This window comes from Pseudomonas sp. JL2 (assembly GCF_031570495.1).
Classification (GTDB): Bacteria; Pseudomonadota; Gammaproteobacteria; order Pseudomonadales; family Pseudomonadaceae; genus Aquipseudomonas; species Aquipseudomonas rhizophila.
Map to the genome: position 1 here is coordinate 115,344 of NZ_JAKUDH010000002.1, position 57,008 is coordinate 172,351.

General features: G+C 60.6%; 55 protein-coding genes and 1 other RNA gene (2 of these 56 cut by a window edge). 17 read left to right on the plus strand and 39 right to left on the minus strand.

What is annotated here, in order from left to right; all coding sequences use genetic code 11:
• The 11 genes from ftsW to rsmI form a co-directional block, all read right to left on the minus strand.
• Nucleotides 1-110, minus strand: the 5' end (the start) of a protein-coding gene (gene ftsW, locus MKS85_RS04520; RefSeq protein WP_047228818.1) for a putative lipid II flippase FtsW. It extends 1,108 nt beyond the left edge of the window; only the first 110 of its 1,218 coding nucleotides appear in the window; the start codon lies at nt 108-110; the stop codon falls past the left edge of the window.
• Nucleotides 107-1,453 carry a UDP-N-acetylmuramoyl-L-alanine--D-glutamate ligase gene (murD, locus tag MKS85_RS04525; protein WP_188250937.1) on the minus strand — a complete coding sequence of 449 codons (1,347 nt, stop codon included), beginning with the start codon at nt 1,451-1,453 and terminating at the stop codon, nt 107-109. Before murD ends, ftsW begins: the two co-directional genes overlap by 4 nt.
• A 5-nt stretch (nt 1,454-1,458) precedes the next feature.
• Nucleotides 1,459-2,541, minus strand: a complete 1,083-nt coding sequence (gene mraY, locus MKS85_RS04530) for a phospho-N-acetylmuramoyl-pentapeptide-transferase (RefSeq protein ID WP_047228816.1) — start codon at nt 2,539-2,541, stop codon at nt 1,459-1,461.
• Complete coding sequence (gene murF, locus MKS85_RS04535) at nt 2,541-3,908, minus strand: UDP-N-acetylmuramoyl-tripeptide--D-alanyl-D-alanine ligase (RefSeq protein ID WP_188250938.1); 1,368 nt, start codon at nt 3,906-3,908, stop codon at nt 2,541-2,543. Before murF ends, mraY begins: the two co-directional genes overlap by 1 nt.
• Complete coding sequence (locus MKS85_RS04540) at nt 3,901-5,364, minus strand: UDP-N-acetylmuramoyl-L-alanyl-D-glutamate--2,6-diaminopimelate ligase (protein ID WP_047228814.1); 1,464 nt, start codon at nt 5,362-5,364, stop codon at nt 3,901-3,903. Before MKS85_RS04540 ends, murF begins: the two co-directional genes overlap by 8 nt.
• Nucleotides 5,364-7,103, minus strand: coding sequence for a penicillin-binding protein 2 (locus MKS85_RS04545; protein ID WP_188251019.1), 1,740 nt, complete (start codon nt 7,101-7,103; stop codon nt 5,364-5,366). The genes MKS85_RS04540 and MKS85_RS04545 overlap by 1 nt, the downstream gene beginning before the upstream one ends.
• Nucleotides 7,103-7,396, minus strand: a complete 294-nt coding sequence (gene ftsL / locus MKS85_RS04550; protein WP_047228812.1) for a cell division protein FtsL — start codon at nt 7,394-7,396, stop codon at nt 7,103-7,105. The genes MKS85_RS04545 and ftsL overlap by 1 nt, the downstream gene beginning before the upstream one ends.
• The gene (rsmH, locus tag MKS85_RS04555) at nt 7,393-8,340 is read right to left on the minus strand and encodes a 16S rRNA (cytosine(1402)-N(4))-methyltransferase RsmH (RefSeq protein ID WP_409078002.1); all 948 of its coding nucleotides are present in this window, start codon (nt 8,338-8,340) and stop codon (nt 7,393-7,395) included. The genes ftsL and rsmH overlap by 4 nt, the downstream gene beginning before the upstream one ends.
• Entirely contained in the window at nt 8,337-8,792 is a 456-nt protein-coding gene (gene mraZ / locus MKS85_RS04560; protein WP_003205355.1) for a division/cell wall cluster transcriptional repressor MraZ, read from the minus strand. The genes rsmH and mraZ overlap by 4 nt, the downstream gene beginning before the upstream one ends.
• Before the next feature lie 308 nt (nt 8,793-9,100).
• An RNA gene (rnpB, locus tag MKS85_RS04565) (RNase P RNA component class A) lies at nt 9,101-9,454 on the minus strand.
• A 74-nt stretch (nt 9,455-9,528) separates the two neighbouring features.
• Nucleotides 9,529-10,401 (minus strand): 16S rRNA (cytidine(1402)-2'-O)-methyltransferase, encoded by an 873-nt coding sequence (gene rsmI, locus MKS85_RS04570; protein WP_139049184.1) that lies wholly within the window; start codon nt 10,399-10,401, stop codon nt 9,529-9,531.
• A 209-nt stretch (nt 10,402-10,610) separates the two neighbouring features.
• Between rsmI and MKS85_RS04575 the strand changes: the two genes are divergently transcribed.
• The 5 genes from MKS85_RS04575 (at nt 10,611) to MKS85_RS04595 (ending at nt 14,451) form a co-directional block, all read left to right on the plus strand.
• Nucleotides 10,611-12,422 (plus strand): penicillin-binding protein activator, encoded by a 1,812-nt coding sequence (locus MKS85_RS04575; RefSeq protein WP_139049183.1) that lies wholly within the window; start codon nt 10,611-10,613, stop codon nt 12,420-12,422.
• Entirely contained in the window at nt 12,422-12,784 is a 363-nt protein-coding gene (locus tag MKS85_RS04580) for a YraN family protein (protein WP_047228808.1), read from the plus strand. Before MKS85_RS04575 ends, MKS85_RS04580 begins: the two co-directional genes overlap by 1 nt.
• 111 nt (nt 12,785-12,895) lie before the next feature.
• Complete coding sequence (locus MKS85_RS04585; protein ID WP_007928463.1) at nt 12,896-13,489, plus strand: phosphoheptose isomerase; 594 nt, start codon at nt 12,896-12,898, stop codon at nt 13,487-13,489.
• The gene (locus MKS85_RS04590) at nt 13,486-14,064 is read left to right on the plus strand and encodes a BON domain-containing protein (RefSeq protein ID WP_047228807.1); all 579 of its coding nucleotides are present in this window, start codon (nt 13,486-13,488) and stop codon (nt 14,062-14,064) included. The genes MKS85_RS04585 and MKS85_RS04590 overlap by 4 nt, the downstream gene beginning before the upstream one ends.
• A 198-nt stretch (nt 14,065-14,262) precedes the next feature.
• Nucleotides 14,263-14,451: a nucleoid-structuring protein H-NS gene (locus tag MKS85_RS04595; RefSeq protein ID WP_171061318.1), complete on the plus strand. Its 189-nt coding sequence runs from the start codon at nt 14,263-14,265 to the stop codon at nt 14,449-14,451.
• Between the two features lie 685 nt (nt 14,452-15,136).
• Here MKS85_RS04595 and MKS85_RS04600 read toward each other — a convergent pair.
• The 7 genes from MKS85_RS04600 to rplM all read right to left on the minus strand — a co-directional run bounded on the left by MKS85_RS04600 (nt 15,137) and on the right by rplM (nt 20,012).
• Nucleotides 15,137-15,550: a ClpXP protease specificity-enhancing factor gene (locus MKS85_RS04600; RefSeq protein WP_047228570.1), complete on the minus strand. Its 414-nt coding sequence runs from the start codon at nt 15,548-15,550 to the stop codon at nt 15,137-15,139.
• A 16-nt stretch (nt 15,551-15,566) separates the two neighbouring features.
• Entirely contained in the window at nt 15,567-16,184 is a 618-nt protein-coding gene (locus MKS85_RS04605; RefSeq protein WP_047228571.1) for a glutathione S-transferase N-terminal domain-containing protein, read from the minus strand.
• A 149-nt stretch (nt 16,185-16,333) separates the two neighbouring features.
• On the minus strand, nt 16,334-17,116 hold the full coding sequence (locus MKS85_RS04610) for a cytochrome c1 (protein ID WP_047228572.1): 783 nt from the start codon (nt 17,114-17,116) through the stop codon (nt 16,334-16,336).
• Entirely contained in the window at nt 17,116-18,327 is a 1,212-nt protein-coding gene (locus MKS85_RS04615) for a cytochrome bc complex cytochrome b subunit (RefSeq protein WP_047228573.1), read from the minus strand. Before MKS85_RS04615 ends, MKS85_RS04610 begins: the two co-directional genes overlap by 1 nt.
• Nucleotides 18,327-18,920 (minus strand): ubiquinol-cytochrome c reductase iron-sulfur subunit, encoded by a 594-nt coding sequence (gene petA / locus MKS85_RS04620; protein WP_047228574.1) that lies wholly within the window; start codon nt 18,918-18,920, stop codon nt 18,327-18,329. The genes MKS85_RS04615 and petA overlap by 1 nt, the downstream gene beginning before the upstream one ends.
• Before the next feature lie 256 nt (nt 18,921-19,176).
• The gene (gene rpsI, locus MKS85_RS04625; RefSeq protein ID WP_003205364.1) at nt 19,177-19,569 is read right to left on the minus strand and encodes a 30S ribosomal protein S9; all 393 of its coding nucleotides are present in this window, start codon (nt 19,567-19,569) and stop codon (nt 19,177-19,179) included.
• Between the two features lie 14 nt (nt 19,570-19,583).
• Nucleotides 19,584-20,012 carry a 50S ribosomal protein L13 gene (gene rplM, locus MKS85_RS04630; protein ID WP_003205365.1) on the minus strand — a complete coding sequence of 143 codons (429 nt, stop codon included), beginning with the start codon at nt 20,010-20,012 and terminating at the stop codon, nt 19,584-19,586.
• 245 nt (nt 20,013-20,257) lie between these two features.
• Between rplM and MKS85_RS04635 the strand changes: the two genes are divergently transcribed.
• Entirely contained in the window at nt 20,258-21,298 is a 1,041-nt protein-coding gene (locus MKS85_RS04635; RefSeq protein WP_047228575.1) for an NADP(H)-dependent aldo-keto reductase, read from the plus strand.
• Nucleotides 21,299-21,431: 133 nt separating this feature from the next.
• On the opposite strand, the gene MKS85_RS04640 is transcribed toward MKS85_RS04635, so the two are convergent.
• Nucleotides 21,432-22,568, minus strand: coding sequence for an acyl-CoA dehydrogenase family protein (locus MKS85_RS04640; RefSeq protein ID WP_047228576.1), 1,137 nt, complete (start codon nt 22,566-22,568; stop codon nt 21,432-21,434).
• Nucleotides 22,569-22,813: 245 nt separating this feature from the next.
• On the opposite strand from MKS85_RS04640, the gene MKS85_RS04645 reads away from it, so the two are divergent.
• Nucleotides 22,814-23,710: a GlxA family transcriptional regulator gene (locus MKS85_RS04645; RefSeq protein WP_188251021.1), complete on the plus strand. Its 897-nt coding sequence runs from the start codon at nt 22,814-22,816 to the stop codon at nt 23,708-23,710.
• 378 nt (nt 23,711-24,088) lie between these two features.
• On the opposite strand, the gene zapE is transcribed toward MKS85_RS04645, so the two are convergent.
• The 3 genes from zapE to MKS85_RS04660 all read right to left on the minus strand — a co-directional run bounded on the left by zapE (nt 24,089) and on the right by MKS85_RS04660 (nt 27,293).
• Nucleotides 24,089-25,183: a cell division protein ZapE gene (zapE, locus tag MKS85_RS04650; RefSeq protein WP_047228578.1), complete on the minus strand. Its 1,095-nt coding sequence runs from the start codon at nt 25,181-25,183 to the stop codon at nt 24,089-24,091.
• A gap of 100 nt (nt 25,184-25,283) precedes the next feature.
• Nucleotides 25,284-26,639 (minus strand): tryptophan--tRNA ligase, encoded by a 1,356-nt coding sequence (locus MKS85_RS04655; RefSeq protein WP_188250940.1) that lies wholly within the window; start codon nt 26,637-26,639, stop codon nt 25,284-25,286.
• A 24-nt stretch (nt 26,640-26,663) separates the two neighbouring features.
• On the minus strand, nt 26,664-27,293 hold the full coding sequence (locus tag MKS85_RS04660; RefSeq protein WP_092456238.1) for an alpha/beta hydrolase: 630 nt from the start codon (nt 27,291-27,293) through the stop codon (nt 26,664-26,666).
• Nucleotides 27,294-27,441: 148 nt separating this feature from the next.
• Here MKS85_RS04660 and MKS85_RS04665 point away from each other — a divergent pair, with 148 nt between their 5' ends.
• Nucleotides 27,442-27,879, plus strand: coding sequence for a YhcB family protein (locus tag MKS85_RS04665; RefSeq protein ID WP_047228581.1), 438 nt, complete (start codon nt 27,442-27,444; stop codon nt 27,877-27,879).
• 241 nt (nt 27,880-28,120) lie between these two features.
• On the opposite strand, the gene MKS85_RS04670 is transcribed toward MKS85_RS04665, so the two are convergent.
• The 8 genes from MKS85_RS04670 to MKS85_RS04705 form a co-directional block, all read right to left on the minus strand.
• Nucleotides 28,121-29,506, minus strand: a complete 1,386-nt coding sequence (locus tag MKS85_RS04670) for an aspartate aminotransferase family protein (RefSeq protein ID WP_107321904.1) — start codon at nt 29,504-29,506, stop codon at nt 28,121-28,123.
• Nucleotides 29,503-30,990, minus strand: a complete 1,488-nt coding sequence (locus MKS85_RS04675; protein ID WP_188250941.1) for an NAD-dependent succinate-semialdehyde dehydrogenase — start codon at nt 30,988-30,990, stop codon at nt 29,503-29,505. The genes MKS85_RS04670 and MKS85_RS04675 overlap by 4 nt, the downstream gene beginning before the upstream one ends.
• Nucleotides 30,991-31,119: 129 nt before the next feature.
• Nucleotides 31,120-31,599 (minus strand): Lrp/AsnC family transcriptional regulator, encoded by a 480-nt coding sequence (locus MKS85_RS04680; protein WP_076383599.1) that lies wholly within the window; start codon nt 31,597-31,599, stop codon nt 31,120-31,122.
• A gap of 194 nt (nt 31,600-31,793) precedes the next feature.
• A complete protein-coding gene (doeB, locus tag MKS85_RS04685) occupies nt 31,794-32,795 on the minus strand; it encodes a N(2)-acetyl-L-2,4-diaminobutanoate deacetylase DoeB (protein WP_188250942.1) in 1,002 nt (333 codons plus the stop codon).
• Nucleotides 32,796-32,798: 3 nt separating this feature from the next.
• Nucleotides 32,799-33,989, minus strand: coding sequence for an ectoine hydrolase DoeA (gene doeA, locus MKS85_RS04690; protein ID WP_188250943.1), 1,191 nt, complete (start codon nt 33,987-33,989; stop codon nt 32,799-32,801).
• A gap of 41 nt (nt 33,990-34,030) precedes the next feature.
• Nucleotides 34,031-35,023 (minus strand): cyclodeaminase, encoded by a 993-nt coding sequence (locus MKS85_RS04695; RefSeq protein ID WP_076383598.1) that lies wholly within the window; start codon nt 35,021-35,023, stop codon nt 34,031-34,033.
• 24 nt (nt 35,024-35,047) lie between these two features.
• Nucleotides 35,048-36,019 (minus strand): hydroxyectoine utilization dehydratase EutB, encoded by a 972-nt coding sequence (gene eutB / locus MKS85_RS04700; protein ID WP_160893368.1) that lies wholly within the window; start codon nt 36,017-36,019, stop codon nt 35,048-35,050.
• A 213-nt stretch (nt 36,020-36,232) separates the two neighbouring features.
• On the minus strand, nt 36,233-37,627 hold the full coding sequence (locus tag MKS85_RS04705) for a PLP-dependent aminotransferase family protein (RefSeq protein ID WP_047228589.1): 1,395 nt from the start codon (nt 37,625-37,627) through the stop codon (nt 36,233-36,235).
• 290 nt (nt 37,628-37,917) lie between these two features.
• Here MKS85_RS04705 and ehuB point away from each other — a divergent pair, with 290 nt between their 5' ends.
• The 4 genes from ehuB (at nt 37,918) to ehuA (ending at nt 41,023) form a co-directional block, all read left to right on the plus strand.
• Nucleotides 37,918-38,775, plus strand: coding sequence for an ectoine/hydroxyectoine ABC transporter substrate-binding protein EhuB (ehuB, locus tag MKS85_RS04710; RefSeq protein ID WP_047228590.1), 858 nt, complete (start codon nt 37,918-37,920; stop codon nt 38,773-38,775).
• Between the two features lie 66 nt (nt 38,776-38,841).
• Entirely contained in the window at nt 38,842-39,501 is a 660-nt protein-coding gene (gene ehuC / locus MKS85_RS04715) for an ectoine/hydroxyectoine ABC transporter permease subunit EhuC (protein ID WP_047228591.1), read from the plus strand.
• Entirely contained in the window at nt 39,498-40,154 is a 657-nt protein-coding gene (gene ehuD / locus MKS85_RS04720; RefSeq protein ID WP_047228592.1) for an ectoine/hydroxyectoine ABC transporter permease subunit EhuD, read from the plus strand. The genes ehuC and ehuD overlap by 4 nt, the downstream gene beginning before the upstream one ends.
• The gene (ehuA, locus tag MKS85_RS04725) at nt 40,154-41,023 is read left to right on the plus strand and encodes an ectoine/hydroxyectoine ABC transporter ATP-binding protein EhuA (RefSeq protein ID WP_370695169.1); all 870 of its coding nucleotides are present in this window, start codon (nt 40,154-40,156) and stop codon (nt 41,021-41,023) included. Before ehuD ends, ehuA begins: the two co-directional genes overlap by 1 nt.
• 231 nt (nt 41,024-41,254) lie before the next feature.
• Here the strand turns inward: ehuA and MKS85_RS04730 are convergent, their stop codons facing one another.
• Entirely contained in the window at nt 41,255-41,989 is a 735-nt protein-coding gene (locus MKS85_RS04730) for an OmpA family protein (protein ID WP_076383595.1), read from the minus strand.
• Nucleotides 41,990-42,093: 104 nt separating this feature from the next.
• Nucleotides 42,094-43,269, minus strand: coding sequence for an aspartate aminotransferase family protein (locus MKS85_RS04735; RefSeq protein WP_076386553.1), 1,176 nt, complete (start codon nt 43,267-43,269; stop codon nt 42,094-42,096).
• A 98-nt stretch (nt 43,270-43,367) separates the two neighbouring features.
• On the opposite strand from MKS85_RS04735, the gene MKS85_RS04740 reads away from it, so the two are divergent.
• The 3 genes from MKS85_RS04740 to MKS85_RS04750 all read left to right on the plus strand — a co-directional run bounded on the left by MKS85_RS04740 (nt 43,368) and on the right by MKS85_RS04750 (nt 46,327).
• Nucleotides 43,368-44,279, plus strand: a complete 912-nt coding sequence (locus MKS85_RS04740; protein ID WP_188250944.1) for a LysR family transcriptional regulator — start codon at nt 43,368-43,370, stop codon at nt 44,277-44,279.
• A gap of 191 nt (nt 44,280-44,470) precedes the next feature.
• Complete coding sequence (locus MKS85_RS04745; protein ID WP_160893372.1) at nt 44,471-45,484, plus strand: diguanylate cyclase; 1,014 nt, start codon at nt 44,471-44,473, stop codon at nt 45,482-45,484.
• A gap of 138 nt (nt 45,485-45,622) precedes the next feature.
• Nucleotides 45,623-46,327, plus strand: a complete 705-nt coding sequence (locus MKS85_RS04750) for a hypothetical protein (protein WP_139049171.1) — start codon at nt 45,623-45,625, stop codon at nt 46,325-46,327.
• 344 nt (nt 46,328-46,671) lie between these two features.
• On the opposite strand, the gene cyoE is transcribed toward MKS85_RS04750, so the two are convergent.
• The 7 genes from cyoE to hmpA all read right to left on the minus strand — a co-directional run bounded on the left by cyoE (nt 46,672) and on the right by hmpA (nt 54,332).
• Nucleotides 46,672-47,559, minus strand: a complete 888-nt coding sequence (cyoE, locus tag MKS85_RS04755) for a heme o synthase (RefSeq protein WP_047228597.1) — start codon at nt 47,557-47,559, stop codon at nt 46,672-46,674.
• Between the two features lie 11 nt (nt 47,560-47,570).
• Nucleotides 47,571-47,906 (minus strand): cytochrome o ubiquinol oxidase subunit IV, encoded by a 336-nt coding sequence (gene cyoD / locus MKS85_RS04760; protein WP_025211927.1) that lies wholly within the window; start codon nt 47,904-47,906, stop codon nt 47,571-47,573.
• Nucleotides 47,907-48,533 (minus strand): cytochrome o ubiquinol oxidase subunit III, encoded by a 627-nt coding sequence (locus tag MKS85_RS04765; protein WP_310662765.1) that lies wholly within the window; start codon nt 48,531-48,533, stop codon nt 47,907-47,909.
• A 3-nt stretch (nt 48,534-48,536) separates the two neighbouring features.
• Nucleotides 48,537-50,567, minus strand: coding sequence for a cytochrome o ubiquinol oxidase subunit I (cyoB, locus tag MKS85_RS04770; RefSeq protein WP_188250946.1), 2,031 nt, complete (start codon nt 50,565-50,567; stop codon nt 48,537-48,539).
• Between the two features lie 3 nt (nt 50,568-50,570).
• A complete protein-coding gene (gene cyoA / locus MKS85_RS04775) occupies nt 50,571-51,518 on the minus strand; it encodes a ubiquinol oxidase subunit II (RefSeq protein WP_188250947.1) in 948 nt (315 codons plus the stop codon).
• 792 nt (nt 51,519-52,310) lie between these two features.
• Nucleotides 52,311-52,820: a disulfide bond formation protein B gene (locus MKS85_RS04785; protein WP_047228601.1), complete on the minus strand. Its 510-nt coding sequence runs from the start codon at nt 52,818-52,820 to the stop codon at nt 52,311-52,313.
• Nucleotides 52,821-53,150: 330 nt separating this feature from the next.
• A complete protein-coding gene (gene hmpA / locus MKS85_RS04790) occupies nt 53,151-54,332 on the minus strand; it encodes an NO-inducible flavohemoprotein (RefSeq protein WP_076383593.1) in 1,182 nt (393 codons plus the stop codon).
• A gap of 151 nt (nt 54,333-54,483) precedes the next feature.
• On the opposite strand from hmpA, the gene norR reads away from it, so the two are divergent.
• Nucleotides 54,484-56,040, plus strand: coding sequence for a nitric oxide reductase transcriptional regulator NorR (gene norR, locus MKS85_RS04795; RefSeq protein WP_188250949.1), 1,557 nt, complete (start codon nt 54,484-54,486; stop codon nt 56,038-56,040).
• Between the two features lie 201 nt (nt 56,041-56,241).
• Nucleotides 56,242-57,008, plus strand: partial view of a chemotaxis protein CheV gene (locus MKS85_RS04800; RefSeq protein WP_047228604.1) — the 5' portion only. Its footprint extends 136 nt past the window's final position; the window shows 767 of its 903 coding nt (coding positions 1-767); its start codon is at nt 56,242-56,244; its stop codon lies beyond the right edge, outside the window.

Sequence of the window (57,008 nt, forward strand, 5' to 3'; positions counted from 1 at the left end):
CCCAGGCCCAGCAGCGCCAGGCAACCGACGAGCATCGGGAAATCCAGGTCGATGCCGCGCCCGGTGATCAGCGGAGACGGGTATGGCTTGATGATGTTCATCAGGTTCATGCCAAGCCCTCCACGGCCCGGGCGAACAACTGCCCGCGCTCTTCGTAGTTCTTGAACATGTCGAAACTGGCGCAGGCCGGCGACAACAGCACGGCATCGCCCGACTGTGCGAGGGCGCGGCATTGCTGCACCGCTTCGTCCAGCGAAGCGACGCGAACCAGCGGCACGCCGTCGCCGAGGGCTTGGGCGATCAATTCGCGATCACGCCCCATCAGCACCACGGCCCGGCAGTTGGCCGCCACCGGATCGCGCAGGTCCTTGAAGTCGGCACCCTTGCCGTCGCCGCCGGCGATCAGCACGAGCTTGCCTTGGATGTCCGCGCCCAGGCCCTCAATGGCAGCCAGCGCGGCACCCACGTTGGTGGCCTTGGAATCGTTGTACCAGGCCACCCCGTCAAGATCGCGAACCCACTGGCAGCGGTGCTCGAGCCCGGCAAACGTGCGCAGGGCCGACAGCATGGCGTCGAACGGCAGACCGACCGCATGTCCCAGGGCCAGCGCCGCCAGGGCATTGGCCTGGTTGTGGGCGCCACGAATCTTCAGCTCGCGCACCGGCATCAGGTTCTGGAATTCGAAGGCCAGGTATTTCTCGCCATTCTCTTCGCGCAACCCGAAGCCTTTGAAATCCGGCACACCGAGGCCGAAGGACCAGCATGGCATGCCCTCGCCCAGCAACGGACGAGTCAGGGCGTCCTGACGGTTGAACACTACCTGCCGAGCCCCCCGGAAAATCCGGTGCTTGGCCAGGTGATAAGCCGGCAGGCCGCTATAGCGGTCCATGTGGTCTTCGCTGATGTTGAGCACGGTCGCCACTTCGGCGCCCAAGTGGTCGGTGGTTTCAAGCTGGAAGCTCGACAACTCCATCACGTACAGCTCGACGTCATCACTGAGCAGATCCAGCGCCGGGGTTCCCAGGTTGCCACCCACGGCAACCCGCTTACCGGCCGCCGCAGCCATTTCACCCACCAGGGTGGTGACGGTGCTTTTTGCGTTGGAGCCGCTGATGGCGATGATCGGCGCCTTGGCGTGACGGGCGAACAGCTCGATGTCACCGGACAACTTCACGCCACGGGCGGCGGCGGCCTGCAAGGCCGGGGTTGCCAGCGCAAGGCCGGGGCTCACGTAGAGCTCGTCGGCGCGGCACAGGAACTCGACATCCAGCTCGCCACAACGCACGTCCACCTGCGGGTAGTCACGACGCAGCGTGGCCAGCTCAGGTGGATTTTCCCGCGTATCGGCCACGGCAAACGACACGCCCCGGTTCGCCAGGAAGCGAACCAGGGACATGCCGCTCTTGCCGAGGCCGACAACGATGCGGAAGTGGTCAGAAGCGATCAGGGACACTCGTTCTACCTCAGCTTCAGGGTGGCAAGGCCGACCAGGACCAGAATCACGGTGATGATCCAGAAACGGACAATCACACGCGGCTCGGGCCAGCCCTTGAGTTCAAAGTGGTGGTGGATCGGCGCCATGCGAAATACCCGGCGGCCGGTCAATTTAAAGGAAGCAACCTGAATGACGACTGACAGCGTCTCCATCACGAACACACCGCCCATGATGAACAGGACGATTTCCTGGCGAACGATGACGGCGATGGTGCCCAGGGCCGCGCCCAGCGCCAGCGCGCCGACATCGCCCATGAAGACCTGCGCCGGGTAGGTGTTGAACCACAGGAAACCCAGGCCGGCACCGATCAGCGCACCGCAGAACACGATCAGCTCGCCCGCCCCCGGCACATAGGGGATCAGCAGGTATTCAGCGAATTTCACGTTACCCGACAGGTAGCAGAAGATCCCCAGCGCGCCGCCCACCATCACGGTCGGCATGATCGCCAGGCCATCGAGGCCATCAGTCAGGTTGACCGCGTTGCTCGAGCCGACGATCACCAGGTAGGTCAGCACGATGAAGCCTGCGCCCAGCGGGATGCTGTAATCCTTGAGCATCGGCAGAATCAGGGTGGTTTCCACCGGGGAGGCTGCGGTCATATAAAGGAAGATCGCCGCGCCGAGGCCGAATACCGACTGCCAGAAATACTTCCAGCGGCTCGGCAGCCCCCGGGAGTTCTTCTCGATGACCTTGCGGTAGTCGTCGACCCAGCCGATGGCGCCGAACAACAGGGTCACCAGCAATACCACCCACACATACCGGTTCGCCAGGTCGGCCCAGAGCACGGTACTGATGCCAATGGACGACAGGATCAGCGCGCCGCCCATGGTCGGAGTACCGGATTTGGACAGGTGCGATTGCGGGCCGTCATTGCGGACCGACTGACCGATTTGCAGGTTCTGCAAGGTGCGGATCATCCACGGGCCCAGGAACAGCGACAACGACAACGCGGTCAGCACACCCAGGATCCCGCGCAGGGTCAGGTACTGGAAGACCGCGAAGCCTTTGTGGAACTGTTGCAGGTACTCCGCTAGCAGCAGCAGCATTAATGTTTCTCCATACGGGAACCGCACAGCGCCGCGACGATGTTTTCCATCGCGGCACTGCGTGAGCCCTTGATCAATAAGGTGGTGTTCGGGTCCTGCTCGGCGCTCAGGGCCTGAATCAACTCGGCCTGAGTGCTGAAATGCTGTGCGTGCTCGCCAAACGCGGCCACCGCATGGGCCATCATCGGGCCGACGGCATACAGTGCATCGACCTTGCCACGCGCGTAGGCGCCGACATCGTGATGCCCCTGTTGCGCCCATTCGCCCAACTCGCCGATATCTCCCAGCACCAGCACGGTACGGCCGGGGAAACCGGCGAGGATATCGACCGCGGCGCACATGGACGTCGGGTTGGCGTTGTAGGTGTCGTCGATCACGCGCATGCCGTTGCTGGCCAATTGCGCAACGGAACGCCCCTTGACCGGTTGCACCGCGTTCAAGCCGGCCACGATGCCCGGCAACGACACGCCCAAAGCATGGGCCGCAGCCGCAGCGGCCAGGGCGTTGGCGACGTTATGGGTGCCAAGCAGGTTCAACTGGACCCGCTCTGCACCGTCGGGGCTGTGCAGGTTGAAGGCCGGGCAGCCGCGAGCATCGCGGTCCAGGTCGCTGGCGTAAAAATTCGCCGCCACATTGCTCAAGGCAAATGTCAGGACCTTGCGCCCAGCCGCCCGGGTCTTCCAGATTTCGAAGGCCTTGTCGTCAAGATTCAGCACGGCGACGCCATCGGCATCCAGCCCCTCGAGAATCTCGCCCTTGGCCTCAACGATTTTGTCCGGACCACCGAACTCACCGACGTGGGCGGTCCCGGCGTTGTTGATCACGGCCACGTGAGGTTTGGTCATGCCCACGGTGTAGGCGATCTCACCGAGCCGCGAGGCACCGAGCTCAATGACCGCGGCACTGTGTTGCGGTGCCAGTTCCAGCAATGTCAGGGGTACACCCAGGTCATTATTAAGATTGCCACGAGTCGCCAATACCGGACCGCGGGTGCGCAAGATGCTCGCGAGCATTTCCTTGACCGTGGTCTTGCCACTGGAGCCGGTGATGGCCGCGACCGGGTTGCGGTATGCGGCGCGGTTCAATGCACCGAGCTGGCCCAGGGCCTGGCGAGTGTCGTTTACCTGCAATTGCGCCAGCGTGCTGTTGGTCACTTCCCGCTCGACCAGCGCCGCGACCGCACCTTTGGCGGCCACGTCGTTCAGGTAATCGTGGCCGTCAAAACGCGGCCCGGCCAGGGCAACGAACAATTGCCCCGGGGCAATCGCCCGGCTGTCGATGCTCACCCCATCGAAACTGGCGTCAGCCGCGATCAGCCGCGCCTGCAGGATATTGGTCAGCTCGCTGAGCTTCAAAGCCTTAAGCATGGGCCACCTCCCACGCGGTCAGGGCATGATCGGCTTCCACCAAATCGGAAAATGCGTGGCGTTCGCCGTTGATTTCCTGATAGTCCTCATGGCCTTTACCGGCCAGGACAATGACGTCGTCCGCCGACGCACCGGCGATCAACTGGGCAATGGCCTGGCCGCGACCGGCCACGAAGGTGACGTTATCCACCGCCGAGAAGCCGGCGCGGATGTCGTCGAAAATCTGCGACGGGTCTTCGGTGCGCGGATTGTCGTCGGTGACCACTACACCGTCGGCCAAGCGCTCCACCACTTCGGCCATCAGCGCACGCTTGCCACGGTCACGATCACCGCCGCAGCCGAACAGGCACAGCAACTTGCCCTTGGCGTGTGGCCGCAGGGCCATCAGGACTTTTTCCAACGCATCCGGGGTATGGGCGTAATCGACCACCACCAACGGTTGCGTTCCGCCGCCCAGCCGTTGCATACGTCCGGCCGGCCCTTCGAGTTTGGGCAGGACCTTGAGGATTTCATCCAGGGCGTAGTCCAGGCCAAGCAAGGCACCCACGGCGGCCAACACATTGCTCAGGTTGAAACGCCCCAACAAGGTGCTGCGCAGGTGGTGTTCGCCTTGGGGCGTAACCAAGGTCGCGCGCACGCCTTCGTCATCGAATTGCGCCTGGCGTACATAAAGGTAGGCGCTGGCATCTTCCAGGCTGTAGGTGATCAACCGGGACTCGCGCTTATCGGCGGCCAATTGCCGGCCGAACGCGTCGTCAAGGTTGAGGACCCGGCACTTCAAGTCATTCCAGGCAAACAACCTGGCTTTTGCTTCGCCGTAAGCCTGCATGGTGCCGTGGTAATCCAGGTGATCGCGCGACAGGTTGGTCAATACCGCGACGTCGAACGCCAGAGCCGTCACGCGCCCCTGATCCAGGCCATGGGAAGAGACTTCCATCGCAACAGCCTTGGCTCCGGCCTTTTTCAGGTCGGCCAGGGTTGCTTGCACGGCGATCGGGTTCGGCGTGGTGTGCAGGCCACTCTCCAGCGCGCCGTGGAATCCGTTACCCAAGGTCCCGACGATGCCGCAATGCTGACCCAGCAGATCCAGGGCCTGGGCCACCAGTTGGGAAACGCTGGTCTTGCCGTTGGTGCCGGTCACGCCAATCAGGTTCAAGTGACGACTCGGGTCGCCGTAAAAACGCCCGGCAATGTCCGACAACTGGGCCGCCAGGCCCTTGACCGGAATCAGCGGCACATCAGTGATCGGTAGCACGGTCGCGCCGTCGACTTCATAAGCCACGGCAGCCGCGCCGCGCTTCAAGGCGTCGGCGATGTGGGCGCGACCATCGAACCGGGCACCCGGTACGGCCAGGAACAGATCCCCGGCGCGCACGTGGCGGCTGTCCAGGGCCAATTCGCGAATTAGCAGATCGTGGCCGGCATGGGCAAAAATCTTGTTCAGGCTCAGGGACATCAGCCACGCCCTCCTTCGGCTTTCAAGGGTACGACCGGCGCGGTATTGGCTTGCTGGGTCGGCGGCAGGTTATCCGGGGTGATGTTCATCAGGCGCAGGGTGCCGGACATCACTTTGCTGAACACCGGTGCCGAAACCAGCCCCCCGAAGTAGCCGGCCTTGCTCGGTTCGTCGATGACCACCACGACGGCGTAGCGCGGGTCGCTCATCGGGCCGAAACCGGCGAACAGCGAACGGTAGGAATTCTCGGCATAGCCCTTGACGCCCGCGGAGGTTTTACGGGCCGTACCCGACTTGCCAGCCACGTGATAGGCCGGCACCTGGGCGCGGTACACCCCACGCGGCGCTTCGATCACCTGTTGCAGCATGCCTTGCATGGTCTTGGCGACATCTTCCGGAATGACCTGAGTGGCCTCCGGGGCCTTGTCGGTTTTGATCAGCGACAGCGGAGTCATGCGGCCGTTGTTGGCCAGCACCGAAAACGCGTGGGCCAACTGGATCGCGGTCACGGAAACACCGTAGCCGTATGACAACGTGGCCGTTTCGGCCTTGCGCCACTCACGGTAGTTCGGCAGATTGCCGACCCGCTCGCCAGGAAAGCCCAGGCCAGTGCCCTGGCCAAGACCGATTTTCTGGGCAAGACGGTAAATCGTTTCCCCACCGATATCGAAGGCGATCTTGCTCATGCCCACGTTACTGGAGTTGATCAGGATGCCGGTCAGATCGAGCACTGGGCCTTCGGTCCTGGAAACGTCCCGAATGGTGTACTTGCCGATCTGCAAAGTCCCCGGATATACCTCGACCGTGTCACCCGGCTTCCAGCGCCCGGTTTCCAGGGCCGCCGCCATGGAAACGGCTTTCATGGTCGAGCCCGGTTCGAACACGTCGATCATCGCGCGGTTGCGCATCATCGCCGGTTGCAGGTTGCGGCGATTGTTCGGGTTGTAGGTGGGCTGGTTGACCATGGCCAGGATCTCGCCGGTCTTCACGTCGAGAATCACCAGGCTGCCGGCCTTGGCACCGTTCTCGACGATGGCATTGCGCAGCTCACGGTTGGCCAGATATTGCAGGCGCAGATCAATGGACAACGCCAAGGGCTTGCCGGCCTTGGCGTTTTTGGTGACTTGGACATCCTTGATCAGCCTGCCACGCCGATCCTTGATGACCTGACGCTTGCCGGGAACCCCGGCGAGCCATTCGTCGTAGGCCAACTCGACCCCTTCTCGCCCCCGGTCGTCGATGTCTGTAAAGCCGACCATGTGGGCGGTCACTTCACCAGCCGGATAGAAACGCCGGAATTCTTCGATGCCGTAGACACCCGGCACTTTCAGGTCGAGCACCCTCTGGCCTTGCTCGGGCGTCAACCCGCGCACCAGATAGATGAATTCTTTGTTGGCCTGGGCTTCGAGGCGTTCGGCCAGGGCCTTGGGGTCCTGGCCAAGGGCGGCGGCCAGGGCCGGCCACTTTTCCTTGGCCTGCTGCATTTCCTTGGCGTTTGCCCACAGGGTAGTCACCGGGGTGCTCACAGCCAACGGTTCGCCATTGCGGTCGGTGATCAGGCCGCGGTGAGCCGGGATCGGGATGTGCCGCATGCTACGGGCATCACCCTGCTCTTTGAGGAAGTCACGGTCAACCACTTGCAGATCGATGATCCGCCAGACGATGGCCGCCACCATGATCCCGAGCAGGCCCAGAACCAGGCGGAAGCGCCACGGAAAGAGTGCCCCTTCGAGCTTCATCATGGCGCCACCATCTGCACTTCGGCAGCCCCGGGAATGCGCATTTTCAGCTGTTCGGTCGCCAGTACTTCGATGCGGCTATGGGCGGTCCAGGTGCTCTGCTCCAGGATCAACCGGCCCCACTCGGCCTGGGCCTTGTCGCGCACGCTCAGTTCGCTGTAGAGGGTGTTGAGCAACTGCCGGTTCCAGTGCGCGCTGTAGGACACGGCGATGGCCGACACGAGCACGCCGATAAACAACAGCAGCATGAAAAAGCTGCCGCCAGGCAGGGGCTTGGCGAAGAGCTTGCTCACCGCAACTTCTCCGCAACACGCATGACGGCGCTACGGGCACGCGGGTTGGCCTTGAGTTCAGCCTCGGAGGCGAACTGCGCCTTGCCATGAATCTTGATTTTCGGCACGAAGGCTTCGAAACGCACCGGCAGGTTGCGCGGCAGGTTATCGGCCTCACCCTTGGTGAGCTTGCGCATGAACAGTTTGACGATGCGGTCTTCCAGGGAATGGAAGCTGATCACCACCAGTCGCCCGCCGACTTCAAGTGCTTCAAGTGCCGCCTCAAGGCCGGCCTCCAGATCACCCAGTTCATTATTGACGTGGATGCGCAAACCCTGGAAAGCCCGGGTAGCCGGGTTCTTGCCCTTCTCCCATGCCGGGTTGGCGACTTTCAGCACTTCGGCCAGGTCGCCGGTGCGCTCGAACGGTTTGATATCGCGACGCTCGACCACGGCACGGGCCATGCGACCGGAAAAACGTTCTTCGCCGTATTCCTTGAAAACACGGGCGATTTCTTCCACCGCAGCGGTATTGACGAATTCGGCGGCGCTGATTCCGCGGGACGGATCCATGCGCATGTCCAGCGGGCCATCATTGAGAAAACTGAAGCCGCGCTCAGGGTCGTCCAACTGCGGCGAAGACACGCCCAGGTCAAGCAAGACGCCACTGACTTTGCCAGCCAGGCCACGCTGGACGACTTCCGATCCCAGCTCCGCAAAGCTGCGCTGCACAACGACAAAGCGGCCGTCTTCGGCCGCTAGCGCTTGCCCGGTGGCAATCGCTTGAGGATCCTTGTCGAACCCCAGCAGCCGACCGTCCGGACCGAGCTTGCTGAGGATCAGCCGGCTATGCCCGCCGCGCCCGAACGTGCCATCCAGATAGCAGCCATCAGGACGTACGGCGAGAGCCTCGACGGCTTCGTCAAGCAGTACGGTGATGTGGTTAAAGCCGCTATCAATAGTCACAGGATCAAATCACGCAGTTCATCAGGCATGGCGCCCGGTTGTTGAATAGCAGCAAGGTCAGCGGCAGAGACCGCATTCCAGGCATCTTCGTCCCACAGTTGGAACTTGTTCAGTTGGCCCACCAGCATCGCGCGCTTGTCCAGCTTGGCGTATTCGCGCAGGCGCGGCGGAACCAGGAAACGACCGCTGCCGTCGAGTTCGAGGTCGACGGCGTTACCGATCAGCAAGCGTTGCAGGCGGCGGTTTTCTTCACGCAGTGAAGGCAGTGCGCGCAGTTTGGTTTCGATGATTTCCCACTCATCAAGAGGGTAAACACACAAACATGGGTCAACGGCATCGATCGTGACGATTAACTGCCCGGAACTACGCGAAACGAGCTCGTCACGGTACCGGCTCGGCATGGCGAGACGGCCCTTTGCATCGAGACTGATAGCGTTAGCTCCGCGAAACACGTCAGCGTTTCTCCAAAAATTTTGCGTTTTACGCTCAAAAAACCCACTTCATGCCACTTTCCGCCACTTGCGCACACTATAGGAATGCGCCCACCGCACCGTCAAGGCGCGGAGTGAAGGAAAAGCCTTATAGATCGGAGATTTAGGAGCGTATCTGGAGGGGCGATGGGAATCTGACGTAGGATTTTTCGCCACAACTTCAGCGAACACAGGAAGCTGCGCTCAGAAGTTAAAGTGATTTGTTAAGAGTAAGATTTTTTTGGTCTTAGCAATTGCGTCTGCCAGCGATTCTGGCAGGAGGGGAAAAGGTGGAGAGTCGATCTGTAAGCCGGGTTCTGTCTTGAACAGTCATTCGTCTACGATGGCCATCACTGGACATCTTTAGCAACCTACCCGGTCCCAGCGCGGGCCACGCCTTGGGACCCTATTTGGTCTTGCTCCAAGTGGGGTTTACCTAGCCACGAACTGTTGCCAGCCGTGCGGTGCGCTCTTACCGCACCTTTTCACCCTTACCGGCGCCGAAGCGCTTAGGCGGTTATTTTCTGTGGCACTTTCCGTAGGCTCACGCCTCCCAGGCATTACCTGGCACTTCGCCCTATGGAGCCCGGACTTTCCTCCCCCCCCTAATTTTCATAGAGGGCAGCGACTGTCCGATCGACTCTCCGCCGCGAAGGTTAACGGCAGAGCGGCCGAAGAACAAGCGCTAAAAGCCCTTGGCCAGCCCCGCGCCCCGGTTTCACTGGCCCTTCTGTTTTTCCAGCGCGACCTGATACAGGACGTTCTTACGCTCGCCGGTAATCTGCGCCGCGAGGGCGGCGGCGCGCTTGAGGGGCATTTCCTCAAGCAGCAGGTCCAGGATGCGCATCGCTTCACTGCTGACGGTCTCTTCATTGTCCGGCGCCGTCCAGCCCGCCACCAGCACGACGCATTCACCGCGCTGCTGGTTGCTATCGCCTTCGACGAAGGCGCGCAACTGCGCCAGCGGCAACCCCTTGAGGGTTTCGAAGGTTTTGGTCAGCTCTCTGGCGAGCAGCGCCGGGCGCTCCGGACCAAACACCAGCTCCATGTCCTGCAGGCATTCAAGGATGCGGTGCGGCGCCTCATAAAAGATCAACGTACGCGGCTCCTCCTTTATAGACTCCAGGCGCGCCCGTCGCCCCACCGCCTTGGCTGGCAGAAAACCTTCGAAAATGAAACGGTCCGACGGCAGGCCCGCCGCCGAAAGAGCTGCGATCAAGGCGCACGCCCCCGGCACCGGCACTACGTTGATGCCGGCCGCCCGAGCCTGGCGCACCAGGTGATAGCCAGGGTCGGAAATCAGCGGTGTACCCGCGTCGGAAATCAGCGCGACGTTATCGCCCGCCAACAAACGAGTGATAAAACGACTGCCTTCTTCCCGCTCGTTGTGCTCATGACAGGCCGCCAACGGCGTTGAAATGCCGAAATGTTGCAACAAGCGTTGAGAGTGGCGCGTATCTTCGGCCGCAATGAGGGCCACCTCCTGCAGGATTTTCAGCGCCCGGGCACTGATATCGTCCAGGTTGCCGATGGGCGTCGCCACCACATAAAGCGAGCCGGCAGCGGAATTCAAAGCACCTGGAGCAGTCAAAGCGCACACCTCATGATCGGTAAAACCGCCATTGTAGCGCGTAGTGTGCGTCACGACTGCCCGCAGCGCCTCGCTGTCCGGCGACCTGCCGTGCTGCGCCGCAACATTTGAAATACCTAAATTGATCGATTCACGCCACTAACATCGCGCCCCGGCCAGTGCTTGGGTACAATTCGACGCTAATTTGATCTCGTATCAGGAACATTTACATGATCGCTTGCCTGCGGCTGCTCTCCGCCCTCTGCCTCGCTGCCCTTCTGGCGGCCTGCGCCAGCTCGCCCTCCTCCAGCCTTGGCGAACTTCCACGGACCCCGGATGCCAGTATCGAGCAGTTGCTCGAACAGGCCACTCAAAGCAAAACCCCGGAAAAAGCCGCCCTGTTGCGCCTGAGTGCAGCAGACCTGGCCTACCGCCAGGGCAATGCCGGCCAGTCCGCGCAGATCCTGCAACAGGTGCCGATGGAGCAACTCAAGCCCGGCCAGCAGATTTTCGCCAGCACCCTGGCGGCCGAACTGGCAATGACGCGCAATCAACCCAAAGCAGCGCTGAGCGCCCTGAGCCACCCGAGCCTGCAGCACCTGGGCGAGCTACCGGTGGAACAGCAGGTCCGCACCGGCACCGTCCACGCCCGCGCCCTCGAGGCCGATGGCCAGACCCTGGCAGCCGCCAAGGAACGGATCTTCATTGCGCCCCTGCTTGAAAACGAAGCGGCGGCGAAAAACCACGAGGCGATCTGGTCGTTGATCGCCTCGCTGCCCACCGATCAACTGCAACCGACCACCACCGACGACCTGGGTGGCTGGCTGAGTTTGGCCCAGGCTGTAAAAACTGCCGGTACGCTGGAACAGCAACAGGCGGCTATCGACAGCTGGCGCGAGCAGAACCCCAAGCACCCGGCCGCGCTCCAGCTGCCGACGCCGCTGGTCAAGCTCAAGGAACTGGCGAGCCAGCCCCTGAGCAAGATCGCCTTGCTGCTCCCCCAGGATGGCCCGCTGTCCTCGGTCGCAAGAGCTCTGCGCGAAGGTTTCATGGCTGCCCACTATCAGGCCCAACAGGCCGGGCAGAACCCGCCAAGCATTCAGTTTTATGACAGCTCGCGCCTGACCTCCCTGGATGATTTCTATCGCAAGGCGCAGGCCGACGGCGTGCAACTGGTGGTCGGCCCGCTGGAAAAACCTTTGGTCAAGCAGCTCAGCACCCGCCCGCAACTGCCGATCACGACCCTCGCGCTCAATTACAGCGAAGGCGAGCAAGGCCCGGCCCAACTGTTCCAGTTCGGCTTGGCCGCGGAAGACGAAGCCCGAGAAGTGTCGCGTCGCGCCCGTATGGACGGCCTGCATCGTGCTGCCGTCATGGTGCCAAAAGGTGAATGGGGCGATCGCGTCCTGAAAGCCTTCAGCGAGGACTGGCAGGCCAATGGCGGCACCATCATCGCCGTCGAACGCATCGATCAGCCCGTACAACTGGCCCAGCAGATCGCCGACATGTTCCATCTGCGCCAGAGCGAAGGTCGCGCCAAGCGCCTGCAAAGCACCGTCGACACCGCCGTCGCGGCCCAGCCGTCCCGCCGCCAGGACATCGAATTCCTGTTCCTGGCCTCGACTCCGCAACAGGCCCAGCAGATCAAGCCGACCCTGAACTTCCAGTACGCCGGCGACGTACCTGTGTACGCCACCTCGCATGTGTTCAGCGCCAGTGGCGACCAGAATCAGTACAACGACATGAGCGGCGTGCGCTTCTGCGAAACCCCGTGGCTGCTCGATGCCAACGACCCGCTGCGCAAGCAGGTCACCGCCCAGTGGCCCCAGGCCGGCGGTAGCCTGGGCCGGTTGTACGCGATGGGAGCAGATGCCTATCGTCTGGCTCCGCGCCTGGGTCAGCTAAAGACATTACCGGACACCCGCATCGAGGGGCTGTCGGGCAGCCTGGCAGTGTCGCAGTCCCAGCGCGTGCAACGTCAACTGCCGTGGGCCGAATTCGTCAACGGTCAGGTGCAGCGCCTGCCAGACACTCAGCGCTGATGCCTGACCGATCTCGCCAGCAAAGCGGACGGGATGCCGAGAGCCAGGCTCTCGCGCATCTTCAGCAACAAGGTCTGCGGCTGCTGGCGAAGAACTGGCTGTGTAAACGTGGCGAGCTTGATCTGGTCATGCTTGACGGCGATACAGTAGTATTCGTCGAAGTCCGCTACAGAAAAAATACTCAATGGGGTGGCGCGCTCGACAGCATCGATGCACGCAAGCGCCAGAAGCTGGTTTTCGCCGCGCAGTATTTCCTGCAAATCGAGTCTCGCTGGGCCGATCATCCCTGCCGCTTCGACGTGGTTGCCATCGACAGCAACGCCGATCAGTTGAACTGGTTGCAGAATGCCTTCGACAGTTGAACGTCAACACCCATGACGAGCCGAGCCGGACACCTTCACCCAATTTTTGCTCTTTGCTTTGCGCGCCGCACATGCTTGTGCCGATAAGCCGCGCTACTTAAGGTCACACAGATGGACATGCAATCGCGAATTCGCCAGCTTTTTCAGGCCAGTATCGACACCAAGCAACAGGCGATGGACGTACTTGCACCGCACATCGAGCAAGCCAGCCAAGTGATGGTCAACGCCCTGCTCAACGAAGGCAAAATGCTTTCGTGCGGCAATGGCGGTTCTGCCGGCGACGCCCAGCATTTCTCATCGGAGCTGCTCAACCGCTTCGAGCGCGAGCGCCCCAGCCTGCCGGCCATTGCATTGACCACCGACAGCTCGACGATCACCTCGATCGCCAATGACTACAGCTACAACGAAGTGTTCTCCAAACAGATCCGCGCCCTGGGCCAGCCCGGCGATGTGTTGCTGGCGATCTCCACCAGCGGCAACTCGGCCAATATTATTCAGGCGATCCAGGCCGCACATGATCGCGAAATGATTGTCGTAGCATTGACCGGTCGCGATGGCGGCGGCATGGCGTCACTGCTGTTGCCTGAGGACGTCGAGATTCGCGTACCGGCCAATGTCACTGCACGCATTCAGGAAGTCCACCTGCTGGCGATTCATTGTCTTTGCGACTTGATCGACAGCCAACTGTTCGGGAGTGAAGAATGACCCCTAATCGCCTAGGCCTTCTGGCCCTGACCCTGTGCCTCGGCATCAGCGGCTGCACATCGGTGGTTAACGCCAGCCGGGAAAAGCCGATTGAAGACGACCGCGGCACCCGCACCTTCGGCAGCAAGATCGACGATTCGTTGATCGAAACCAAGGCAGGCGTGAACATCGCCAAGGCCGACCCGGACCTGGACAACAACTCGCACATCGTCGTCACCAGCTTCAACGGTGTCGTGCTGCTGGCCGGCCAGACCCCACGCGCGGACCTCAAGGCCAAGGCCGAACAGGCTGCAAGCGCCGTGCAGCGGGTCAAGACCGTGCACAACGAACTACAGGTCCTGCCACCTTCCTCGTTGCTGGCGCGTCAGAACGATGCCTGGCTGACTACCAAGATCAAGACGCAGATGCTCACCGACGCCAGCATTCCCGGCTCGCGCATCAAGGTCGTGACTGAGAATGGCATCGTCTATCTGCTGGGGCTGCTGACCAAGCAGGAGGCTGCGCAGGCGACCAATCTGGTGCAAGGGGTTTCCGGGGTGCAGAAGATCGTCAAGTTGTTTGAGTACATTGACTGATACTGAACTTCAGGTACTCAAGAAAAACGGCGCTTCTTCCGAGACGGAAAGCGCCGTTTTTTTTGGCTTCATTTTTTTTGGGGGGGGGTGATTGGTGTGTATATCCGTTGTTGCGGTAACGGCTGCTTATGGTTCCGCCCTTACGGCGGGTCACTTTCGAAGAGCGCGAAAGTAACCAAAGCGCTCTTGCCCCACCACTTGGCACCTCGCCTAGGCTCGGTGTGCCCTCACTCCGGCATTGCTCCGTGGGCCCGCCGCGAAGGGCCATCCATGGCCCAGCGCGGCTACCTCGGCATCCATGCCGAGGTGCCCACTACGCAATACCTGCGTTCGGCCAGCGTGGTTAACGGGGCGCCACAGATCAAAATCAAAAGCGAGGCGGCCTGACAGCCGACCTGTTCAGGAGAGAACGGGTTTCCCCTGTGGGAGCGAGCTTGCTCGCGAAAGTGGAGGGTCAGTTTGCAGTGATGTTTGGATGTACCGGCGTCATCGCGAGCAGGCTCGCTCCCACAGGTTTTGTGTCGCTTGCAAATACTGTGAGCACACACAAATCAATGTGGGAGCGAGCCTGCTCGCGATAGCGGTAGATCAGCCAAATAGATACTGGCATCTACCCCGCTCTTGCTCTTGCTCTTGCTCTTGCTCTTGCTCTTGCTCTTGCTCTTGCTCTGCTTTTGATCTTGATCTTGATCTTGATCTCGACGCCCCGTTAAACCACGCTGGCCGAACGTAGGAATTGCGCAGTGGGCATCCCGGCATGGATGCCGGGATAGCCGCGCTGGGCCATGGATGGCCCTTCGCGGCGGGCCCACGGAGCAATGCCGGAGTGAGGGTACACCGAGCCTAAGCGAGGTGCCGAGTGGTGGGGCAAAGCGCTTTGGTTACTTTCGCGCTCTTCGAAAGTGACCCGCCGTAAGGGCGGAACCATAAGCAGCCGTTACCGAAGAAATGGATATACACACCAACCATGACACTACAAAAAAAATGCCCACATCTCACGATACGGGCATTTTCTTAACCAAGTTGCGACACCCGGCTTATGGCTGGATGGCTTTTTTCATACCCCGGCCACTTATTTCACCACTTTCAAACTAGGCCGCCCGCTAGGACGCGGCGGCTCGTCATCCGGTGGCGGCAGGTCATCATCAGCCTCGAACTCTTCTTCGCCATCCAACGGCGATTCCAGCTCGAACACCATACCCTGACCATTCTCCCGGGCATAAATCCCCAGGATCGAGGCGATAGGCACGTACAGGGTGTGTGGCACCCCCCCGAAGCGTCCCTCGAAACTGACCGCATCATTGTCCATGTGCAGGTGACGCACGGCGGCCGGTGATACGTTCAAGACAATTTGCCCATCGTTGGCAAAACCCTGCGGCACCTGCACCGATGGATACTCGGCGTTGACCAGCATGTGCGGGGTGCAATCGTTGTCCACAATCCACTCGTAGAGCGCGCGGACCAGATAAGGTCGACTGGAGTTCATAGCGGCTCCCTAAGCCTTAGCGCATGTCACGTTCGACACCAGACAGACTCGCCTGGAATGCCTCACGCGCAAATTGGCGCTCCATATAATCAAGCAACGGCTTGGCAGGCCGCGGCAGTTCAATACCCAGAATCGGCAAACGCCAGAGTATTGGCAATAGGCAGCAATCCACCAGGCTTTGTTCCTCACTGAGGAAGAATGGCTTGTCGATGAACAGCGGCGATACGCCAGTCAGGCTTTCACGCAATTCTTTGCGCGCCACGACCCGCGCAGGTTCTTTGGTTCGTGAATCCAGGATCAGGTCCACCAACCCGCACCAGTCACGCTGGATGCGATGGATCAGCAAACGGCTGTTGGCTCGCGCCACAGGATACACCGGCAGTAAAGGCGGATGCGGGTAACGCTCATCCAGGTATTCCATCACCACTGTCGACTCCCACAATGCCAGGTCACGATCGACCAGCGTGGGCAGGCTGCCGTAAGGGTTCACCTCGATCAGCTTCGGCGGCTGACGGCCCGCTTCGACGTAAATGATCTCGGCGCTGACACCCTTCTCTGCCAGTACGATGCGTACCCGGTGGGAGTAGTGGTCGGCGGGGTCGGAGTAACAGGCCAACCGATTGGTCACGCCCATGGCGATCCTCCTCGCTTGTTGAAATTATCGAAAAACGGAAAAACGAGCGCGCCCAAAGGGCGCCTCCCGTAACACCCGGCGGACCAGGTTCGTTACATCCAGAGACGCCCTTGGGCGCGCACGATTAACAGCAACGGTTTACAGCTTTATCAATGCACGTCTTTCCAGTATTCGCGCTTGAGCAGGTAAGCGAATACGAAGAAGAACGCCAAATACAGCAACACATAAGTACCGATGCGCTGATGCTCCAGCTTCACCGGGTTGGCCGAGTAGGCCAGGAAGGTCACCAGATTCTTGACCTTCTCGTCGAACTGCTCTTCAGTCAGGCTGCCGGTGTTCGGCAACACGGTCAACTGGTCGCAGGCTTCGTGAGTCAAAGCGGTGCCGGTCAGCGGATCGTATTGCTTCTTGCCGTCCTCGACGATTTGAACCTGTTTGCAGCCTACCACCTGGCGACCCTGCAGGCCGACCAGAACGTTTGGCATGCCGACGTTCGGGAAGACCTTGTTGTTCACGCCCCAAGGACGCGCAGGATCTTCATAGAACGAACGCAGGTAACCGTAGAGCCAGTCGGTGCCACGCACGCGTGCCACCAGGGTCAGGTCGGGCGGTGCAGCCCCGAACCAGGTCTTGGCGTCTGCCGGCTGCATGCCGATGTTCATGTGATCGCCCAGCTTGGCGCCAGTGAACACCAGCTTCTCGAGCATCAACTCATGGGGAATGCCCAGGTCATCAGCTACGCGCTCGTAACGCTGGAACTTGGCGCTGTGGCAGCCCATGCAGTAGTTGGCGAACGTACGCGCGCCATCCTGCATGGCAGCTTTGTCGGAAACGTCGATGTCGACTTTTTCCAGCTCAGGACCACCGGATGCGGACGCAAAGGACAGTACAGGCATAGCAGCAAGAATCAGTACAGAAAATAGCTTTTTCATCAGCCAGTCACCCTTTCCGGAACCGGTTTGGTCTTCTCGAGCCTGGTGTAGAACGGCATCAGAATGAAGTAGGCGAAGTACAGGAAGGTGCAGACCTGCGACAGCAGCGTCCGGCCCGGCGTTGGAGCGAGTACGCCCAGCACACCCAGGATCACGAACGAGATGCAGAACACCCAGAGCCAGATTTTGCTCAGCCAGCCTTTGTAGCGCATCGACTTGACCGGACTGCGGTCCAGCCACGGCAGGACGAACAGCACGGCGATCGCTGCACCCATGGCGATGACGCCCAGCAGCTTGTCCGGAACCGCCCGCAAAATCGCGTAGAACGGCGTGAAGTACCAGACCGGAGCAATGTGCTCAGGGGTCTTGAAGGCGTTCGCCTGCTCGAAGTTAGGCTTCTCGAGGAAGTAACCACCCATCTCTGGGAAGAAGAACACGATGGAGCAGAAGATGAACAGGAACACTACCACGCCGACGATATCTTTGACGGTGTAGTACGGGTGGAAGGCGATGCCGTCCAGCGGTACACCGTTTTCGTCCTTGTACTTCTTGATGTCCACGCCATCGGGGTTGTTCGAGCCAACTTCGTGCAGCGCCAGGATGTGCAGCACCACCAGACCGAGGATCACGATCGGCAGGGCCACCACATGCAAGGCAAAGAAGCGGTTCAGGGTAATGCCCGAGATCAGGTAGTCACCGCGAATCCACTGGGTCAGGTCATCACCGATGACCGGGATTGCACCGAACAGCGAGATGATCACCTGGGCGCCCCAGTAGGACATCTGGCCCCACGGCAGCAGATAGCCCATGAAGGCTTCCGCCATGAGCGCCAGGTAGATCAGCATGCCGAAGACCCACACCAGCTCACGAGGCTTCTGATACGAACCGTAGAGCAGACCACGGAACATATGCAGGTAAACCACGATGAAGAACGCCGAAGCGCCGGTGGAGTGCAGCAGACGCAGGATCGAGCCGTACTCGACGTCACGCATGATGTATTCGACGGAGGCAAACGCTTCTTCCGCCGAAGGGGTGTAACTCATGGTCAGCCAGACACCGGTGACGATCTGGTTGACCAGAACGAGCAATGCCAGGGAGCCAAAGAAGTAGAAGAAGTTGAAGTTTTTCGGAGCGTAATACTTGCTGAGATGGTCTTCCCACATTTTGGTCGCGGGAAAGCGCGCATCAACCCAATCCATGAATTTGCTCATCACGCTGTCTCCGTATCGACGCCAACGACAATGATGTCGTCGGTCTCATAGGAATGCGGGGGAACTGGCAGGTTCAGAGGTGCAGGCTGCGATTTGTAGACGCGACCCGCCAGGTCGTAGTGGGAGCCGTGGCAAGGGCAGAAATAACCACCGACCCAGTCCTTGCCCAAGTCGGCAGGGGCTACCTCAGGACGGAACGTTGGCGAGCAACCCAGGTGCGTACAAATCCCGATCAGCAGCAGGACTTGCGGCTTGATCGAGCGTGTCTCCGGATCGACATAGGTCGGTTGCGTCGAGTTCTTGGAGGTAGGGTCAGACAACTGGCCCTCGATCTTTTTCAGATTCCCCAGGATTTCCTCTGTACGGCGGACGATGAACACCGGCTGACCGCGCCACTCAGCAATCATCTGCTGGCCTGGCTCGATCTTGCTGACATCCACTTTCACCGGTGCACCTGCGGCTTTCGCCTTGGCACTGGGAAACCATGACCCCACGAACGGGACCGCAGCCCCCACCGCTCCTGCAGCACCCACCACGGATGTGGCTGCTACCAGGAAGCGACGCCGGCCTGCATTCACGCCGTCATTGCTCATTCAGTCCTCTCCCATCAGCTTTGTGGCCTGTTAAATCAGGCGTCTACTAAGTAAAAATCTGAACTTATAAAAATTTTGCCGAATGGTAATGAAAAGCCCCAGTTCTGACAAGGTAATTACCAAGCGACCCAACCGCCAAGCCTTGTAGTATAGGGGCTTCACGGATGTGGCAAGTTGTCACAGCATAAATCTTTCGCGCATAAAAAAACGCCCAGCTCCGTGAGGAACTGGGCGCCTTTTGAACGCGAAAGCGAAATTAACGCTTCGAGTACTGCGGACGCTTACGCGCTTTACGCAGACCGACCTTCTTACGTTCAACTTCACGAGCATCGCGAGTTACGAAGCCGGCTTTGCGCAGTGCACCGCGCAGAGTTTCGTCGTAATCCATCAGGGCGCGAGTGATGCCGTGGCGGATTGCGCCAGCCTGACCACTTACACCACCACCGATAACAGTGACGTAGATGTCGAATTTTTCGACGGTCTCGGTCAGTTCCAGCGGCTGACGAACTACCATGCGGGCAGTTTCGCGGCCGAAGAAGTTATCCAGGGAGCGGTTGTTGATGGAGATGTTACCAGTGCCCGGACGCAGGAAAACGCGTGCGGTTGCAGTCTTGCGACGGCCAGTGCCGTAATTTTGAGTCGCCGACATAATGAACTATTCCGTTAAAACTTCAGTTCTTGGGGCTGCTGAGCAGTATGAGGGTGAGCAGCGCCCGCATAAACCTTCAGCTTACGATACATGTCGCGACCCAGTGGGTTTTTAGGCAGCATGCCTTTAACCGCGGTCTCGATCACGCGCTCAGGGGCTTTGGCGATCAGCTTTTCGAAGTTGATCGACTTGATGCCGCCAGGAAAACCGGAGTGGGAGTAGTACATTTTGTCAGTGGTTTTAGCGCCAGTAACACGTACTTGCTCAGCGTTGATGACGACGATGTAGTCACCGGTGTCGACGTGAGGGGTGTACTCAGGCTTGTGCTTGCCACGCAGACGGCTCGCGATTTCGGTGGCCAGACGACCCAGGGTCTGACCAGCAGCGTCGACGACAAACCAGTCGCGCTTTACTGTTTCCGGTTTAGCAGTAAAAGTTTTCATTCTTTATAGCCTCAGGGGCCGCCCTGTAAATTAGACGGCGGATCTTACTGAATAGTGCGTACTTTGACAAGTCAAAGGCAGCCGGATACAGACGCTTTCGGGGGCTCGGGTCGGCGCGTCCGTTCAACGGCAAGATTCTTCGGCGGCGGCGCATCACTTCCACTGCAGAAAGAGGTGCGCAATTATGCAGATTGCGAAAAATAATTCAACCTGCTTTTATGATTGTTTTGCCCAAGGAGTTCCCGATGGATTATCGCCAGCTAGGCCGTACCGATCTAAACGTGAGCGCCCTGTGCCTCGGAACCATGACCTGGGGTGAGCAGAACAGCGAGGCCGAGGCCTTCGCCCAGATCGAACGCGCCAAGGGTGCCGGGATCAATTTCATCGACACCGCCGAGATGTATCCGGTACCGCCCAAGGCCGAGACCTACGCCACCACCGAGCGCTACATCGGCAATTATTTCAAGAGCCGCGGCGACCGTGCCGACTGGATCCTGGCGAGCAAGATCGCAGGCCCGGGCAACACCATCGACTACATCCGCGACAAAAACCTCAAGCACAACCGCCGCCATATCGTCGAAGCGGTGGACGCCAGCCTCAAGCGCCTGCAGACCGACTGGATCGATCTCTACCAACTGCACTGGCCGGAACGCAGCACCAATTTCTTCGGCCAGTTGGGCTATCAGCACAAGGCCGACGAAGATTTCACCCCGCTGGAGGAAACCCTCGAGGCCCTGGACGAGCAGGTCCGGGCCGGCAAGATCCGCCACATCGGCCTGTCCAACGAAACGCCGTGGGGCACCATGAAGTTCCTCGCCCTGGCCGAAGCCCGTGGCTGGCCGCGGGCAGTGTCGATCCAGAACCCCTACAACCTGCTCAACCGCAGTTTCGAGATCGGGCTTTCGGAAATCGCCATCCGCGAACAGTGTGGCCTGCTGGCTTACTCGCCATTAGCGTTCGGTTTCCTGTCGGGCAAGTATGAAGGCGGCGCACGGCCAGCCAAGGGCCGCCTGACGCTCTACAGCCGCTTCATGCGCTATTTCAATCCACAATCGGAAGCCGCATGCAGTCGTTATGTGGCCCTGGCGCGGGAACACGGCCTGGACCCGGCACAGATGGCCCTGGCCTTCGTTACCCGACAACCATTCGTGACCAGCAACATCATTGGCGCCACCACGCTGGAGCAACTGGACAGCAACATCGCCAGCTTCGACCTGAAGCTGTCCGATGAAGTGCTGGCGGGGATCGAGGCGATTCACAAGGATCAGCCGAACCCGGCGCCTTGATCAGTTCATAGCCCCCATCGCGAGCAGGCTCGCTCCCACATGGGCTCTGTGTCGATCACAATGTTGTGGTCAGACATAAATCCAATGTGGGAGCGAGCCTGCTCGCGATAGCGGTCTAACAGTCACTACGACATCAAAGCGACCGCGCAATAATTTCCTTCATGATTTCATTGGTCCCGGCATAGATGCGCTGCACCCGCGCGTCGGCCCACGCCCGGGCGACCGGGTACTCCCACATGAACCCGTAGCCGCCATGCAGCTGCACGCATTCGTCGAGCACCTTGCACTGCAGGTCGGTGCCCCAGTACTTGGCCATCGCCGCCGTCGGCACGTCGAGCTTGCCTTGCAGATGCAGTTCCAGGCAGCGGTCGACGAAGACCCGACCGATCTGGATCTCGGTCGCCATTTCCGCCAGTTTGAACCGGGTGTTCTGGAAGTCCGCGATGGATTTACCAAAAGCCTTGCGCTCGCGGGTGTAGTCCAGCGTCCATTGCAGCGCCGCTTCGGCCGACGCCAGGCCGCCAATAGCCACCGTCAGGCGTTCCTGGGGCAGTTCCTGCATCAGGTAGGCAAAGCCCATCCCGGCCTGCCCCAGCAGGTTTTCCTTGGGCACGCGAACATCCTGGAAGAACAGCTCCGAAGTGTCCTGAGCCTTCATCCCGACCTTCTCCAGGCGCTTGCCTTTTTCGAAGCCAGGTGTGCCCGCTTCCACCAGGAACAGACTGGTGCCCTTGGCGCCTGCTTTCGGATCGGTCTTGGCAACCACAATCACCAGATCGGCCAGAAAGCCGTTGGTGATAAAGGTCTTCGAGCCGTTGATGATGTACTCATCACCCTCCAGCACCGCCGTGGTCTTCACGCCTTGCAGGTCGGAACCGGCGCCCGGCTCGGTCATGGCGATGGCCGTGACCATCTCACCAGACACCAGTTTGGGCAGGTATTTGTGTTTCAGCGCTTCGCTGCCGTAGTGCAGGATGTAGGGCGCCACGATGTCGGAGTGCAGAGAGAAGCCGATGCCCGTCAGCCCCAGCCTTCCAATTTCTTCAATCACCACGGTGCTGTAGAGAAAATCGGCATCCAGCCCGCCATAAGCCTCTGGCAGATGCGAGCACAACATCCCCGCCTCCCCCGCCTTGTTCCACAACTGACGATCCACATGCCCCTGTTTTTCCCACTGACTGTGGTACGGCACCGCTTCTTTTTCGAGGAAGGTTCGTACGCTGTCGCGAAACAGTTCGTGTTCGGAACTGAACAGGGTTCTGGGGATCATGGCGCACCTTTGCATTATTGTTCGAGGGGGTTATCCAACAGAGCCTAAGCCTGCGAGGGATGACAGGACACTGGACACATCCGACAAAAAATAAGACGATCCAGCCGTCTGGTGACCACTTTCCCCTATAAAAATAAAGATCAACTATGTCCAAGCACATCTCCACGCCCTTGCGGCGCGTCAGCATCCTGGCTATCGACCGGGTTTTCGCTTCCACCCTCATGCAAGCCAAGGATTTTTTCCACCTGGCCAGCCTGCGCTACGGCAAACAACTGGGCCACGGCCTGACACCGGCGTTCGAAACCCGGCTGGTCAGCCCCGACGGCAAACCGGTGAACAGCTTCAGCGACGTGATCATGCCGGTGGACGGCGGCCTGGAAAATACCGACGTGATCATCCTCCCGGCTTTTTGGGATGATTTCGCCACCCTCTGCCAACGTTACCCGCAGGTCCTGCCCTGGCTGCGGGAACAGCATGCCCGTGGCGCAGTGCTCTGCGGCGAGGCGACCGGGGTGTTCTGGCTGGCCGAGGCCGGGCTGCTCGATGGCAAGGAAGCCACCACGTACTGGCGGTTCTTCAACGCCTTCAAGGAGCGCTTCCCCCAGGTCCACCTCAACCAGGACAAGCACCTGACCGACGCCGACAACCTGTTCTGCGCCGGCGGTACGACCTCGGCCTGCGACCTCTATATCTACCTCATCGAACGGTTCTGCGGCGCCAACGTGGCCCAGGCCGTGGCACGAGACATTCTCTATGAAGTGCAGCGCAGCTACTCACCGGGAAGAATCGGTTTCGGGGGCCAGAAACTGCATCAGGATGTGATCATCCTGCAGATCCAGCACTGGCTCGAAGAACACTTCGCCGACAAGTTCCGCTTTGAGGACGTCGCTCGGGAGCACGGTATGAGCATCCGCAACTTCATGCGCCGCTTCCAGACCGCCACGGGGGACAAACCGCTGCATTACCTGCAACGGCTGCGTATAGAAACCGCCAAGGGCTTGTTGTCCGGCAGCCGCAAAAGCATCAAGACCATCAGCTATGAAGTCGGCTACGACGATGCAAGCTTCTTCGCACGGCTGTTCCGCCAACATACCGAGTTATCGCCGAACCAGTATCGACAGCAATTTCAGCAGGCGGCGTGAATCAAGGGTTGAATACAGTCCAATGTGGGAGCGAGCCTGCTCGCGATAGCGGTGTGGCAGCCAGCATTGATGTTGACTGATACACCGCTATCGCGAGCAGGCTCGCTCCCACAGGGTTATGCGGTGCGCCGTTGAGCTCGCACGCGCAAAAAAGGCCTGCAATTGCAGGCCTTTTTTGCGCGTGCGAGCTCAACGGCGCACCGCATAACCCTGTGGGAGCGAGCCTGCTCGCGATAGCGGTGTGGCAGCCAGCATTGATGTTGACTGATACACCGCTATCGCGAGCAGGCTCGCTCCCACAGGGTTATGCGGTGCGCCGTTGAGCTCGCACGCGCAAAAAAGGCCTGCAATTGCAGGCCTTTTTTTATCCGAACCGGATTACGGCTTATGCGCCCGCGCCAGGAATTCGTGTGATTGCATTTCCAGCAAACGACTCAAGGTTCGCTGGAACTCAAAGGTCAGGCGACCGCCGGTGTAGAGATCCTTGAGTTCGACTTCGGCCGAAATGATCAGCTTCACGTTCCGGTCGTAGAACTCGTCGACCATGTTGATGAACCGGCGGGCAATGTCGTCGGTGGTGACGCTCATTTGCTCCACGTTGCTGAGCAGTACCGCGTGGAAGATCTTGCCCAGCTCGATGTAGTCGTTCTGGCTACGAGGGCCATCGCACAGTTCACGAAAGTCGAACCAGGCCACGTCATCGCAGGTCCGCACGGCGCGGATCTGGCGATTCTCGATGACCAACACATCATTTTCGACCGCCTGGGTGCATTCCGGCGTCAGGGCCCGGAAGCTCTTGCGCAGGCTTTCTTCAGCTGCGGCGTCCAGGGGGAAGTGAAACAGCTCCGCCTGCTCCAGGTGACGCAGGCGATAGTCCACCCCGCTGTCGACGTTGACGATGTCGGTGTGTTCCTTGATCAGCGCAATGGCCGGCAGGAAGCGCGCGCGTTGCAGGCCGTCCTTGTAAAGGCCGTCCGGCACGATGTTCGAGGTGGCGACCAAAGTCACGCCGTTCTTGAACAACTCCTCCATCAAGGTGCCGAGAATCATGGCGTCGGTGATGTCGGAAACGAAAAACTCATCGAAGCAGATCACCCGGGTCTCGTCGGAGAACCGCTTGGCGATGATGGTCAGCGGATTCTTCTCGCCGCCCAGCGTCTTCATTTCTTCATGCACACGCTTCATGAAGCGGTGGAAGTGCGTCCGTGTCTTCTCCTTGAACGGCAACGCCTCGAAGAAGGTGTCGACCAGGTAGGTTTTACCACGGCCGACACCGCCCCAGAAATACAGGCCCTTGACCGGGACCTGATCCTTCTTGCCGAACAGTTTGCCCAACAAGCCCGGCTTGTTGTTCGACGCGGCGACCAGATCGTCGTACAGGCGCTGCAAATGCCGCACTGCCGTTTCCTGGGCTGCGTCGTGGAAGAACTCCGGGCGTTTCAGATCAGCTTGATATCGTTCTAGGGGCGTCATATTCGTTAGCAAGGCAACAAAAACGGGCCGTCACTGTAGCGACGGCCCGCGGGAATGGCAATCGGCCCTTATTCGAGCCGATGGTCGGAATAGCCCCGGTTCAGTCCTGAACTGGCGTCAGGGCCACGCGCAAAGCCTCGATGGCAGCATCCCGAGCGGCGCTGTCCGCAAAGGCCGGACTGTCGGCCACACAGGCGCCGTCAAGCCAGACACTGAAGCTCAGCTCGTCGCTGCGCACGTCCAGGGGCTGGCCGGCTTGAAGTTGCTTGGTGACCTGGCCCGCGGTCTTGCCATCGGCAAAATTGCGCGACAACACCAATTGCTCGCCATCGGCGGCCAGCAGACGGAAGCGGAAACTGCCGTCGTCTTCGCGAAAGCTCACGAAACGTGCGGCTTTGGCCACTTTCTTTTTCGTGCTGGTCGCCACCTGAACCTGGCTGACAAACGAACGCAGGCCGACGGCTTCGCGCAGTTCGTTGAGGAACGGTGTGGCCACGGCCCGGGCTTTTTTCGCGCCCAGTTGCAGGATGTCTTCAAGGTCCGCCGGGCGTTCGATCAACTGGTGATAACGTTCGCGGGACTCGCCCAGTTCACTGTCGAGCAATTGGAACAGGCGGTTCTTGGCTTCGCCCCAACCCAGGCCCTGCAGCAGTTCGCTGCGGAACTCGTCGGACTGCGCTGGCGTGGCGAAGGCCTGGAACAAGGTGAACAGGTGGGAATTGTCCGGATCCTTGGCTTCGCCCGGTGCGCGGGAGTCGGTGACGATCCGCGAGATCGCGTCCTTCATGTCCTTGGCGCTGCTGAACAACGGGATGGTGTTGTCATAGCTCTTGGACATCTTGCGGCCATCAAGGCCCGGCAGGGTGGCGACGCTCTCCTCGATCAGCGCCTCGGGCATGGTGAAAAACTCCTTGCCCTGGCCGAACAGATGGTTGAAGCGCTGGCCGATGTCGCGGGCCATTTCCACGTGCTGGATCTGGTCGCGACCGACCGGTACCTTGTGGGCGTTGAACATCAGGATGTCCGCGGCCATCAGCACCGGGTAGCTGTACAGCCCCATGGTGATGCCGGCATCCGGGTCTTCGCCGACCTCGACGTTTTTGTCCACCGACGCCTTGTAGGCGTGGGCGCGATTGAGCAGCCCCTTGGCGGCGACGCAGGTCAGCAGCCAGGTCAGTTCCGGAATTTCGGGAATGTCGGACTGGCGATAGAAGGTCACGCGGTCCACATCCAGGCCACCGGCCAGCCAGGTCGCTGCGATTTCCAGGCGCGAGCGCTGGATGCGCAACGGGTCATCGCATTTGATCAAGGCGTGGTAGTCGGCCAGGAAATAGAACGAATCGGCGTTGGTGTCGCGGCTGGCGAGGATCGCCGGACGGATAGCGCCGGCGTAGTTGCCCAGGTGCGGGGTGCCGGTGGTGGTGATGCCGGTCAGGATGCGGGTACGAGTCGTCATGGGTTATCGCTTGTCAGACTGCTGTCAATTCGAGAGGCGCGGCAGGAGCAGATCCTTGAGATCGGTCAGCTTGCCATGGAAAAAGTGCCCGCATTCTGCCACTTTCAGCAGCTCATGGGGGCGCTGGAGCGTGTCCGACCATTGGTAAACCAGCTGGGGGTCGACCACTTCGTCGGTTTCCGGCTGGATCACGGTCAACTCGCCGCTCATCGGCAAGGGCGATTGCGCGTCCAGGCGCATCACCGCCGGGGCCACCATGAACAGGTGCTTGGGTGGCTGGCCCTGGGCTTCCAGACGTCCGCCAAGGCTTGCGGCAACGAAGCCGCCAAACGAGAAACCGAACAGGGTGAGCGGCAGTTGCGGGTATTTTTCCCGCAACCAATCGGCTGCAGCCTGGGCGTCGTCGACTTCGCCGGTGCCCATGTCATGGCTGCCGGCACTGGCGCCGACCCCGCGATAATTGAAACGCAACGTAACCAGGCCAGCATCACGGGCAGTGCGTTGCAAGGTCGAGACGACTTTGTTGAGCATGGTCCCGCCCTGCACCGGGTTGGGGTGGCAGATCAGCGCCAGGCCACGGGGCGCTTCGCTGTCCAGGTACAAGGCTTCCAGTTGGCCCACGGGGCCATCAATGACTACAGGGGTTTCGCGCATAAGCAAGGGAAAGAACTCCGTGACCCCGAATAGGGTCGACTCGTCTAGCTAAAAGTCTGTGCCTGGCATGATTGCGATGTTCTTCGCGGTATACAGCGCAGGTCCGAGCCGTTAACGTAAAGCAAAGCCGTTTATAGAGGAAGGACTCGTGGAACACTCGCTCTTAGTTTGGCTGTTGCCGACTCTTGCCCTGGTTGCCGGTGTCGCCATTGGATTCCTGCTTGCCCGACTGCTGCCCAATGCGGTGCCTAACAGCACGCAACGTCAGCTGGACGACATTCAGGAACGTTTCGACAGTTATCAGAATGAAGTGGTCACTCACTTCAACAGCACCGCTTCTCTGGTGAAAAAACTCACTCAGAGCTACCAGGACGTCCAGGATCATTTGTCCGAGGGTGCCAATCGCCTGGCCCTCGACGAGCAGACTCGCCAACGCCTGCTGGCCGCCCTGCACGCTGATGCGGCGCAGACGCCTCGGGAACGCCTGACCCCGCCAAAAGAGGTCCAGGAACCGCCCCGGGACTACGCCCCCAAGGCCCCCAATTCACCCGGCATGCTCGATGAGCATTACGGTTTGAAGAAGTAATCTCCAAGCGACACCCAAAAGCCCGCCCGATCGCATGATCGGGCGGGCTTTTTTTGACTCCGACGCCTTGTGGGAGCGAGCCTGCTCGCGATGTCGGCGGCACATCCAGCATCACCGTTTCAGACACACCGCTTTCGCGAGCAGGCTCGCTCCCACAGTTTTGATTGGGGTGTTCACAAAGTCTGTGCCCGCACCCATCTCCTGTGGGAGCTGGTGTCACAGGTTCTGCGCCACCCTGCCCTCACCCCAACACTTCACCCGCCACCTGATCGATAGCCCCTTTGGTGATGTCGACGATCAGGTCCGCCTCTTCGCGGGTCAGGATCAGCGGCGGGGCGAAGCCCAGGATGTCGCCGTGGGGCATGGCGCGGGCGATCATGCCGCGTTCCAGGCAAGCGGCCGAGACCCTGGGGCCGACTTTCAGCGCCGGATCAAAAGCGCTGCGCTGCTCGCGATCAGCCATGAACTCCACCGCCGCAAGCATGCCATCACCGCGCACTTCACCCACCAGCGGATGGCCTTCGAGGCTTTCACGCAGCCGGCGGTTCAGGTAGCCGCCGACATCCTCGGCGTTGGCGGTGAGGTTTTCCCGCTCGAGAATGTCGAGGTTGGCCAGTGCCGCCGCCGCGCAGATCGGATGCCCTGAATAGGTCCAGCCATGCCCCATGGCGCCTTCGGTCTGGGAGGCTTTTTCAATCACACTCCAGACCTTTTCCCCGATGATCACCGCCGACAACGGTGCATACGCGCTGGTCAGGCCTTTGGCGGTGGTGATCAGGTCCGGCTTCATACCGTAGCGCTGGCTGCCCATCTTCGAGCCCAGGCGACCGAAGGCGCAGACCACTTCATCGGCAATCAGCAACACGTCATACTTTTTCAGCACCGCCTGGATCGCGTCCCAATAACCGGCCGGCGGAACAATGATCCCGCCCGTGCCCATCAAAGGCTCACCAATGAACGCCGCCACGGTGTCCGGCCCTTCAGCCAGGATCATTTTTTCCAGCTCATCGGCGCAGTAGCGTACGAACGTGCCTTCGTCCATGCCCGCCGGGGCCTTGCGATACCAATGGGGGCACACGGTGTGCTTGACCCCTTCCACCGGCAGGTCGAAATGCTGGTGGAAGGTCGCCAGCCCAGTCAGGCTGCCGGTCATGATGCCCGAACCATGGTAGCCACGATCGCGAGAGATGATTTTCTTCTTCTGCGGCCGGCCCAGCACGTTGTTGTAGTAACGCACCAGTTTGACCTGGGTTTCGTTGGCATCGGAACCGGACAGGCCGTAGTAGACCTTTTTCATCCCTTCCGGTGCCCAGTCCATGATGCGACTGGACAGTTCGATGATCGCCTCGCTCGAGTGGCCGACGTAGGTGTGGTAGTAGGCCAGTTCCTTGGCCTGCTTGTAGATGGCATCGGCCACTTCGGTGCGGCCGTAGCCGATGTTCACGCAGTAGAGGCCGGCAAAGGCGTCGATGAAGTCACGGCCTTCATGGTCGCGAATGCGGATGCCCGCTGCGCTCTTGATGATCCGGCCCTTGAGCGCACCGCTGGCGTGGTCGTGGGCGTGGGTCGAGGGGTGCATGAAATGCGCACGGTCTTGTTCGAACAGCGTGTTGAATTCCTGGCTCATGCGGATTCTCCTGGGAACTGGCCTTGATGGTGCAGGCAAAAGTATTTGGTTTCGACGAAGGGCTCGAAGCCCTCGCTGCCACCCTCGCGGCCAAGGCCCGAGGCTTTCATGCCACCGAAGGGAATCGGATGGCCGGTGAACTTGACACCGTTGATCGCGACCATGGCGTGGTCGAGACGGCGAATCAGTGGATAAATGAGGTCCAGGCGGTTGGAGCAAATATAGGCTGCCAGTCCGTACTCGGTGTCGTTGGCCATTTCGATGGCTTCATCCAGAGTGTCAAATGGCATCACCCCGGCGATGGGCGCGAAATTTTCTTCGCGGTAGATGCGCATCTGCGGCGTGACATCAGCCAGCACCGTTGGCTGGTAGAACAACCCGCCCAAGGCATGGGCCTCGCCACCGACCAGGCGCTGGGCGCCAAGGGCCAGAGCATCGGCGACCCGGTCGGCAGTTACGTCGAATGCCGCCTGGTGCATCAACGGGCCAATATCCACATCCTGCTCCTGCTGATCGACCATGGCCGGGCCGACCCGCAACGCCCGAACCGCCGCGGCGAAACGGCTGAGGAACGCCTGATAAACCGGGCGCTGGACCATGATCCGGTTCGCCGCGCAGCAATCCTGGCCCGAGGTCTGGAACTTCGCCTCCACGGCGACTTTTACCGCCAGCGCCAGGTCAGCATCGGCGCAGACAATGAACGGCGCGTTGCCGCCCAACTCCAGGGCGACTTTCTTCACATCATGGGCGGCGGCTTGCAGCACCAGTTTGCCGACCCGAGTCGAGCCGGTGAAGCTCACTGAGCGGACACGGCGATCCTTGACCAGGGTTTCCATGGTCATCTGCGGCTCACCCAACACCACGTTGAAGACCCCGGCAGGAAAACCCGCCTCCTCGGCCAATTGCGCCAAGGCCAAAGCCGAGTACGGCGTTTCGTGGGCCGGTTTGATGACCACGGTGCAACCGGCAGCCAGGGCAGCGGCGGCCTTGCGGGTGATCATCGCCGACGGAAAATTCCACGGCGTGAGCAGCGCGCAGACGCCCACTGGCTCCTTGAGGGTGCCCAGGTGGGCGTTGGGAATGTGGCTGGGGATGTTCTGCCCGTACAAGCGCCGGGCCTCTTCAGCGAACCAGGGAATGAAGCTTGCGGCATAGGCGATTTCGCCACGGGATTCGGCCAGGGATTTGCCCTGCTCCAGGCTGAGGATGCGCGCCAGGTCTTCACTGTGTTCGACGATCAACGCCGCCCAGCGTCGTAGAATCTCGCCCCGGGCATCCTGGCTCTGTTCACGCCACGCGGGGAATGCTTGCTGGGCCGCGTCCACCGCCGCGACAATCTGCGGCTGATCGAGCATCGGCACATGGCCGATCACCGTGCGGGTGGCGGGGTTGTGCACGGCAATGCTCTGGCCGCTGTCGCTGTGGACCCACTGGCCGTTGATGTAGCAAAGCGCTTTGAACAGCAGCGGATGTTGATAAGTCATGACGTTCACTCCAGACCGTGTGCGTGAAACCATGCTAGGGCAGCGGCACTTGGATAATCGGGTGTTTGCCGTGGGTCATTGCTTGGTTTTTTCTGAAACAAGGGGCTGTAAAAGTGATTTCTGCGGTGCTCAGGTTGACGGTGCCAGCTCCGCCGGCAAGGCGCCGCCGGTCTTGATGGTTTTGGTGACGATGTAGGTGAAATAGCGCTCGATGCCGAGGTCTTCGAGCAGCAGTTGATCGACAAAGCGCTGGTAGTGATCGATATCCGGAGACTGGATCATCGCCAGGTAATCCACCCCGCCACCGGTGGCGTAACAGAACGCGACTTGCGGGGCGGTGGCCATGCGCTGCTCGAAGCGACGCATGTCCTGGGCGGTGTGTCGGGCCAGGGTGATTTCCACTAGCACCTGTTGACGCTTGAACACCGCGCCCCAGTCGATCTGCGCCCGATAGCCGGTGATCAGCCCTGCCATTTCCAGCTTGCGCACCCGCTCCCAGGCCGGCGTCACCGAAAGGTTGATCGCCTCGGCCAGACTCGACTTGGTGATCCGTCCATCCTCCGCGAGGATCTGCAGGATCTTGAGGTCATAGCGGTCGAGCTTGTGCATGGGCCGGGCTCCCGGTGATTAAAAACTCAAGGCATACATCAATTGTGGCGAGGGGATTTATCCCCGCTGGGCTGCGAAGCAGCCCCCAAGTTACTGACTCAATCTGTCTGCCATACCGAAGTGTCAGGTTGTAGGGTCGCTGCGCAACCCAGCGGGGATAAATCCCCTCGCCACAAGTTCAGTGCCAACCCGACTCACGCCAACACATCCGCAATCACTGCCAAGGTATCGCCACACTGCACCAGCCCCGGAAAGTGTCGGGCCGCCAGCAGCCCGCTGCGGGCGGCGCGGTATTCAACGGGGGCAACGCCGCTGCGGGTGGCGTCGTAGATACGCGCCACCACCTCACCCTGAGTCACGTGTTCCCCCAGGTCGCGGCACATTTCCAGCAGGCCGTCGTGTTCGCTGGCGATGAAGCAACTGGCATCGGGCATATCGAGCATCATCGATGGCTGTAGCTCGATTTCGCCGCGCAGGATGCCTGCGTGGATCAGCAGATTGCGTACGCCGCGCTCAGCAATCGCCACGCTGCGGGCCGTCGATGAGCCGCCACCGCCCAGTTCGGTGGTGACAAACACCTTGCCCTGGGATTCGGCGGCAGTGTCGTACATCGCCCCGGCGTCCAGTTCCAGCATGCGCATGCAATACGGCGCATTGAACGCCAGCATCCCCGCCTCGCAACGGGCCTGTTGCTGCTTGTCCGGCAACACGTGGCAGGCGGCGAATGGCAGGAAATCCAGAGTGCGGCCACCGGAGTGGATGTCCAGGACGATGTCGGCCAAAGGCAGCAATGTACGGTTGAAGTAATCGGCGATTTTCTCGGTGACGGTACCGTCCGGCTTGCCGGGAAAACTGCGGTTGAGATTGCCCTTGTCGATGGGCGAAGTCCGGCGTGCGGCATGGAACGCCGGGGTGTTCATGAACGGCACGATAATCACCCTTCCGCTCACCTCTTGCGCGGTCAACCGTTGTGCCAGCTTGCTCAGGGCTACCGGGCCTTCGTACTCATCGCCGTGGTTGCCACCACTGAGCAACGCCGTCGGGCCGCTGCCGCGCTGGATCACGGTGATGGGAATCATCACCGCGCCCCAGGCCGAATCGTCTCGCGAATACGGCAGTTTGAGGAAACCGTGCTGTACGCCCTCGCGGGTGAAATCGACCGTGGCGCTGATGGGATTGGCAGGCAAGTCAGTCATGGCTCAATCCTTCACGAACAATTGACGAGGCACGTTGCACAGCGTCTCGACGCCGGTTTCGGTGATCAGGATGCTTTCGGTGATTTCCAGGCCCCAATCGTCCATCCACAATCCCGGCATGAAGTGGAACGTCATGCCCGGCTGCAACACGCTGGTGTCGCCGGGGCGCAGGCTCATGGTGCGCTCGCCCCAATCCGGTGGGTAACTGATACCGATCGGGTAGCCGCAACGGCTGTCCTTGTGGATGCCGAACTTCTCCAGCACTTTGAAAAACGCCACGGCGATGTCGCCCGTGGTGTTGCCCGGCTTGGCCGCGTCCAGGCCGGCGGCGATGCCCTCGACCACGGCTTTTTCGCCGTCGAGAAAATGCTGCGGCGGCTTGCCCAGGTAGATGGTGCGTGACAGCGGGCAGTGGTAACGCTTGTAGCAACCGGCAATCTCGAAAAAAGTCCCGGCGCCCTTCTCGAACGGCGAGTCGTCCCAGGTCAGGTGCGGCGCGCTGGCGTCGGCACCAGTGGGCAGCAAGGGCACGATGGCTGGGTAATCGCCGCCATGACCATCGGCCCCAAGGATGCCGCTGCTGTAGATCTCGGCCACCAGTTCGTTCTTGCGCATACTCGGCTCGATCCGCTCCAGAATCCGACCGTGCATGTTCTCGACGATGCGCGCGGCGATGCGCATGTAGGCGATTTCCTGGGGGGACTTGACCGCCCGCTGCCAGTTCACCAGGCCCACCGCGTCCACCAGTTTGGCCTGCGGCAAATGTTTTTGCAGCGACAGGTATGCGGCGGCGCTGAAGTAGTAGTTGTCCATCTCCACGCCGATGGTCAGCGCGCCCCAGCCACGAGCGCTGATCACTTCCCGGGACAGGTAGTCCATGGGATGGCGTTCGCGCGACTGCACGTAGATGTCCGGGTAGCCGACGATATTCTCGGCCTGCATGAACACCGTGCGTTTGGCACCGTTGGCATCCTGGCCGCGACCGAACCACACGGGCTCGCCGTCCAGCGCCAGCAGCACGCACTGGTGTACGTAGAACGACCAACCGTCGTAGCCGGTGAGCCAGGCCATGTTCGACGGATCGGTGACCAGCAACAGCTCCAGGCCCTGGACCTGCATGGCCACACGGACCTTCGCCAGGCGCTGGGCGTATTCCTCCCGCTGGAACGGAAGATTGACGACTATCTCTGACATCCACCTGCCCTCTGATCAATGACGCACGAATAAAAGATCGGTCAACGACCGAATGGGAAACCCTTGCCTGCCGCCCGCGCCCGCTCGAAAGCCAGGTTGGCGATGGCGGTGTCCTGGGCGCCGGTGCCGGTGAGGTCGCACAAGGTGACTTGCGCCTCATCGGTCCGCCCGGCCCGCTGCCCCGCCAACACCTGGCCCAGCTCCAGCAACGCCGACTCATCGCCGACGACACCGGCCGCCAGGGCGTGATGCAATTCGCCGAGCACGCGGGTCTGGCTCAGGCGATCAGCGACGTAGCAGTCGACTGCCGCCAGGGCTTGCGGACAAATCTCGTTCTTGTGCTCCGCGTCCGAGCCCATCGCCGTGATATGCAGGCCGGGATGCAGATGCCGGGACTCGATCAGCGGCTCACGACTGGGTGTGCAGGTAATGGCGATGTCCACACCTTCCAGCGCGGCGTCGAGCGTTGCGCACGGTGTCACCGAAAGCCCCGTCTCACGTGCCAGTTCGGCACTGAAGGCCTGGGCCTTTTGTGCATCGCGAGCCCAGACCCGCACCTCCTCGATGGGCCGCACCAGGCGCAGCGCCTGAAGCTGCAACGCGGCCTGCTCGCCGGCACCGATCAACGCGACACTGCGGCTCTGCGGGCGGGACAGGCAGCGCGCCGCCACCGCCCCGGCCGCGGCCGTGCGCACGGCAGTGAGGTAGCCGTTGTCGAGTAACAGCGCCTCGAGCAAACCGGTGCGCGCCGACAACAGCATCATCATGCCGTTGAGGCTGGGCAGGCCGAGTTTCGGATTATCGAAAAAGCCTGGGCTGACCTTGATCGCAAACCGCTCCAGACCCGGCAGGTAAGCGGTCTTCACATCCACCTCACCGTTATGTTCGGGGATGTCCAGCCGCAGGATCGGCGGCATCGCCACGGCTGCCGTTGCCAGCAGCACGAAGGCCTGCTCAATGGCGTCGATGCTGGGCAAGTCGAGGGCCACGCAACTGCGCAGATCCGCTTCGCTCAATAGGGTGACTTCACTCATGGCTGGCTCCGTTGCGGCTGAAGGTTATTGAGGGGCACCGGCGATCACGCGGGCATGTTGTTCGGTGTCGACGTTGCGCCCGCTGATCACCAGCACAATGGGGCCGCGCGGTTCGATCAGGCCGTCGAGCAAAGCGGCAATACCCACCACGGCAGCGCCCTCAAGCACCAGGCGCTCCTCGTGATAGGCGTGGCGCAAGGCATTGGCGATGGAAGCTTCTGAAAGCAGGTGCAGGTCATCGCTCAGTTGCCGGGTCATGTCGAAGGTGTAGCGGTTGTCCAGGCCGATGCCGCCGCCGAGGGAGTCCGCCAGGGTGGGCAACTCCTCGACTTCCACCGGATGCCCGGCGGCGAGGCTGGCGCCCATGGCGGCGCCTCGGGCCATGCTGATGCCATGCACCTGAATCGCCGGATTCGCACTTTTGAGCGCCAGCGCCACGCCGGCGAACAGGCCGCCACCGGACAACGGCACCAGCACCTGGGCCACGTCCGGCTGTTGTTCGAGGATCTCCAGGCCGAGGGTGCCCTGGCCGGCGATGATCGCCGAATGGTCGAAGGGCGGCAGAAAGGTCGCACCCTGCTCTCTGGCGATGCGTTCGGCTTCGCGCTGGGCATCGTCCTGGGACTGACCGACGATGCACACCTGGGCGCCGAGGTCGCGGATCGCCTGGACCTTGTTGGCCGGCACCAGGTTCGACAGGCAGACAATCGCCTTGACGCCTTGTTGCGAAGCGGCATGGGCCAGCGCCCGACCATGATTGCCGGTCGAAGCGGTGACCACGCCGAGGGCCTTTTGCTCGGGGCTGAGCTGGGCCACGGCATTGCTCGCACCACGCAATTTGAAGCTGCCGGTGATTTGCAGGGATTCAAGCTTGAGGTACACCGCCACCCCCATCAGCCGTGACAGGCTGGGGGAATGCTCCATGGGCGTACGCCGCACCAGCGATTCGATGCGCTGGCGAGCGAGGTAGACATCCTGTAGCTGCAACACTGCCATGACCGCGTCCCGAGCTGATGTGTTGGGCGCAGTCTAAGAGGGCTGGATTGTGGTGATGAATGTACTAGGGCAATTTAATCAATGATTGTCCGGCCCCAAATCCTCGACCACTACAAATCCCCTGTGGGAGCGAGCCTGCTCGCGATGGGGACAGTACAGCCACAGTTTTTGTTGGCTGTTACGCCGCTATCGCGAGCAGGCTCGCTCCCACAGTTAAAAATCATGCACCTGCGGATACTGGTCAAACATCTCGCGCATGCCGATCAGCGCATGGCGCATTTCCTCATCGCTGCATTCGGCGCCTACGCATACTCGCACCGCACGGGGTTTGGGGGTGCCGCGCACGGTGAACGGGTCGGGAGAGGTTACGGCGATGTGTTTGTGCCGCAGCGCCCGCACCAGGCTGTCCACCTCCCACCGGGGTGGGATGCCTATCCAGGCATTCAAGGCGTGAGGATGCTGGCCCAGCAAATGCTCGCCCATGTACTCGGTCACCATCGCCTGGCGCCCGGCCAACAGCCGTCGTTGCAACTGCACCAGCGACTCGGCGCGGCCATCGCGAATCCAGCGGGCGGCGATCTCCGACACCATGGGCGTGGCCATCCAACTGTTGACCCGCAGGATGCTCTCGGTGCGTAGCGCCAGGCGCTTGGGCACCACCAGATAACCGATGCGCAGCCCCGTGAGCACCGACTTGGTCATGCTGGTGCAATAGAACGACAGCTCCGGCAGGTAGTGGCTGATGGGCGGCGCACGGCGCTCGTCCAGCAGCGGACCGTATACGTCATCTTCGATGATGTGCACACCAAAGCGCCGGGCAATCTCGGCGATTTCCCGCCGGCGGGTGTCGGGCATCAGGCTGGTGGTGGGGTTGTTCAGGTTCGGCGTGCACACCAGCGCGGTGATGCGCTCGTTGCTGCACATGTCCTCGAAGTGTTCAGGGTCGATGCCATAGCGATCCATCTCCAGGCCCTTGAGGGTGAAACCCAGCACCTGGGAATTGCCGATCACCCCGTGGTCGGTCACCCCTTCGCAAAGCACCACATCATCGGGGCCGGCCAGGGAAGCAAGAGCAAGGAAGATCCCATGGGCTGCGCCGTTGGTGATCAATATGTCATTGCGATCAACCTTCAACCTCTGGCGGCCGATCCATTGGGCGGCCGCTTCGCGATGGGATTCAAAACCTGCGATCGGACGAAAAGCATGAATCCACGGCTGATCTTCTTCGGTGCTCAATTGAAGGCAGGTGTCGCGCCAGAACTGGTCGTGCTCGCGGGTGTGCATGATTCGCGTGATGGAAAAATCCACCAGCGCGCGTTCGGGGCTGTCGAGAATGTAGGTTGCGACCCGATCACTCATACGTCGCGAAACGAAGCTGCCGCGCCCCACTTCACAGCGCACCAGCCCCTGGCGCTCCAGCTCCTTGTAGGCATTGGTGACGGTCTGCACGCTGATGCCCATGGCGTCGGCCACTTGCCGTTGCGGCGGCAGGCGTTGGTCATTGGCCAGGGCGCCCTGCTCGATATCGTCAGCAATGGCCTGTACCAGAATCTTGTATTTGGACTCACCGCTACGGGCCGCGTCCAAGGCTGATTTCCACTTTTCCATGACGCTGCAACCCGCGTGTGTTCTGGTGCGCACAGCATCCCGCGGCAACGGCGACAAAGCAATTGTCCTAGTGCAATACAATCGGTGCCGGGGCTTTTGTATGCTCGGTCCAAGGTTGTCATCCAGGCGGGTTCACCACCCCGACAAAAAAGCCGGATCGACCTGTACCGGCGCCGCTCCCGATTCCAGGCCAAGGCCGGATCAGCCGCTGTACGCTTTGCTCTTGTAACACTGCCTCCTACCACAGAGCCGTCAAACGACGGATCCACAAGAAACAGGAGATTTTACCGATGAGCAATTTCCTTCCCGCCACATGCGCGCCCCTGCGTCGGCTCTTAATGACTTGTGCCGTACTTGGCCTGGCTGGCAGCGTTCACGCCGCCACCCTCGATACCGTCAAAAGCAACAGCAGCATCCGGATCGGCTACGCCAACGAAACGCCGTTCGCCTTTACCGAAACCGACGGCACCGTTACCGGTGAATCACCGGAAATCGCCAAGATCATCTTCGCCAAGATGGGCATCAAGCAGGTCAACGGCGTGCTCACCGAATGGGGCTCGCTGATTCCCGGCCTGCGCGCCGGCCGATTCGATGTGATTGCCGCCGGGATGTACATCACGCCGGCGCGCTGCAAGCAGGTATTGTTCACCGATCCGCAATACCAGCTGCCCGATGCCCTGCTCGTGGCCAAGGGCAATCCCAAGCAACTGCACAGCTATGAAGACATCGCCAAACAACCGGACGTGAAGCTGGCAATCATGGCCGGTACGGTGAACCTGGCGTACGCCCGGGATTCCGGGGTCAAGGATGAGCAGATCCTTCAGGTCCCCGACACCACCGCGCAGTTGCAAGCGGTGCGCGCCGGTCGCGCGGACGCTGCCGTCGGCACGCAACTGACCATGAAGGGCCTGGCCAGCAAGGGCGGTGACAAGGTTGAGGCGATGACCGAGTTCAAGGACGACCCGTCGCACATCGGCTACGGCGCCCTCGCCTTCCGCCCCGAAGACAAAGACCTGCGCGATGCGGTCAATGCCGAGCTGAAGAAATGGCTAGGCTCTGAAGAACACCTCAAGGCCGTTGCGCCGTTCGGTTTCGACAAGTCCAACGTGACCAGCAAAACCGCGGCCGAGCTCTGCGCTCAGCCATAGCCGAAACGGGCATGACGCGCAGTGCGTGATGCCTGTTCCCTGCTTCATCGGATATCGGGTTGAACCATGGGCGAATTACTTCCGTTATTGATTCAAGGGGCCTGGGTCACGCTTCAGGTGACCTTTCTCGGCTCACTGCTGGCGATCGTCGCCGCGGTCCTGGCGGCCTTGGGGCGGCTGTCACCGTGGCGAGCGCTGCGCTGGTTTTCCATCACCTACATCGAAGTGTTTCGTGGCACGTCGCTGCTGGTGCAGTTGTTCTGGTTGTTCTTCGTGCTACCACTGCCGCCGTTCAACGTTGAGTTGAGCCCCTATGCTGTGGCGATTGTCGGCCTGGGCCTGCACATCGGCGCTTATGGTGCCGAAGTCATGCGCGGCGCCATCAGCTCGGTGGCCAAGGGGCAATACGAAGCCTGCACGGCGCTGAATTTCAGCGGCTTCAAGCGCTTCAAACGGATCATCCTGCCCCAGGCCCTGCTGGCGGCGATCCCACCGGGCACCAACCTGCTGATCGAGTTGCTGAAGAACACGTCGCTGGTGTCGTTGATCACGTTGTCCGACCTGAGCTTCCGCGCGCGGCAGCTGGATCAGGCAACCTTCCAGACCCTGGAGATCTTCAGCCTGGCGCTGGTGATGTATTTCATCCTCGCCCAGGCCATTAACCTGGGTATGCGCCATGTCGAACGACGACTGAGCCGGGGCCGGATGCGTGGAGGTCTGTCATGACCCTGTTCGACTGGTCCTACGCCGCACAGATCCTGCCGGACTTGCTGCGCGCCTCGCTCAATACGGTGGGCATCACCCTGATCGGCTTTCTGATCGCGATTGTCCTGGGGCTGTTCCTGGCAATTGGTCGGCGCAGCCGGAAAGTCTGGCTGTCATGGCCGGCCACCGCCGTGATCGAGTTCATCCGCAGTACGCCGCTGCTGATCCAGGTGTATTTCCTCTATTACGTGCTGCCTAACTACGGCTTGAGCCTGACGGCCATGCAAGTGGGGATCCTGGGTATCGGCCTGCACTACGCCTGCTACATCGCCGAGGTCTATCGCAGCGGCCTCGACGCGGTGCCGCGGGCGCAGTGGGAAGCGGTGACGGCACTGAACATCGCTCCGTACAACGCTTACCGCAACATCATCCTGCCCCAGGCGCTGCGGCCGATCATACCGCCGCTGGGCAATTACCTGGTGGCGATGCTCAAGGACACGCCGGTGCTGTCGGCGATCACCGTGGTGGAAATCATGCAGCAGGCCAAGAACATCGGCTCCGAGCATTTCCGTTACCTGGAACCGATCACCATGGTCGGCCTGTTCTTCCTCGCCCTGAGCCTCGCCTTGGCCTATCTGGTACGGCGCCTTGAAACGCGCATGGAGCTACGCTAATGACTTTACCCCTGTCCTCGCCCACCGATTTGTCCCGGCGCAGCACGCTGGCGTCGCAGCAGGAGGCCCCGGCCATGCAAGATCAGACACCGTCCCGGCCGATCGTGAGTTTCCAGGACGTGACCAAAAGCTATGGCAGCTTTACGGTGCTCGACCATCTGAACCTGGATGTCGCGCCCGGTGAAAAAGTCGCGATCATCGGCCCCAGCGGCTCGGGCAAGTCCACATTGTTGCGGGTGTTGATGACCCTGGAAGGCATCGACCAGGGCCAGATCCGCATCGAAGATGACTCCCTGACCCACATGCCCAACCGCAACGGCGTGCTGGTGCCGGCCAACGACCGGCACATCCGCCGTGTGCGCGGCAAGATCGGCATGGTGTTCCAGAGCTTCAATCTGTTTCCCCACATGACCGCGCTGCAAAACGTGATCGAGGCGCCGGTGCAGGTGCTGGGCATGAATCCGAAGGAAGCCCGGGAGCGCGCCGCCGATTTACTGGAGCTGGTAGGGCTGGGCAGCAAGCTCGACCATTACCCTTCGCAGTTGTCCGGCGGCCAGCAACAACGGGTGGCGATTGCCCGGGCGCTGGCGATGCGACCCAAGGTGATGCTGTTTGACGAAGTGACCTCGGCACTCGATCCGGAACTGTGTGGCGAAGTGCTGAATGTGATCCGCAAACTGGGAGCCGAGCACAACCTGACCATGCTGATGGTGACCCACCAGATGGGCTTCGCCCGGGAATTCGCCGACCGGGTGTGCTTCTTCTACAAAGGGCAGATCCACGAACAGGGCACTCCGGCGCAGATCTTCGAAAACCCGCAGCAGGAGCGCACGTGCGCGTTCTTGAGTGCGGTGAAAGAGGCTAACTGAACCTATCTACTAAAGTGAACACTGTTGTGGCGAGGGAGCTTGCTCCCGCTGGACTGCGCAGCAGGCCCAAAACCAGCCACCACGATGTGTCTGGGGATTGAGTCGATAGATTTTGGGGGCTGCTTCGCAGCCCAGCGGGAGCAAGCTCCCTCGCCACAAAGGTCCAAACGCTAGCCGCAAAAAAGGGGGCCCCTGTTTTCAGGGGCCCCCCTTTCATTTACCGCCCAGCGGTTATGGGTACTGCTGGTAAGTCTGCCCCTGCTGCGGCGCTGTCTGGTATTGCTGGCCCGGAATGGCCTTGAGGTTGACTTCGACACGGCGGTTTTGCGCGCGGCCATTGACGTCGGCGTTGCTGGCCACCGGATTGTCCGGGCCGGCACCGCGGGCCGTCAGGTTGGCGCCACTGACACCTTGGGACGTCAGGTAGGTCGCCACGCTCTGTGCACGACGTTGCGACAGATCCATGTTGTGCTGGCGGCTGCCGGTGCTGTCGGTATAACCCACGATTTCGATCTGGTTCTGGTTGAACTCCTTGAGGGAGTTGGCCAGGTTGTTCAGCGGCTGGTAGAAACTGGACGCGATGTTCGCCGAGTCGGTGGCGAAGGTGATGTTGCCCGGCATGATCAGTTTGATCTGGTCGCCCTGACGCTGCACTTCAACGCCGGTATTGGCCATGCTGGCACGCAGTTTCTTTTCCTGCTGGTCGGCGTAGTAACCGTAGCCGGCCGCGGAAGCCCCCACGACCGCAGCGCCGATCAATGCACCCTTGCCACGGTTATCGTGACCGATGGCCGCACCGGCCAACGCACCGGCCAGGGCACCGAGGCCGCCGTACTTGGCAGTCTTGCTCATGCCGGAGGACTCTGTGGAGGCCTGCCCCTGGTTGTCATAAGGATTAGGCGACGCGCAGCCGGACAGCAGGGCCACAGCGGTTGCGACAACAATCAAGCGACGCGAGGTGAACATGAAGGTGCTCCTGGTATTTTAATTCTGAAGTGCCAGTATCGACTCTGGCTGGCGTTGGAACACGGCAATTGGCAAAAATTCCGTCCAGCCGTGTCGCACTTGCCTTAATCCTGCGCCAGGCACCGGCTCACCCCCCTGACGATCATCTCCACTTCCCGCCCATCAATGGTCAACGGGGGCAGCAGGCGGATGGTCTTGCCGCGAGTGACATTGATCAGCAGAGCGTGGTCACGTGCGGCACAAAGGCTCAGGTCGCGGACCGGTTGCTTGAGTTCGACGCCGATCATCAAGCCCTGGCCGCGAATCGCCAGCACGTTCGGGTTGTCCGCCAGTTCGGCCGTCAGCCGGTTGAGCAACTGTTCACCCTGATGCCTGGCGTTGTCCAGCAAACCTTGCTCCTGGATGATGTCCAGCACCGTGCAGCCCACCCGGCAGGCCAGCGGATTACCGCCGAAGGTGCTGCCGTGGCTGCCAGGGGTAAACAGTTCGGCCGCTTTGCCCCGGGCCACGCAGGCGCCGATGGGCACGCCATTGCCCAACCCCTTGGCCAGGGTCATGACGTCCGGCACGATGCCTTCGTGCTGGAAGGCAAACCATTGGCCGGTGCGGCCGATACCGGTCTGGATCTCGTCGAGCATCAGCAACCAGGCGCGCCGGGTGCACAGTTGACGCAAGGCCTTGAGATAGCCGGGCGGCGCCAGTTGCACACCGCTTTCGCCCTGGATCGGTTCCACCAGTACCGCAACGATGCGCTCGCCATGAACCTGCTGAATATTTTCCAGCGCCGCCAGATCACCGAATGGCACCTTGATGAAATCCCCCGGCAACCGATTGAAGCCCAAGCGCACCGCCGGGCCATCACTGGCGGACAAGGTGCCCAATGTGCGTCCGTGAAACGCATTCTCCATGACCACCACCAGTGGCTGCTCGATACCTTTGTGCCAGCCATAAAGGCGCGCCAGTTTCAGTGCGGTTTCGTTGGCCTCGGCACCAGAGTTGTTAAAAAACACCCGATCCATGGCTGAGAGCTGAGTGAGTTTTTTCGCCAACCGTTGCTGCCAGTCGATGCCGTACAGGTTGGAGGTGTGCAGCAGCAGGCCAGCCTGCTCGCTGATAGCCTCCACCAGTCGAGGGTGGGAATGGCCGACGTTGGTCACAGCCACGCCCGCCACCGCATCCAGGTACTCGCGACCGTCCTGATCCCACAGGCGCGTACCCAACCCATGGGTAAAATTCAGCGCCAGGGGTTGGTAGGTGGTCATCAGGCAGGCGGCGGTCATGGCTTCAAGCTCCATCAGGTGGTTTTTTCCAGTATGGTTAGCCACTCTTGCTGGATAAACGCTACATTCCTTCAATCATTTTAAAGCCAGGCTTGATAATGGATCTTTTTCAGGCAATGACGGTTTACGTCAAAGTGGTGGAAACCGGGAGCCTCACAGCGGCGGCCCAGGCGTGCGAAATGTCCACCACCATGGTGGGTAATCACCTTCGCGCACTGGAAGAACGTCTTGGCGTGCGCCTGATCAACCGTACGACGCGGCGCCAGCGCCTGACGGAATTCGGCTCTTCCTATTACCAGCGCTGCCTGGAAGTACTCGGGCTGGTGGCCGATTCCGAACGACTGGCCGAGCAGACGCAAGGCGAGCCCACCGGCACCTTGCGCATCACCGCGCCACTGACCTTTGGCACCGAGCGACTTGCCCCGGCGCTGGCCGAATTCAGCCGGCTCCATCCCCAGCTTAAACTCGACGTGGTGCTGACCAACCAACGCCTGGACCTGCTGGATCACGGTTTCGACGTCGCCATCCGTCTCGGCCCCATCGACCCTAAGCTGATCGCCCGACCATTGATGGACTACACCCTGACCATCTGCGCATCCAGGGCCTACCTGGCGCGCCGAGGCACGCCGCAAAGACCCGCTGAGCTTGAGCAGCACGACTGCCTGTCCTTCGCCTATTCCGCCGGCGACGAGTGGCGCTTCGCCCAGGATCACTGGCCCATCAACGGGCCGGAAGGTGAAATCAAGGTGCCGGTGACCGGGCCGATGCTGATCAACAGTTCCTCAGGACTGCATCGCGCGGCCCTGGCCGGCATGGGCGTGGTGATGCTGCCCGATGCACTGGTGGCGCAAGACCTGGAAGAAGGCCATCTGGTCGCGCTGCTGCAGGACTATCAACTCCCCCACCGGCCAATGAACCTGATGTATGCCCAGGATCGCTATCGGTTGCCCAAACTGCGCAGCTTTGTCGAATTTGCGATGCAGCAATGGGGCAAACCCCAACCCGAATGACAAAGTAGGAGCTGACGCGTGCAACGAGGCTGCGATCTTCCCCCCAGCGCTTGAGTCCCACACAGACCGTCCACCCCCGGCCCTCGTCAGCGCCCCAACAGAGCGAACCCCGCTAGTGCCCCCCCGCCCCATCAGCTACTCTTCTTCCTTGGACGAGCATTTTGATATCAAGGCTGATTGAGGAAACGACGATGGGCGACGCCTCGAACATCGATATGCTGCGCCTCGACCTGTCCGGTCTGGACGAAGGTGTGCTGCACACCATCCTTGAGCTGGTCAGCGATGGCATCTGGGACTGGAACGCCAACACCGGTTTCGTCTACCGCAACCCTGGCTGGTACACGATGCTGGGGTATCCGCCTCACTCACTCGATAACACCGTGCTGACGTGGGAAAGCGTGATCCATCCCGATGATTACCCGCAGGTGATGGCTTTGTTCGACGACCACCTGCAACAACGCTCCCATCACTACCAGGCCGAATACCGCTGTCGCACGCGCGACGGCTCCTGGATGTGGATCGAGGACCGTGGCTATGTGATCGCCCGTAACCCCGACGGCACGGTGGCGCGGATGATCGGCGCCCATCGCAGCATTGACGACAAGAAGCGTCTGTTCGAACAACTGGAACGGCGCAACAAATCGCTGGAAGCCGTCATCCAGGAGCGCACCCTGGAACTGTCCCGTGTCAACCATCAGTTGCAGATCCAGCTCGACGAAAACCGCAGGCTTGCCGAAACCGACGCCCTGACGCGGGTTGCCAACCGCTATCGTCTCGAACAGGCCCTGCCGCTGGCCTGCGAGCGTGCCCAGCGTTTTCGCGAGCCGTTGTCACTGATCGCCATGGACGTCGATGACTTCAAGGACATCAATGATCATTACGGTCATGCTTTCGGCGACGCCGCGCTGGTGCAAGTGGTGCAAGCCGTTAAACGCTGCGAACGCGACGGCGACTTGCTCGCACGTTGGGGGGGTGATGAATTCATCATGATTTTGCCCAATACCTCCCTGGCCGACGCCTGCCTGATGGCTGAAACCATTCGCCGCAGCCTGTCCGATCTGCTGCCGGTGGGCGATTTCCAGGTCACCATGAGTTTTGGCGTGGTGCAGCGGCGTGGGGATGAGCAGCACACGATGCTGCTGGACCGGGCGGACCAGGCGCTGTATCGCTCCAAGGTGGCCGGCAAGAATGTGATCTGCCAATGATGCGTACCTGAACAACAAATGCCGACCTGCCACCGGTTCAACCGTGACAACGCCGCCCGGGTCCAATAGATTAGGCGACCGGAAAAAAGCTCAACGCCTTTCTCGCCTCATCCAGCTAACAGAAGTAGTGAAATTTCAATGTCCGATTCCAATACCGCTGAATCCGTAGTCACCCTGTCGTCCAAAGCGGAATACGAAAACTCCATCAATCTTTCACAGCATCTGCCTCAGGCCAAAAGCATCAGTGAGATGGTTCTCGATGCGTTTCAGTCGAACCGCGAAAGCGATCAGATCCGTGAGCTGCGCAACGCCATCCGCCAGGCCCATGACGCGTTCGACGATGACAAGGCCTACGAACTGATGGGCCAGCTCAAGCAGCTCAAGGACGCCGAAGCCGCCGATTTCGCGGCACTGGAAGACCTGAGCAGCCGCTTCCCCATCAGCCGTATCCTGTCCAGCTACAAGGACGACCCGACCTTCCAGGAACTGGTTTATGGCCTGGCCCTGAAAGTGCTGAACCAGACCCACCAGGCCATCAGCAATCCGAGCGGCAGCAAAGGTAAGGCTTCGCGGCCCAAGAAAGAGGCCGAAGTGTTTGTCATCAGCAAGGACGGCATCAGCGTCACCCTGCCCTTGCGCACCCCACGCTCCAAGCCGAACGTCGACCGCGAGGCCTTCGAATTCCTGGGCTTCAGTTTCGTCGGCGAAGGCGACCAGGCCGAGCTGGAAAGCGAAACCTTCCTGGACAACGACGGCACCGAACAACCGGTCACCCGCAAAAGCATCGTCACCGCCCTGCAACAGCAGAAAGCGTTCGACGGCTACAGCATCGCCCAGCAATAAGCCTTCTTGTTCGGCGGTTGTCAGCCCGCCGCCAGAACCTGTGGGAGCGAGCTTGCTCGCGATAGCGGTGGTTCAGCTTGCATCGATGTTGAATGGGCCGGCGTCATCGCGAGCAGGCTCGCTCCCACAATGGATCAGCGGCGTTCGCAGATTATGTGCTCGCCGTAGACCTGTGGGAGCGGGCTTGCTCGCGAAGGCGCCCTGTCAGTCAACATCACCTCAGCTGACCCACCGCTTTCGCGAGCAAGCCCGCTCCCACAGGAATGTCGACAGTTCGAAGCAACACCCACAAAAATGCCCCGCGCTTCTCTCGAAGGCGGGGCTTTTTGTGTGGCGTCTGAAGCTTAAGGCGCGTAAGTCAGCAACAACTCACTCGGCACTTTGAAGTCCAGGGACATCATGACGCTCAGGGCGGTGATGGTGAAGATCGAGAACACGAACAGCTTGCGTGCCCAAACCGTGTCATCCACCGCCTTGTAGCCGGTCCAGGCCATGTACAACCAGTACATGCCCATGGCGGCGGCGACGGCGAGGTAGCTCATGCCGGCGTAGCCGCTGAAGGTCAGCATCAAGGTTGCCACGAGGAAGGCCAGGATGTAGAGCAGGATGTGCTTCTTGGCCACCTGGATGCCGCGCTTGACCGGCAGCACCGGAATCGAGGCGGCCAGGTAATCGTTGAAGCGGAAGATCGCAATGGCATAGGAATGCGGCATCTGCCACAGGCTGAACATCACCAGTAGCGTCAGCGCCGCCATGTCGAAGCTGTTGCTCACCGCGACGTAACCGATCACGGGCGGCATCGCCCCCGACAGACTGCCCACCAGCGTGCCGTGGACCGACTTGCGCTTGAGGTACAGGCTGTAGAAACCGACATAGATGACAAACCCGATCACCGCGAACAGCGCCGCCAACGGGTTGGCCACCCAGTACAGCAGCGCCACACCGGCGACACCCAGCACCGTGGCGAACGCCAGGGCCAGTTGCACCGGGATCAGGCCCTGGACCAGGGCGCGGTTCTTGGTGCGTTCCATCTTGATGTCGATGTCGCGGTCGATGCAGTTGTTGAATACACAACCGGACGCCACCACCAGGGAAGTGCCGATCATCGCCGCCAGAAAGATGGCCAGATCGACATGCCCTTTCGAGGCCAGGAAAAACCCGCCTGCCACAGAAAGCACGTTACCGAAAATGATCCCCGGCTTGGTGATTTGGATAAAGTGCTTTAAGGACATCCGGACTTTCCTCAGTGCGCCATCATGTTGGTGTGGATGCTGAACATGATCCACAACGACAGGCCGACCAGCAGGACAATGACGATCGCGGCAAAGACAAACGCGACCACGTTGTTACGCTGGGCAGCGGAGCGGTCCAGGTGCAGGAAGTACACCAGGTGCACCAGTACCTGGACCACGGCGAAGATCAGGATGATCCACAGGGTCAGGCTTTTCGGCAGCGTCGGGTACATCACCAGGCCAAACGGAATGACCGTCAGGATCACCGACAGAATGAAACCGATGGCGTAGGACTTGACGCTGCCGTGGCCGGCGTCGTGGCCATCGTGGGAATGTGCGTTAGCCATTTACAGGGTCCCCATCAGATAAACAACGGTGAATACGCAGATCCACACCACGTCCAGGAAGTGCCAGAACAGGCTCAGGCAGCTCAGGCGCGTCTTGTTGGTGGCGGTCAGGCCGTTTTTGTGGACCTGGTACATCATGATCGCCATCCAGATCAGGCCGCTGGTCACGTGCAGACCGTGGGTGCCGACCAGGGTGAAGAGCCCGGACAGGAAGCCGCTGCGGCTAGGGCCGTAGCCTTCGGCGATCAGGATGTGGAACTCGTTGATCTCCATGGCGATAAAGCCAGCGCCCAGCAGGAAGGTCATCGCCAACCAGCCCAGTACCTGGGTTTTCTTGCCCTTGAACAACGCCAGCATGGCGAAGCCGTAGGTGATCGAGCTGAACAACAGCAGTGCGGTTTCGCCCAGCACATACGGCAGCTCGAAGATGTCGTGGCCCGACGGGCCACCGGCGACGTTGTTAACCAGCACCGCGTACACCGCGAAGATCGACGCAAACAGAATGCAGTCGGTCATCAGGTAGAGCCAGAAACCGAATACGGTCATCTCGCCCGAGTCGTGGTGATGGTCATCGTGCCCATGGTCATGACCATGGGCGTGTCCAACATTGGTCACTAAGTTCGACATGGTTTAAGCCTGTTCCAACGAGGTTTCAACACGGGTGGCGGTGGCTGGGACTTTCCCTGCCGCGACCAGACGTTTGTGCTGCTCGGCTTCGATGCGCTCGATGACATCCACCGGCACCATGTAGCCCTGATCGTCACGGGCGGCATGAATGGTGAAATACACCACGGTGCCGACCAGACTGGCGATGGCCAGCCACCAGATGTGCCAGATCATCGCGAAACCGAACACGGTCAACAGCGCACCCATGACCACACCGGTCGCGGTGTTGTTGGGCATGTGGATCGGCGCGTACTTGGCCGGGGTCTGGTACGCGGTACCGTTTTCCTTGGCTTCGGTGAACGGGTCGATGACGTCGGCTTTCGGCAGCACGGCAAAGTTGTAGAACGGTGGAGGCGACGAGGTCGACCATTCCAGGGTATGGGCATTCCACGGATCACCGTGTTCGCACATGTTCTCTGGCTTCTTGCGGTCACGCACGCTGACGTACAACTGGATCAGCTGGCAGGCGATACCCACGGCGATCATCACCGCGCCGAACATGGCGACGTACAGGTACGGCACCCACTCAGGGTTGGTGGTGGCGTTCAGACGACGGGTCATGCCCATGAAGCCCAGTGCATAGAGCGGCATGAACGCGACGAAGAAGCCCGAGATCCAGAACCAGAATGCAGCCTTGCCCCAGCCCTCGTGCAGCTTGAAGCCGAACGCTTTCGGGAAGTAGAAGGCGAAGCCGGCGATGTAGCCGAATACAGCGCCGCCGATGATCACGTTATGGAAATGCGCGATCACGAACAGGCTGTTGTGCAGCACGAAGTCCGCACCCGGGATGGCCAGCAGTACGCCGGTCATGCCGCCGATGGCGAAGGTCACCATGAAGCCCAGGGTCCACAGCACGTGGCTGGTGAAACGCAGACGGCCCTGGTAGATGGTGAACAGCCAGTTGAACAGCTTCACACCCGTCGGGATAGAAATCAGCATCGTCGCCAGACCGAAGAAGGCGTTGACGCTGGCACCCGAACCCATGGTGAAGAAGTGGTGCAGCCAGACCATGAAACCCAGCACCGAGATCGCACCACTGGCGTAGATCATCGAGTGGTGGCCGAACAGCTTCTTGCCGGAGAACGTCGAGATGACTTCGGAGAAAATCCCGAACGCCGGCAGAATCAGGATGTACACCTCGGGGTGACCCCAGGCCCAGAACAGGTTGACGTACATCATCGGATTTCCACCCAGTTCATTGGTGAAAATGTGGAAATCCATGTAGCGGTCAAGCGTCAGCAAAGCCAGGGTAGCGGTCAGGATCGGGAACGAAGCGACGATCAGGACGTTGGCCCAGGTGCAGGTCCAGGTGAAGATCGGCATGTCCATCAGCTTCATGCCCGGGGTACGCATCTTCAGCACGGTGGCCAGGAAGTTGACCCCCGTTAGCGTTGTCCCAAGTCCCGATAGCTGTAGCGCCCAGATGTAGTAATCCATCCCCACGCCCGGACTGTATTGCAGTCCCGACAACGGTGGATAGGCAACCCAACCGGTCTTGGCAAACTCGCCAACGCCCAGGGACAGGTTGATCAGCACCACACCGGAAACCAGCAGCCAGAAGCTCAAGGAGTTCAGGAACGGATAGGCCACGTCACGCGCGCCGATCTGCAGCGGCACTGCAAGGTTCATCAGGCCGGTGAAGAATGGCATCGCCATGAAGATGATCATGATCACGCCGTGGGCGGTGAAGATCTGGTCATAGTGTTCAGGCGGCAGGTAGCCAGGCGAACCCTCGGTGGCCATGGCCAACTGGGTACGCATCATGATGGCGTCGGCAAAACCGCGCAGCAGCATGATCATGGCGACGATGATGTACATCACGCCAATCTTCTTGTGGTCGACCGACGTCAGCCACTCGGTCCACAGGTAGGTCCACTTCTTGAAGTAGGTAATCCCCGCGAACAACGCCAGACCACCGAGCGCGATCACGGCAAGGGTCACCATGACAATCGGCTCGTGGAACGGGATCGCTTCCCAACTTAATTTACCAAACATCGTTTACTCCTCTGCCCCGGCAGCTGAATGCGAACTCATGTCCATCCCTTCCATGTTGTGGGCCACATCCTTTTCGTTCTTCTCGTGGTGCATCGGCTTGCCCGGGTTCATCCCTTCATACTTGTCGATGATGGTCTGGAACAGGTTCGGCGTGACCGAAGAGTAGAGCTCGACTGGGTTGTTCTGGCTCGGTTTGGAAAGGGCTTCGTATTCAGCTTTTTCAAGCTGTTTAGGTGCCTTCTTCACATCGTTGACCCAGGCGTCGAATTCTTCCTGGGTCGTGGCGATTGCTTTGAACTTCATGCCGGTGAAACCTGCGCCGCTGTAGTTGGCGGAGATACCGTCGAGTTCGGCGTTCTGGTTGGCGATCAGGTGCAGCTTGGTCTGCATGCCCGCCATCGCGTAGATCTGGCCACCCAGGCCCGGGATGAAGAACGAGTTCATCACGGTGTCGGAGGTGACTTTGAAATTGATCGGCGTGTGGGCCGGGAACACGATCTTGTTGACCGTGGCGATGCCTTGTTCCGGATAGATGAACAGCCACTTCCAGTCCATCGAGACCACTTCAATGGTGATCGGCTTGACGTCGGAGTCCAGCGGACGATACGGGTCAAGGGCATGGGTGGACTTGTAGGTGATGTAACCCAGGGCAATGATGATCAGTACCGGAATAGTCCACACCGCCACTTCGATTTTGGTCGAGTGCGACCACTTGGGCGTGTACGTGGCACTGGTGTTGGACGCGCGGTATTTCCAGGCGAACAGGAAGGTCATGACGATAACCGGCACGACGACCAGCAACATCAACAGCGTAGCGGTGATGATCAGATTACGTTCATCCAGGCCGACCTGACCCTTGGGATCGAGCAAGGTCATGTTGCAGCCTCCCAGCAACAACGTGCCGAGCAAAGGCAACAAGCCTAGTAATCGGGGGTACCTGTTTTTACTCATCTCACGACCTCTAAAGCAGCTTGCGCAATGCAGTTGGGTTTTGATCGCCAACACTTCACCCTGCCAAGGGTTGGCATTTTTCTTGGATTGAATAAGGGCTGACCGTCGCAGCGTCAGACGCTGTTCGACACATCCCGGGCCAGCAGTGAGTTCTTATTCGAATTCGTAGGTCAAAGGCCTTGTTACAGCCCAATTCCATTTGGTGCGGGTAGTTGGAAGGCACCGACACCTGGGGTCGCATGGGGCGTTGAGCCCTTCGACCACCTCACGGACTCAAGCTTGAGCCGGGTCGGAAATTCGGTGCGGGCGATTGTAGTGAGCTGAGGCGCCGGAGACCATGTCTTATCCTGAAATAATTTTCATCAAATCGAGCAACAATCTTTCGCAGAATTCGAAACAAGCCGGCATCTTATCGAAATTCATTCTCAACAAGAACCCCAGAAAACGTAGGTCTACTACGCCCGATTTAGACAGCTTGCGCTGATTAAAGAGGCTTTTTACGCCCGTAGAGCCCCCGTCATTCGGGGGCTGAGCGGCAAGACGCCCGACTGTTAGAAATGCCTGCTCCGGGGGGAGCCAGTTAGCCGGATGGAGCCTGCAACGGCTGATTTTTCATTGCAGAACGAGGTGCTTATTCGCGCAGCAAGTGGCCGGATGACAGCAAATGTGTGACAACGTGTCGCACGCTGTCGCGACTCATTATTGTCTCGGATCAAGGCTGGCACGCAGTAAGACTGAAACGCAAAACGCCCCGGCTTCCTACAGAAAACCGGGGCGTCTGATTGAGGCGCTTTAGGGCAGTTGTTTGCGATTGCGCGACACCAGCAACGGCACCAGGATCGCCGTGAGGACGAACGCCACCAGTGCCCATTGTGCCAGGGACAAGCCCAGGATCGGCGGATACGGGGTGGAGCAAAAGCCGTCGACCTGGAAGCCCAACGGGAAGATCTTCGCCAGCGGGAGGTCATCGACAATCGGTTGCAGCACGTCGACGCCACAGCTGACCGCCGGGAAGAACTGGGTGTACACGTGATGCCCCGCTACCGCCGCGCCGGCCAGGGCGCTGAGCACCACCAGGCCTTCGAAAACCGTCAGGCTGCGACGGGTACGCATGGCCGCACCAATGAAGGCAAAAATGGCGATCAGTAACAGTGCATACCGCTGCAGGATGCACAGCGGGCACGGCGCCTCGCCGAGCGCCACCTGCATATACAGCGCACCGCCGATCAGCGCCAGACAGATCAGCCCCAACAGCACCAGATAGCGCCGTTCACGGCCTAAGCGCAGCATTTGCTCATTCATTGCGTTTCCCTTTGTATGCATTGGATCGACGCGCAGCCTGGAGAAACCCGGCGCACTGTCGGATGGCCAAAGTCTACACGCTGACCATGACAGAGAACGAGCGGCTGCCGCCCAAATTGAGGGGAATAAACAGGAGGGAGGTTAAGTACGGATTAATTTTGCTTGGAGAAGTCAGGCGGGATGGGGTGAACATGGCGCCGCTATCGCGAGCAGGCTCGCTCCCACAGTTGTCTTTGCGTTGATCACCCAATCGTGCCCGCCGCAAATCCATTGTGGGAGCGAGCCTGCTCGCGATGCAGACGAACCGGATCACCCCGGCTCGCCCCGCCGTTACTCCAGCGCCGCCGCCGGGCCGAAGAATTCGTAGCGGCTTTGCCCGTCCGGCACACCCAGTGCCTTGAGGTGGCGCTTGACGGCGGCCATGAAGCCCTTGGGCCCAAGGAAGTAGGCATCCAGGTCACGCTGCTGCGGCAACCATTGCGCCAGTTGTTCCTGGCTCAACAAGCCGACCTTGTCAGCCGCCGGGCTCAAGCCGTCATCTTCGTCATAGCAATAGAAGCGCTTGAGTTGTGGATGCCGCTGGGCCAGGTCATCGATCCAGTCACGGAACGCGTGCACGCCGCCGTTACGTGCGCAGTGGATAAAATGCACCGGCCGCTCGGTTTGCAGCGCCGCCTGCAACATCGCCAGGGTCGGCGTGATGCCGACGCCGCCGCTGATCAGCACCAGCGGTTTGTCGCTCTGGGTCAGGAAGAAGTCCCCTGACGGTGGAAACAACTGGATGCTGCTGCCAATCGGGAAATGATGGTGCAGGTGGTTGGACACGCGCCCGCCCGGCTCGCGCTTGACGCTGATGCGATACTGACCGTTGTCCGCCAGGGCCGACAGAGAATAATTGCGGCGCATCTCCTCGCCATCCAACACCAGCTTCATGCCGATGTACTGGCCTGGTTCCGCCACCAGGATCGCGCCTTTGTCCGCCGGTTCGAAGTAGAACGAAGTGATTTCCGAGCTCTCCTGCACCCTGGCTGCCAGGATGAACTCACGCTCGCCCCGCCAGCCGCCCGGCGCTGCGGCTTTCTGCTCGTACATGCCGGTTTCGGCACCGATCAGGATATCGGCCAACTGGTTATAGGCAGCGCCCCACGCGGCAATCACTTGCGGCGTGGCGATCTCTTCACCCAGCACCTCGGCGATCGCCCGCAACAGGCAGGCCCCCACAATGGGGTAATGTTCCGGCAGGATTTGCAGGGCGACGTGCTTGTTGACGATTTTGGCCACCAGGTCGCCCAACTGATCGAGCTGGTCAATGTGCCGGGCGTACATCAATACGCCGTTGGCCAGGGCACGGGGCTGATCACCGCTGGCCTGGTGAGCCTGGTTGAACAACGGGCGCACTTGCGGGTATTCGGACAGCATCATGCGATAAAAGTGAGTAATGAGCGCTTCACCACCGCTTTCAAGCAAGGGCACGGTGGAGCGGATGATGGCGCGTTCTTCTCGGCTGAGCATAAGGTGACTCCTGGCGTATTACGAAAAACTGATACCTATGCCTATCAGGTTTCATGCCATAAAATTTATTGAACATTTTCAATTGCTTACGAATTAAGTAGTCATAAAGACATATGGTATCTTATAGTCATTAAGACCATATGGAGTCATTATGACCGCAACCTCCCTGCTGACCTCACTGCTTCCGCTGGTGGCCGACCTCTCCCGCGAGTTGCCGGAAGGCGAGCGCTACCGACGCCTGCTTGGCGCGCTGCGAGCCCTGTTGCCCTGCGACGCCGCCGCGCTGTTACGCCTGGATGGGGACTGTCTGGTGCCGCTGGCGGTGGATGGCTTGAGTACCGATACCCTGGGCAGACGCTTCCGGATTAGCGAACACCCCCGCTTCCAGGCACTGCTGGCCAGCCCGCAGCCCACTCGCTTTGCCGCCGACAGTGACCTGCCCGACCCGTACGACGGATTGGTCGAAGGTCTGGCTGAGCACTTGGAGGTCCACGACTGCATGGGCTGCCCACTGTTCGTCGACGAGCAACCGTGGGGCCTGCTGACCCTCGATGCGCTGAACCCCGAACGCTTCGAGCCCATCGACCTGAGCGCCTTGCAGGCCTTTGCCAGCCTGGCCGCCGCCACCGTCAGCGCAGCCGAACGCATTGATCGGCTGGCCTTGAAAGCCGAAGACGAACATCGCCGCGCCGAGGTCTACCGCCAGGCCAGCGGCCAGCTACCTCGCGACATGGTCGGCCAGAGCAAGGCCCACAAGCGATTAGTGGAAGAAATCAACCTGGTGGGGGGCAGCGACCTGACGGTGCTGATCACTGGCGAAACCGGGGTTGGCAAGGAGCTGGTCGCCCAAGCCATACACGCGGCCTCCAAGCGCGCCGAGCAGCCGCTTATCAGCCTAAATTGCGCCGCACTGCCGGATACCCTGGTGGAAAGCGAACTCTTCGGCCATGTACGCGGCGCCTTCACAGGGGCCACGAACGACCGGCGCGGCAAATTCGAACTGGCCGATGGCGGCACGTTGTTCCTCGATGAAGTGGGCGAGTTGTCCTTGACCGTGCAGGCCAAGCTGCTGCGAGTGTTGCAGAGCGGCCAGTTGCAACGGCTGGGCTCGGACAAGGAACATCGGGTCGATGTACGCCTGATTGCGGCCACCAATCGCGATCTGGCCGAAGAAGTGCGCAACGGGCGATATCGGGCCGACTTCTATCATCGCCTGAGCGTGTACCCGTTGCTGGTGCCGGCACTACGGGATCGCGGGCGCGATGTGCTGCTGCTCAGCGGTTTTTTCCTGGAGCAGAACCGTTCGCGCATGGGCCTGGGCAGCCTGCGCCTGACCAGTGACGCCCAGGCCGCATTGCTGGCGTATGACTGGCCGGGGAACGTGCGTGAACTGGAGCACCTGATCGGCCGAAGCGCCTTGAAAGCCTTGGGCCGGTGTCCGGTGCGGCCAAAGATCCTCAGCCTCAGCGCCCAGGACCTGGACTTGCCCCGCAGCCCGGAAGAAAACCCGCCACCTTCATCCGCCAGCCCCGCACCTGCCCTGGAGGGCGTCACGGGGGACTTGCGTGAGGCCATGGACGACTTTCAACGCAAGCTGATCATCGCCAGCCTTGAACGGCATCAGCACAACTGGGCCAGCGCCGCCCGGGAACTGGGTCTGGATCGGGCGAACCTGGGGCGGATGGCCAAGCGGTTGGGACTCAAATAAAACCTTCTGTACCTCCGACGCCCCATGTGGCGAGGGCATTTATCGCCTGACCATAGCGTGTGCATTCCCAGGCCACTGAGCTGAAATCGATTGTCTGTGGGTTTCGCCCTAAAGCCAGCCCCCATCGGGTCGATAACCCAATATCAAAAGCTGTTTTGGCGTTCTTCACGCTCGCCCCACCTTTTTCCACAGAAGGTTTTTATGTCTTCCAACAAAGCCCGCGCAGACTCACTTTCGCTTCTGCTGTTTACCTTGCGCAGCGGCAAGCTGATGGCAATCAACCTGCTCAAAGTCAGCGAAATCATTCCCTGCCCGCCGTTGACCAAACTGCCGGAATCGCACCCGCACGTCAAAGGCATCGCCACCCTGCGCGGGGCCTCGTTGTCGGTAATCGACCTGAGCCGTGCCATCGGCGAACGGCCCCTGGAAGATCCGGATGGCGGCTGCCTGATCGTCACCGATGTGAGTCGATCCAAACAGGGTCTGCATGTGCAGGCGGTGAGCAAGATCGTGCATTGCCTGACCACCGACATCAAACCCCCGCCTTTCGGCTCAGGCGGCGTACGCGCCTTCATCACTGGCGTGACGTCGGTGGATGGCACGCTGGTGCAGGTGCTGGACATCGAAAAAGTCATCCACGGTATCGCCCCGGCGCAGATTGAAACGGCGCCCACCGAGCTGAGCATGGAAGACGCCGAAGTCCTGGGCAACGCGCGGATCCTGGTGGTCGATGACAGTCAGGTGGCGTTGCAACAATCGGTACACACCTTGCGCAACCTCGGTCTGCAATGCCACACCGCTCGCAGCGCCAAGGAAGCCATCGAATGCCTGCTGGACCTGCAAGGCACGGCACAGCAGATCAACCTGATCGTTTCCGACATCGAAATGTCGGAGATGGACGGCTACGCCCTTACCCGGACCCTGCGGGAAACGCCGGACTTCGCCCACCTCTATGTGTTGCTGCACAC

Bases quoted from the DNA above. Each gene is read 5' to 3' on its own strand.
- eutB (WP_160893368.1), bottom strand. From the start codon at position 36,019: ATGGCAGTGTTGCAGCTACAGGATGTCTACCTCGCTCGCCAGCGCATC.
- ehuB (WP_047228590.1), top strand. From the start codon at position 37,918: ATGAGCAATTTCCTTCCCGCCACATGCGCGCCCCTGCGTCGGCTCTTA.
- rpsI (WP_003205364.1), bottom strand. From the start codon at position 19,569: ATGTCGGCGACTCAAAATTACGGCACTGGCCGTCGCAAGACTGCAACC.
- MKS85_RS04615 (WP_047228573.1), bottom strand. From the start codon at position 18,327: ATGAGCAAATTCATGGATTGGGTTGATGCGCGCTTTCCCGCGACCAAA.
- cyoD (WP_025211927.1), bottom strand. From the start codon at position 47,906: ATGGCTAACGCACATTCCCACGATGGCCACGACGCCGGCCACGGCAGC.
- MKS85_RS04600 (WP_047228570.1), bottom strand. From the start codon at position 15,550: ATGAACTCCAGTCGACCTTATCTGGTCCGCGCGCTCTACGAGTGGATT.
- MKS85_RS04680 (WP_076383599.1), bottom strand. From the start codon at position 31,599: ATGCACAAGCTCGACCGCTATGACCTCAAGATCCTGCAGATCCTCGCG.
- cyoB (WP_188250946.1), bottom strand. From the start codon at position 50,567: ATGTTTGGTAAATTAAGTTGGGAAGCGATCCCGTTCCACGAGCCGATT.
- murF (WP_188250938.1), bottom strand. From the start codon at position 3,908: ATGCTTAAGGCTTTGAAGCTCAGCGAGCTGACCAATATCCTGCAGGCG.
- cyoA (WP_188250947.1), bottom strand. From the start codon at position 51,518: ATGAGTAAAAACAGGTACCCCCGATTACTAGGCTTGTTGCCTTTGCTC.
- MKS85_RS04765 (WP_310662765.1), bottom strand. From the start codon at position 48,533: ATGTCGAACTTAGTGACCAATGTTGGACACGCCCATGGTCATGACCAT.
- ehuC (WP_047228591.1), top strand. From the start codon at position 38,842: ATGGGCGAATTACTTCCGTTATTGATTCAAGGGGCCTGGGTCACGCTT.
- MKS85_RS04575 (WP_139049183.1), top strand. From the start codon at position 10,611: ATGATCGCTTGCCTGCGGCTGCTCTCCGCCCTCTGCCTCGCTGCCCTT.
- mraY (WP_047228816.1), bottom strand. From the start codon at position 2,541: ATGCTGCTGCTGCTAGCGGAGTACCTGCAACAGTTCCACAAAGGCTTC.
- MKS85_RS04640 (WP_047228576.1), bottom strand. From the start codon at position 22,568: ATGATCCCCAGAACCCTGTTCAGTTCCGAACACGAACTGTTTCGCGAC.
- MKS85_RS04655 (WP_188250940.1), bottom strand. From the start codon at position 26,639: ATGACGACTCGTACCCGCATCCTGACCGGCATCACCACCACCGGCACC.
- MKS85_RS04745 (WP_160893372.1), top strand. From the start codon at position 44,471: ATGGGCGACGCCTCGAACATCGATATGCTGCGCCTCGACCTGTCCGGT.
- norR (WP_188250949.1), top strand. From the start codon at position 54,484: ATGACCGCAACCTCCCTGCTGACCTCACTGCTTCCGCTGGTGGCCGAC.
- MKS85_RS04740 (WP_188250944.1), top strand. From the start codon at position 43,368: ATGGATCTTTTTCAGGCAATGACGGTTTACGTCAAAGTGGTGGAAACC.
- MKS85_RS04580 (WP_047228808.1), top strand. From the start codon at position 12,422: ATGCCTGACCGATCTCGCCAGCAAAGCGGACGGGATGCCGAGAGCCAG.
- MKS85_RS04635 (WP_047228575.1), top strand. From the start codon at position 20,258: ATGGATTATCGCCAGCTAGGCCGTACCGATCTAAACGTGAGCGCCCTG.
- MKS85_RS04610 (WP_047228572.1), bottom strand. From the start codon at position 17,116: ATGAAAAAGCTATTTTCTGTACTGATTCTTGCTGCTATGCCTGTACTG.
- zapE (WP_047228578.1), bottom strand. From the start codon at position 25,183: ATGACGCCCCTAGAACGATATCAAGCTGATCTGAAACGCCCGGAGTTC.
- MKS85_RS04675 (WP_188250941.1), bottom strand. From the start codon at position 30,990: ATGACTTATCAACATCCGCTGCTGTTCAAAGCGCTTTGCTACATCAAC.
- MKS85_RS04590 (WP_047228807.1), top strand. From the start codon at position 13,486: ATGACCCCTAATCGCCTAGGCCTTCTGGCCCTGACCCTGTGCCTCGGC.
- MKS85_RS04605 (WP_047228571.1), bottom strand. From the start codon at position 16,184: ATGGGCGTGACCAATCGGTTGGCCTGTTACTCCGACCCCGCCGACCAC.
- cyoE (WP_047228597.1), bottom strand. From the start codon at position 47,559: ATGTCCTTAAAGCACTTTATCCAAATCACCAAGCCGGGGATCATTTTC.
- hmpA (WP_076383593.1), bottom strand. From the start codon at position 54,332: ATGCTCAGCCGAGAAGAACGCGCCATCATCCGCTCCACCGTGCCCTTG.
- doeA (WP_188250943.1), bottom strand. From the start codon at position 33,989: ATGTCAGAGATAGTCGTCAATCTTCCGTTCCAGCGGGAGGAATACGCC.
- petA (WP_047228574.1), bottom strand. From the start codon at position 18,920: ATGAGCAATGACGGCGTGAATGCAGGCCGGCGTCGCTTCCTGGTAGCA.
- MKS85_RS04785 (WP_047228601.1), bottom strand. From the start codon at position 52,820: ATGAATGAGCAAATGCTGCGCTTAGGCCGTGAACGGCGCTATCTGGTG.
- MKS85_RS04585 (WP_007928463.1), top strand. From the start codon at position 12,896: ATGGACATGCAATCGCGAATTCGCCAGCTTTTTCAGGCCAGTATCGAC.
- ehuD (WP_047228592.1), top strand. From the start codon at position 39,498: ATGACCCTGTTCGACTGGTCCTACGCCGCACAGATCCTGCCGGACTTG.
- MKS85_RS04695 (WP_076383598.1), bottom strand. From the start codon at position 35,023: ATGAGTGAAGTCACCCTATTGAGCGAAGCGGATCTGCGCAGTTGCGTG.
- MKS85_RS04735 (WP_076386553.1), bottom strand. From the start codon at position 43,269: ATGACCGCCGCCTGCCTGATGACCACCTACCAACCCCTGGCGCTGAAT.
- MKS85_RS04670 (WP_107321904.1), bottom strand. From the start codon at position 29,506: ATGAGCCAGGAATTCAACACGCTGTTCGAACAAGACCGTGCGCATTTC.
- rplM (WP_003205365.1), bottom strand. From the start codon at position 20,012: ATGAAAACTTTTACTGCTAAACCGGAAACAGTAAAGCGCGACTGGTTT.
- MKS85_RS04545 (WP_188251019.1), bottom strand. From the start codon at position 7,103: ATGAAGCTCGAAGGGGCACTCTTTCCGTGGCGCTTCCGCCTGGTTCTG.
- doeB (WP_188250942.1), bottom strand. From the start codon at position 32,795: ATGACTGACTTGCCTGCCAATCCCATCAGCGCCACGGTCGATTTCACC.
- MKS85_RS04540 (WP_047228814.1), bottom strand. From the start codon at position 5,364: ATGTCCCTGAGCCTGAACAAGATTTTTGCCCATGCCGGCCACGATCTG.
- ehuA (WP_370695169.1), top strand. From the start codon at position 40,154: ATGACTTTACCCCTGTCCTCGCCCACCGATTTGTCCCGGCGCAGCACG.
- MKS85_RS04750 (WP_139049171.1), top strand. From the start codon at position 45,623: ATGTCCGATTCCAATACCGCTGAATCCGTAGTCACCCTGTCGTCCAAA.
- MKS85_RS04705 (WP_047228589.1), bottom strand. From the start codon at position 37,627: ATGGAAAAGTGGAAATCAGCCTTGGACGCGGCCCGTAGCGGTGAGTCC.
- MKS85_RS04730 (WP_076383595.1), bottom strand. From the start codon at position 41,989: ATGTTCACCTCGCGTCGCTTGATTGTTGTCGCAACCGCTGTGGCCCTG.
- MKS85_RS04660 (WP_092456238.1), bottom strand. From the start codon at position 27,293: ATGCGCGAAACCCCTGTAGTCATTGATGGCCCCGTGGGCCAACTGGAA.